The sequence below is a fragment of the Halorubrum sp. B53 genome (assembly GCF_059752395.1).
On sequence record NZ_MWTH01000012.1, the window covers coordinates 8,364 to 63,556 of the forward strand.

At 70.6% G+C, this 55,193-nt stretch carries 54 protein-coding genes and 2 tRNA genes (1 of these 56 only partly in view); 24 read left to right on the plus strand and 32 right to left on the minus strand.

The window, feature by feature from the left end; genetic code table 11:
- Both B4V06_RS09320 and B4V06_RS09325 read right to left on the minus strand, forming a co-directional pair.
- Positions 1 to 2,181, minus strand: a 2,181-nt coding sequence (locus tag B4V06_RS09320) for a kinase anchor protein (protein WP_498169393.1), incomplete at its 3' end; no start/stop codon positions are given.
- 1 nt (position 2,182) lies between these two features.
- The gene (locus B4V06_RS09325; RefSeq protein WP_123113606.1) at positions 2,183 to 4,258 is read right to left on the minus strand and encodes a PrkA family serine protein kinase; all 2,076 of its coding nucleotides are present in this window, start codon (positions 4,256 to 4,258) and stop codon (positions 2,183 to 2,185) included.
- 818 nt (positions 4,259 to 5,076) lie between these two features.
- Between B4V06_RS09325 and B4V06_RS09330 the strand changes: the two genes are divergently transcribed.
- On the plus strand, positions 5,077 to 5,793 hold the full coding sequence (locus B4V06_RS09330) for a DUF1028 domain-containing protein (protein WP_498169396.1): 717 nt from the start codon (positions 5,077 to 5,079) through the stop codon (positions 5,791 to 5,793).
- Positions 5,794 to 5,802: 9 nt separating this feature from the next.
- Here B4V06_RS09330 and B4V06_RS09335 read toward each other — a convergent pair whose 3' ends face one another.
- Positions 5,803 to 6,660: an endonuclease/exonuclease/phosphatase family protein gene (locus tag B4V06_RS09335; RefSeq protein WP_498169398.1), complete on the minus strand. Its 858-nt coding sequence runs from the start codon at positions 6,658 to 6,660 to the stop codon at positions 5,803 to 5,805.
- Positions 6,661 to 7,227: 567 nt separating this feature from the next.
- Positions 7,228 to 7,710 carry an RNA-binding protein gene (locus tag B4V06_RS09340; protein WP_123113609.1) on the minus strand — a complete coding sequence of 161 codons (483 nt, stop codon included), beginning with the start codon at positions 7,708 to 7,710 and terminating at the stop codon, positions 7,228 to 7,230.
- Positions 7,711 to 7,845: 135 nt separating this feature from the next.
- On the opposite strand from B4V06_RS09340, the gene B4V06_RS09345 reads away from it, so the two are divergent.
- The 3 genes from B4V06_RS09345 (at position 7,846) to B4V06_RS09355 (ending at position 9,412) form a co-directional block, all read left to right on the plus strand.
- Positions 7,846 to 8,451 carry a 2Fe-2S iron-sulfur cluster-binding protein gene (locus tag B4V06_RS09345; RefSeq protein ID WP_123113610.1) on the plus strand — a complete coding sequence of 202 codons (606 nt, stop codon included), beginning with the start codon at positions 7,846 to 7,848 and terminating at the stop codon, positions 8,449 to 8,451.
- A gap of 179 nt (positions 8,452 to 8,630) precedes the next feature.
- Positions 8,631 to 8,957 carry a hypothetical protein gene (locus B4V06_RS09350; protein ID WP_123113611.1) on the plus strand — a complete coding sequence of 109 codons (327 nt, stop codon included), beginning with the start codon at positions 8,631 to 8,633 and terminating at the stop codon, positions 8,955 to 8,957.
- A gap of 128 nt (positions 8,958 to 9,085) precedes the next feature.
- Positions 9,086 to 9,412, plus strand: a complete 327-nt coding sequence (locus B4V06_RS09355) for a NifU family protein (RefSeq protein ID WP_123113612.1) — start codon at positions 9,086 to 9,088, stop codon at positions 9,410 to 9,412.
- A 75-nt stretch (positions 9,413 to 9,487) separates the two neighbouring features.
- On the opposite strand, the gene B4V06_RS09360 is transcribed toward B4V06_RS09355, so the two are convergent.
- Together B4V06_RS09360 and B4V06_RS09365 are read right to left on the minus strand one after the other, a co-directional pair.
- A complete protein-coding gene (locus B4V06_RS09360; protein ID WP_498169403.1) occupies positions 9,488 to 10,957 on the minus strand; it encodes a ribonuclease FAU-1 family protein in 1,470 nt (489 codons plus the stop codon).
- Entirely contained in the window at positions 10,954 to 11,358 is a 405-nt protein-coding gene (locus B4V06_RS09365; protein ID WP_498169405.1) for a DUF7532 family protein, read from the minus strand. Before B4V06_RS09365 ends, B4V06_RS09360 begins: the two co-directional genes overlap by 4 nt.
- Before the next feature lie 130 nt (positions 11,359 to 11,488).
- Between B4V06_RS09365 and B4V06_RS09370 the strand changes: the two genes are divergently transcribed.
- On the plus strand, positions 11,489 to 12,499 hold the full coding sequence (locus B4V06_RS09370) for a PrsW family intramembrane metalloprotease (protein WP_498169408.1): 1,011 nt from the start codon (positions 11,489 to 11,491) through the stop codon (positions 12,497 to 12,499).
- Positions 12,500 to 12,522: 23 nt separating this feature from the next.
- On the opposite strand, the gene B4V06_RS09375 is transcribed toward B4V06_RS09370, so the two are convergent.
- From B4V06_RS09375 to B4V06_RS09385, 3 genes are all read right to left on the minus strand, one after another.
- Positions 12,523 to 13,503 (minus strand): ROK family protein, encoded by a 981-nt coding sequence (locus B4V06_RS09375; protein WP_123113616.1) that lies wholly within the window; start codon positions 13,501 to 13,503, stop codon positions 12,523 to 12,525.
- Between the two features lie 88 nt (positions 13,504 to 13,591).
- On the minus strand, positions 13,592 to 14,050 hold the full coding sequence (locus B4V06_RS09380; protein ID WP_123113617.1) for a universal stress protein: 459 nt from the start codon (positions 14,048 to 14,050) through the stop codon (positions 13,592 to 13,594).
- A gap of 57 nt (positions 14,051 to 14,107) precedes the next feature.
- On the minus strand, positions 14,108 to 14,920 hold the full coding sequence (locus B4V06_RS09385; RefSeq protein WP_123113618.1) for a hypothetical protein: 813 nt from the start codon (positions 14,918 to 14,920) through the stop codon (positions 14,108 to 14,110).
- 97 nt (positions 14,921 to 15,017) lie between these two features.
- Between B4V06_RS09385 and B4V06_RS09390 the strand changes: the two genes are divergently transcribed.
- Positions 15,018 to 17,243, plus strand: a complete 2,226-nt coding sequence (locus B4V06_RS09390; protein WP_498169413.1) for a hypothetical protein — start codon at positions 15,018 to 15,020, stop codon at positions 17,241 to 17,243.
- Positions 17,244 to 17,294: 51 nt separating this feature from the next.
- Positions 17,295 to 17,888 (plus strand): histidine phosphatase family protein, encoded by a 594-nt coding sequence (locus B4V06_RS09395; RefSeq protein WP_123113620.1) that lies wholly within the window; start codon positions 17,295 to 17,297, stop codon positions 17,886 to 17,888.
- Positions 17,889 to 17,952: 64 nt separating this feature from the next.
- Here the strand turns inward: B4V06_RS09395 and B4V06_RS09400 are convergent, their stop codons facing one another.
- Together B4V06_RS09400 and B4V06_RS09405 are read right to left on the minus strand one after the other, a co-directional pair.
- Positions 17,953 to 18,336, minus strand: coding sequence for a DUF5611 family protein (locus B4V06_RS09400; protein ID WP_123113621.1), 384 nt, complete (start codon positions 18,334 to 18,336; stop codon positions 17,953 to 17,955).
- Between the two features lie 80 nt (positions 18,337 to 18,416).
- A complete protein-coding gene (locus B4V06_RS09405) occupies positions 18,417 to 19,598 on the minus strand; it encodes a DUF7093 family protein (RefSeq protein WP_498169416.1) in 1,182 nt (393 codons plus the stop codon).
- Between the two features lie 170 nt (positions 19,599 to 19,768).
- On the opposite strand from B4V06_RS09405, the gene B4V06_RS09410 reads away from it, so the two are divergent.
- On the plus strand, positions 19,769 to 20,083 hold the full coding sequence (locus B4V06_RS09410) for a 2Fe-2S iron-sulfur cluster-binding protein (protein ID WP_123113623.1): 315 nt from the start codon (positions 19,769 to 19,771) through the stop codon (positions 20,081 to 20,083).
- Between the two features lie 269 nt (positions 20,084 to 20,352).
- Here the strand turns inward: B4V06_RS09410 and B4V06_RS09415 are convergent, their stop codons facing one another.
- Entirely contained in the window at positions 20,353 to 20,547 is a 195-nt protein-coding gene (locus tag B4V06_RS09415) for a cold-shock protein (protein WP_004048101.1), read from the minus strand.
- A gap of 216 nt (positions 20,548 to 20,763) precedes the next feature.
- Here B4V06_RS09415 and B4V06_RS09420 point away from each other — a divergent pair, with 216 nt between their 5' ends.
- Positions 20,764 to 21,279, plus strand: a complete 516-nt coding sequence (locus tag B4V06_RS09420) for a hypothetical protein (protein WP_498169420.1) — start codon at positions 20,764 to 20,766, stop codon at positions 21,277 to 21,279.
- A gap of 75 nt (positions 21,280 to 21,354) precedes the next feature.
- On the plus strand, positions 21,355 to 21,636 hold the full coding sequence (locus B4V06_RS09425) for a zinc ribbon domain-containing protein (protein ID WP_123113625.1): 282 nt from the start codon (positions 21,355 to 21,357) through the stop codon (positions 21,634 to 21,636).
- On the opposite strand, the gene B4V06_RS09430 is transcribed toward B4V06_RS09425, so the two are convergent.
- Positions 21,633 to 22,127, minus strand: coding sequence for a DoxX family protein (locus B4V06_RS09430; protein WP_498169423.1), 495 nt, complete (start codon positions 22,125 to 22,127; stop codon positions 21,633 to 21,635). The two genes, B4V06_RS09425 and B4V06_RS09430, sit on opposite strands and share 4 nt — an antisense overlap.
- Positions 22,128 to 22,277: 150 nt before the next feature.
- Here B4V06_RS09430 and B4V06_RS09435 point away from each other — a divergent pair, with 150 nt between their 5' ends.
- Both B4V06_RS09435 and B4V06_RS09440 read left to right on the plus strand, forming a co-directional pair.
- Complete coding sequence (locus B4V06_RS09435) at positions 22,278 to 22,910, plus strand: CAP domain-containing protein (protein WP_498169425.1); 633 nt, start codon at positions 22,278 to 22,280, stop codon at positions 22,908 to 22,910.
- Between the two features lie 361 nt (positions 22,911 to 23,271).
- Positions 23,272 to 24,528, plus strand: a complete 1,257-nt coding sequence (locus B4V06_RS09440) for a vWA domain-containing protein (RefSeq protein WP_498169427.1) — start codon at positions 23,272 to 23,274, stop codon at positions 24,526 to 24,528.
- A gap of 186 nt (positions 24,529 to 24,714) precedes the next feature.
- Here the strand turns inward: B4V06_RS09440 and B4V06_RS09445 are convergent.
- The 8 genes from B4V06_RS09445 to B4V06_RS09480 all read right to left on the minus strand — a co-directional run bounded on the left by B4V06_RS09445 (position 24,715) and on the right by B4V06_RS09480 (position 33,590).
- A tRNA-Phe gene (locus B4V06_RS09445) sits at positions 24,715 to 24,788 on the minus strand.
- A gap of 148 nt (positions 24,789 to 24,936) precedes the next feature.
- A tRNA-Pro gene (locus B4V06_RS09450) sits at positions 24,937 to 25,007 on the minus strand.
- Between the two features lie 92 nt (positions 25,008 to 25,099).
- Positions 25,100 to 27,154 carry a DEAD/DEAH box helicase gene (locus tag B4V06_RS09455; protein WP_123113629.1) on the minus strand — a complete coding sequence of 685 codons (2,055 nt, stop codon included), beginning with the start codon at positions 27,152 to 27,154 and terminating at the stop codon, positions 25,100 to 25,102.
- 133 nt (positions 27,155 to 27,287) lie between these two features.
- Complete coding sequence (locus B4V06_RS09460) at positions 27,288 to 27,818, minus strand: 50S ribosomal protein L16 (protein WP_123113630.1); 531 nt, start codon at positions 27,816 to 27,818, stop codon at positions 27,288 to 27,290.
- A gap of 152 nt (positions 27,819 to 27,970) precedes the next feature.
- The gene (gene nucS, locus B4V06_RS09465) at positions 27,971 to 28,747 is read right to left on the minus strand and encodes an endonuclease NucS (protein WP_123113631.1); all 777 of its coding nucleotides are present in this window, start codon (positions 28,745 to 28,747) and stop codon (positions 27,971 to 27,973) included.
- Between the two features lie 445 nt (positions 28,748 to 29,192).
- A complete protein-coding gene (locus B4V06_RS09470) occupies positions 29,193 to 30,482 on the minus strand; it encodes an adenosylhomocysteinase (protein ID WP_498169431.1) in 1,290 nt (429 codons plus the stop codon).
- 116 nt (positions 30,483 to 30,598) lie between these two features.
- On the minus strand, positions 30,599 to 31,981 hold the full coding sequence (locus B4V06_RS09475) for a DNA primase (RefSeq protein WP_498169434.1): 1,383 nt from the start codon (positions 31,979 to 31,981) through the stop codon (positions 30,599 to 30,601).
- A gap of 274 nt (positions 31,982 to 32,255) precedes the next feature.
- A complete protein-coding gene (locus tag B4V06_RS09480) occupies positions 32,256 to 33,590 on the minus strand; it encodes an amidohydrolase (protein ID WP_498169436.1) in 1,335 nt (444 codons plus the stop codon).
- 120 nt (positions 33,591 to 33,710) lie between these two features.
- Between B4V06_RS09480 and B4V06_RS09485 the strand changes: the two genes are divergently transcribed.
- Positions 33,711 to 34,547, plus strand: coding sequence for a PHP domain-containing protein (locus B4V06_RS09485; protein WP_255212573.1), 837 nt, complete (start codon positions 33,711 to 33,713; stop codon positions 34,545 to 34,547).
- A gap of 23 nt (positions 34,548 to 34,570) precedes the next feature.
- A complete protein-coding gene (locus tag B4V06_RS09490; RefSeq protein ID WP_498169439.1) occupies positions 34,571 to 34,912 on the plus strand; it encodes a dihydroneopterin aldolase family protein in 342 nt (113 codons plus the stop codon).
- 7 nt (positions 34,913 to 34,919) lie between these two features.
- On the opposite strand, the gene B4V06_RS09495 is transcribed toward B4V06_RS09490, so the two are convergent.
- The gene (locus tag B4V06_RS09495; protein ID WP_498169442.1) at positions 34,920 to 36,551 is read right to left on the minus strand and encodes a GTPBP1 family GTP-binding protein; all 1,632 of its coding nucleotides are present in this window, start codon (positions 36,549 to 36,551) and stop codon (positions 34,920 to 34,922) included.
- A 121-nt stretch (positions 36,552 to 36,672) separates the two neighbouring features.
- Here B4V06_RS09495 and B4V06_RS09500 point away from each other — a divergent pair, with 121 nt between their 5' ends.
- Entirely contained in the window at positions 36,673 to 37,518 is an 846-nt protein-coding gene (locus tag B4V06_RS09500; RefSeq protein ID WP_123113636.1) for an HFX_2341 family transcriptional regulator domain-containing protein, read from the plus strand.
- Between the two features lie 331 nt (positions 37,519 to 37,849).
- Here B4V06_RS09500 and B4V06_RS09505 read toward each other — a convergent pair whose 3' ends face one another.
- Entirely contained in the window at positions 37,850 to 38,860 is a 1,011-nt protein-coding gene (locus B4V06_RS09505) for a transcription initiation factor IIB (RefSeq protein ID WP_498169445.1), read from the minus strand.
- Positions 38,861 to 39,023: 163 nt separating this feature from the next.
- Between B4V06_RS09505 and B4V06_RS09510 the strand changes: the two genes are divergently transcribed.
- Positions 39,024 to 39,548, plus strand: a complete 525-nt coding sequence (locus tag B4V06_RS09510; protein ID WP_498169448.1) for a DUF7858 family protein — start codon at positions 39,024 to 39,026, stop codon at positions 39,546 to 39,548.
- 45 nt (positions 39,549 to 39,593) lie between these two features.
- Here B4V06_RS09510 and B4V06_RS09515 read toward each other — a convergent pair whose 3' ends face one another.
- Positions 39,594 to 40,370, minus strand: coding sequence for an AAA family ATPase (locus B4V06_RS09515; RefSeq protein WP_123113639.1), 777 nt, complete (start codon positions 40,368 to 40,370; stop codon positions 39,594 to 39,596).
- Positions 40,371 to 40,464: 94 nt separating this feature from the next.
- Between B4V06_RS09515 and B4V06_RS09520 the strand changes: the two genes are divergently transcribed.
- On the plus strand, positions 40,465 to 41,682 hold the full coding sequence (locus B4V06_RS09520) for an MFS transporter (protein ID WP_123113640.1): 1,218 nt from the start codon (positions 40,465 to 40,467) through the stop codon (positions 41,680 to 41,682).
- A gap of 76 nt (positions 41,683 to 41,758) precedes the next feature.
- Here the strand turns inward: B4V06_RS09520 and B4V06_RS09525 are convergent, their stop codons facing one another.
- Together B4V06_RS09525 and rnz are read right to left on the minus strand one after the other, a co-directional pair.
- Positions 41,759 to 42,190 carry an HIT family protein gene (locus tag B4V06_RS09525; protein WP_123113641.1) on the minus strand — a complete coding sequence of 144 codons (432 nt, stop codon included), beginning with the start codon at positions 42,188 to 42,190 and terminating at the stop codon, positions 41,759 to 41,761.
- Between the two features lie 77 nt (positions 42,191 to 42,267).
- A complete protein-coding gene (gene rnz, locus B4V06_RS09530) occupies positions 42,268 to 43,200 on the minus strand; it encodes a ribonuclease Z (RefSeq protein WP_498169452.1) in 933 nt (310 codons plus the stop codon).
- Between the two features lie 181 nt (positions 43,201 to 43,381).
- Here rnz and B4V06_RS09535 point away from each other — a divergent pair, with 181 nt between their 5' ends.
- The gene (locus tag B4V06_RS09535; protein ID WP_498169455.1) at positions 43,382 to 43,711 is read left to right on the plus strand and encodes a DUF7538 family protein; all 330 of its coding nucleotides are present in this window, start codon (positions 43,382 to 43,384) and stop codon (positions 43,709 to 43,711) included.
- Positions 43,712 to 43,844: 133 nt separating this feature from the next.
- Positions 43,845 to 45,788, plus strand: a complete 1,944-nt coding sequence (locus B4V06_RS09540) for an ABC transporter ATP-binding protein (protein WP_123113644.1) — start codon at positions 43,845 to 43,847, stop codon at positions 45,786 to 45,788.
- A 43-nt stretch (positions 45,789 to 45,831) separates the two neighbouring features.
- Here the strand turns inward: B4V06_RS09540 and B4V06_RS09545 are convergent, their stop codons facing one another.
- Positions 45,832 to 46,167, minus strand: coding sequence for a DUF5789 family protein (locus tag B4V06_RS09545; protein WP_123113645.1), 336 nt, complete (start codon positions 46,165 to 46,167; stop codon positions 45,832 to 45,834).
- 151 nt (positions 46,168 to 46,318) lie between these two features.
- On the opposite strand from B4V06_RS09545, the gene B4V06_RS09550 reads away from it, so the two are divergent.
- Positions 46,319 to 47,086: a creatininase family protein gene (locus tag B4V06_RS09550; RefSeq protein WP_123113646.1), complete on the plus strand. Its 768-nt coding sequence runs from the start codon at positions 46,319 to 46,321 to the stop codon at positions 47,084 to 47,086.
- Between the two features lie 12 nt (positions 47,087 to 47,098).
- On the opposite strand, the gene B4V06_RS09555 is transcribed toward B4V06_RS09550, so the two are convergent.
- Positions 47,099 to 47,506 carry a DUF5790 family protein gene (locus B4V06_RS09555; protein ID WP_123113647.1) on the minus strand — a complete coding sequence of 136 codons (408 nt, stop codon included), beginning with the start codon at positions 47,504 to 47,506 and terminating at the stop codon, positions 47,099 to 47,101.
- Between the two features lie 173 nt (positions 47,507 to 47,679).
- Positions 47,680 to 48,486 carry an aldo/keto reductase gene (locus tag B4V06_RS09560; RefSeq protein WP_498169459.1) on the minus strand — a complete coding sequence of 269 codons (807 nt, stop codon included), beginning with the start codon at positions 48,484 to 48,486 and terminating at the stop codon, positions 47,680 to 47,682.
- Between the two features lie 214 nt (positions 48,487 to 48,700).
- Here B4V06_RS09560 and B4V06_RS09565 point away from each other — a divergent pair, with 214 nt between their 5' ends.
- On the plus strand, positions 48,701 to 50,413 hold the full coding sequence (locus tag B4V06_RS09565) for a methyl-accepting chemotaxis protein (protein WP_123113649.1): 1,713 nt from the start codon (positions 48,701 to 48,703) through the stop codon (positions 50,411 to 50,413).
- A 1-nt stretch (position 50,414) separates the two neighbouring features.
- On the plus strand, positions 50,415 to 51,179 hold the full coding sequence (locus tag B4V06_RS09570; protein ID WP_123113650.1) for a bacteriorhodopsin: 765 nt from the start codon (positions 50,415 to 50,417) through the stop codon (positions 51,177 to 51,179).
- Between the two features lie 9 nt (positions 51,180 to 51,188).
- Here the strand turns inward: B4V06_RS09570 and ahbB are convergent, their stop codons facing one another.
- Positions 51,189 to 52,304, minus strand: a complete 1,116-nt coding sequence (gene ahbB, locus B4V06_RS09575; protein ID WP_498169464.1) for a siroheme decarboxylase subunit beta — start codon at positions 52,302 to 52,304, stop codon at positions 51,189 to 51,191.
- Positions 52,305 to 52,390: 86 nt separating this feature from the next.
- Entirely contained in the window at positions 52,391 to 52,549 is a 159-nt protein-coding gene (locus tag B4V06_RS09580) for a DUF7317 family protein (RefSeq protein WP_176329372.1), read from the minus strand.
- A gap of 356 nt (positions 52,550 to 52,905) precedes the next feature.
- Between B4V06_RS09580 and B4V06_RS09585 the strand changes: the two genes are divergently transcribed.
- Positions 52,906 to 54,030, plus strand: coding sequence for an anthranilate phosphoribosyltransferase (locus B4V06_RS09585; protein ID WP_123113652.1), 1,125 nt, complete (start codon positions 52,906 to 52,908; stop codon positions 54,028 to 54,030).
- A gap of 157 nt (positions 54,031 to 54,187) precedes the next feature.
- Positions 54,188 to 54,337 carry a DUF7563 family protein gene (locus tag B4V06_RS09590; RefSeq protein WP_170938266.1) on the plus strand — a complete coding sequence of 50 codons (150 nt, stop codon included), beginning with the start codon at positions 54,188 to 54,190 and terminating at the stop codon, positions 54,335 to 54,337.
- Positions 54,338 to 54,383: 46 nt separating this feature from the next.
- Here the strand turns inward: B4V06_RS09590 and B4V06_RS09595 are convergent, their stop codons facing one another.
- Positions 54,384 to 55,193: the 3' portion of an NAD+ synthase gene (locus B4V06_RS09595; RefSeq protein WP_498169468.1), read on the minus strand. The gene runs 24 nt beyond the window's last position; 810 of the gene's 834 nt are visible here — the last part of the coding sequence; its start codon lies off the right edge, out of view — the gene reads right to left on this strand; the stop codon is at positions 54,384 to 54,386.

A 55,193-nucleotide genomic window follows, 5' to 3' on the forward strand; every position in this document is an offset into this window, starting at 1 on the left:
GGCGAGGTCGTTCGCGTCGAGCACCTCGCGCAGCTCCGGGATCTCCCCGAGGTCGACGTCGTCAACGCTGAACTCGTCGCCGCGGTTCCGCCACGCGTACCGGGTGAGCGCCCGGATCACGCGCTCGCGGCGGAACTCGGCCACCTGCCGCGTCGGGTCGGTCCCGTAGTAGTCGTCCTCGTCGAACCGACCGAGCGTCTCCGTCTCGAACACCTTCATCGCGAGCGCGTCGGGCTCCTCCGGACCGCGCTCCGTCTCCACCGGCTCGTCGGCGTCCCACGCGTACACGTGCTCGACGTACTCGGCCACCGTCTCCTCCGCGACGGTCGCCTCCGCGAGCGCGGCGTCGATCACGTCGGCGCGCTGGCGCTCGCGGACGCGCTCGGCGACCGGGGCCTTCCGGCTCTCGAACTCCGCGACCTCCGACCGGGAGAACAGCGGCGCCTCGGAGAGCCGCTCGGCCATCGCGTCGAGCACGTCCGTCGGTGTGATCACCCGCTCGACCGGGAGCTCCGGGTGACTCCGGTCGGCGTCGGCCCCCAGCAGGTCGGCGACGACGTCGCGGGTGTACGTCACCGGGATCCCGTTGCGGCCGTCGCCGTCGCCGAAGTCGACGTCGTCGATCGCGATCCGATCGTCGTCTCCCGCGCCGGTCTCGCGCCTGATCTCGCCGGTCTCGTACAGCTCCGCCTTCTCGATGAGTCCGAAATCGGCCGGGAGGTCCTCCGTGTCGAGCCGCGTGACGACCGCGTACAGCGCCGCCGCGCCCACGGCGTGGGGCGCGAGCTCGCGCTCGGTGACCGTCCCGTCGTCGTCGCGGACGTCGATCGTCAGGGCCGCGGCGCCGGGCTCGTCGTCCGGATCGCGCTCGGGGTCGCCGGGGCCGTTCCGCTCGCTCTCGTCGTCCGTCCCGTCGTCGACCCCGTCGACGGTCGGCACGCCGCGGGCGCCGGCGACCTCGCGGCGCAGCAGCTCCGCCTCCAGCCGACGGTTCGTCAGGTAGCGGAACTCGTGGCGGGTGAGCCGCCGCTTCAGCGCCTTCAGGGGGTCGGCCCCCTCGCGCTCGGCGTGGCGGTCGAGCTCGGCGTCGAGGTCCGGGTTCGAGATGACGATCAGCTGGGTGTCCAGATCCATCCCGATCCCCTTGTCGAGCTTCACGCGGCGCTCGTCGGGGACGTTGAGCAGCCGGCGGAGCAGGTCGGCGTGCTGGCTGGCGTCCTCGACGACGGTGGCGACGCCGTTCCCCTGCGAGAGCACGCCGTCGTAGCTGAACGCCTGCGGGTTCTTGCGCCCGCGCGAGTCGAGCTCGCGGAGCATGCCGCCCATCCACGAGCCGACGAGCCGCTCTTTCGGCGTGCCGTCGTCCTCGGCGTGGAGCACGCCGATCCCCTCGCCGACGTCGACGACGTAGCTCGTCACGCGGAGGTGGTCGCGGTCGGTGATCGCCGAGAACAGGTCCCGGCGCCCCTCGTCGCGGTACGCCGACTCCAGGTGGTCGTACGCCTCGCGGCTGAACGGGTCGAGGTCGACGTCGGCGGCGATCGGGTAGGCGTCGTCGTCGACGGCGTCGGCGATCGACTCCCGAACGTCCTCGGGGAACACCGAGAGGGGATGCGCCTGCACCGGGCTGCGGTACCACGCGGAGGCGTCGCCGCCGTCGCCGTACGAGAGCGACGCGGCGCCCGCCCCGCCCCCACCGATCCCGCTCCCGGCGCCGGTGACGTTCCACTCGACGGTGTAGCGGCGCCCGGCCTCGGTCTTCGAGAACTCGCGGAGCCCGTTCACCAGACAGCGCTTGAACTCCGACTTTCCGGTCGCGGTGGGGCCGTCGATCCAGACGATGCTCTCGTCGTTCCCGCGGCCGGCCGCGGCGGCCCGGAGGTCGTCGACGAACGCGTTGAGCGCGGCGGTGTTGCCGAGGACGGCGTGTTCGCCGTCGTTGAACGGGTCGTCGAAGAAGCGGTACCGCTCCCGACGCTCCCCGCGCTCGCGGACCTCGCGGGTGCCCTCGGACTCGATCGCCGCGAGCACGTAGCGCGCGCCGGAGGCGGCGGCGACCGGGTTCTCCAACACGCGGTCGACGTACTCGTCGAGGCTCATCGGCGGGTCGTACGCGCCCCGCAGGGTCTCGTCGGCCGCCCGGACGAACCCCTCGCCGTCGGACCGGTCGGACTCGCTCATCTCAGCCCCCGCCGTCCTCGATCTCCGAGCGGGCGACGGCGGCGCCCGCGTACTCTAACACCTCCGCCGCGCCGTCCTCGGAGTAGCCCCGGTCGACTAAGGCGTCGACCCAGGCGCTGCGCTCCTCGTCGTCGAGGTCGGTCGCGGAGACCAGCGCGGAGAAGTTGATGTTGTGCTTCTTGTCCTCCCACAGCTTGCGCTCTAACGCGCGCCGGAGGCGGTCGTTCTCCTGCGGGTCGAAGCCGCGGCCCTCGCGGGCGCGCCGCGACACCCAGTTCGACACCTCCTGGCGGAAGTCGTCCTTCCGGTCCGAGGGGACGTCGAGCTGCTCTTCGACCGCGCGCATGAACGTCTCGTCGGGCTCCGTCTCGCGGCCGGTGAGCTCGTCGTCGACGGTGTCGTCGTCGATGTACGCCATCACGTGGTCCATGTACTTCTCGCCCTGGCGACGGAGCTCGTCGACGTCGTACGCCAGCGCGTGTCGGACGTCCTCGATGGCGCGCTCGCGGTACTCCTCGCGGACGGTTTCGAGGAGACGCTCGTACCGATCGAGGTCGTCGGCCGCGATGGAGCCGTGGCCGCCGAGGTTCGCCTCGAAGTGGTCGAAGACGGACAGCGGCGACAGGTATCCGCGCTCGCGGTGGGTGGCGTCCATGATCGCCTCGGCGATCTCGTCGCCGATGAACCGGGCGGAGACGCCGTCCATCCCCTCGCTCACGTCGGCCTCCTCGGCGGCGTCCTCCCGGAGCTTCCGGCGGTCGATCTCCTCGTCCTCTAACTCGCCGTTGTACACCTTCGCCTTGTCGAGGAGGCTCACCGTCTCGTCGGTGGGCTCCTCTAACCGCGTGAGCACGCCGAAGAGGCCGGCCATCTCCAGCGCGTGCGGCTCGACGTGGACGTTCGGCACGTCGGCGTTGGCGAGCATCTTCTCGTAGATCTTCGCCTCGCTGTCGTACTCCAGCACGTACGGGTAGTCGATCCGCTTGGTGCGGTCGTTGAACGCCTCCATCTTCTCGTCGCCGGTCTTCTCGCGGTACTCCGGCATGTTCGTCCGGCCGACGATCACCTGGTCGATGTCGATCCGGGGGTTGTTCTTCGGCTTGATCGTCGACTCCTGGGAGGCGTGGAGGAAGTCGTAGAGGAACTCGCGCTGCAGTTTGAGCAGCTCCTCGCCGGAGAAGAGCCCGCGGTTCGCGTTACAGAACGCGCCGGCGTAGTCGAACGCGCGCGGGTCGGACTCGCCGTAGACGGCGAGCTTCGCGTAGTTGACGTCGCCGGTGAGCTCCGTCTCGTCTTGGTTCTTCTTGTCTTTCGGCTCGAACGTCTCGATGCACTCCCGGCGGTTCTCGTCGGCCACGAGCCGGACGACCTCGACGTGCTCGTCGAGCACGCGCTGTAAGTCGTCGTCGTAGTGCGCGAGCAGCTCGTTTAAATAGAACTCGGAGGCCGGGTCCGGGTGCTGGTCGTTTCGGAGGGTGTAGGGGGCGTCAAGTCGCTCGTTGATCTCGTCGATCACCGCCTCGCGCTGCGGGCGCGGGAGGAGCACGAGCGGGTCCTGATTCATCGGCGAGCGCACCGCGTCGTCGCCCGGGTCCTGGTCGTCGATCACCGAGCAGAGGTTGATCCACCGGAAGGTGTACATCCGGCCGGCCTCCTCGCGGGTGTACGCCTCGAAGTACCGGCGCGTGAGCCAGTCGAAGTGCGACTTGCCGGAGCCGACGGGGCCCAAGAGGAGCTTGATACGCTTCTCGGGGCCGAGCCCGCGGGCGCCGGACTTCACCTTGTTGACGAACTCGTGGATCGCCTCGTGGACCTCGCGGCCGTAGAAGACGTTCTCGCCGTCGTGGAGGGGGTCGTCCGCGGCGAGCGCGTACTCGACGACCCCGCGCTCCTCGTCGTACCGCGTGCCGTAGTGGTCGAACATGTCGGCGACGCGCTGGTGGGCGTTCCGCGCGATGCGCGGCTCCTCGTACACCGCGTCGAGGTACCAGTCGAACGAGCGGGGCTCCCGGAGGTCGTCCGGGACGTTCGTCCGGTACTCCTCGCTGAGCCGTTCGAGCGTGTGTCGTTCTGTCATCGTATCACGTCTCTCGGACGGGCGAGGGTCCTCGACGGCCGGACCGCGTTCGACGGCGGCGCGGCTCTCCGTGCCGGTACGACGGCTCATCGAGCCGCGAACGCCGCTGTCGTCGAGGGGGACCCGCCGCGGGTCGCCGTTTCGCCCGTAACCGAGGCTATATGTATGGGAGGGATTCTCACTGATAAGTGTGTCGGCAGTTCACACGTGACACGTGACCGCGGATCTCCCTGCTCTCTGCGGGTTTCGTCGGTTCGAACGGCCGGTATCGGAGTGTAGCGGGAATAAAACGAGGGTGTGAGCGATCGGCCGTCGAATCGGAGCCGTTGACGGCGGGGACCGGAAACGTCGCCCTTAGGGTGGGAGCTTCTGCCGCGCGCCCCCTTGCTCCTAGCGTGACGTTCGGTATCTGCGTTCGCGAGCGGTGCACCGACGGCGACGGCTAATCATCCGATATTCGACAAAAACCTTTAGACCAACCACCCTGTATCGTCTCCTGCGCTGCCTAGTCGCGTGACCCCTCAGGTCACGTACCTTCGATCGCTTAGCACCCGCTTTCACAGGTGCGTGACGAGAATCAGTACGAGGAGGATCACTCCTCTACCGACCTCGAACTTGATTTCGAGGCTAATAGTTGCCTCAGGCTCCGTTCACGCTGCCTAGCCGCGCACGGAACCTAAACGAATGACAGCCGATTCTCATTCATAAGTGTGTCGCCAGTTCACACGGGTCATTTTGCGACCGACCCGTCGACGGCGGGAACCGGAAACGTCGCCCCCGGCACGGGGGCTTTTGCCGGTCGCCCTCCCACGACCGGTGTGACGTTCAGCATCTGCGTTCGCGAGCGGTACACCGACGACGACGGCGACGACCAAGTCCGCTACGGCGTGGCGGTGACCACCCGGCTGCCGGGGGTGGGCACGCTGTGTCCGTTCGCGTCGGCGGACGGCGCGGTAGCGACCCAGTCGCTCGTCAACGTCGAACTCGGGCGGAAGGGGATCGAGTACCTCGGGGACGGGCTCGCGGTCGACGACGCGCTGGAGGCGCTTTTAAATGCCGACGAGGGGAAGCCGCAGCGCCAGCTCCACGGCGTTGACGCCGACGAGACCTTCGCGTTCTCGGGCGACGAGTGCAACGACTGGTACGGCCACGTCGTCGGCGAGAACTACACCGTCGCCGGCAACCTCCTGACGGGCGAGGACGTGATAGACGACACCGCGGCCGCCTACGAGTCCGCCGCCCACGGTGACGCCCCGCTCGCGGAGCGGCTGATCGACGCGCTCGCGGCCGGCCACGCCGCCGGCGGCGACAAGCGCGAGGATCTGGAGGTCCAGTCCGCGGCGCTTCTCGTCCGGAACACGGAGGAAGAGGTCGACGACCCGTACTACAACGACCTCCGCGTCGACGCGAGCGAGACGCCGGTGGCCGACCTCCGCGAGACGTACGAGACGGCGAAGCGCGGCTACGAGACGGTGTTAGAGAAGTACGCCGACGAGATGGACGAGGGCGCCGACGCTGAGACCGACGACGAGTAGATCTCGACGTTACAGCGACAGCCGCGTCAGGATCGGCAGGTGATCGGACGGGTACCGGCCGCGGTCGTCGCGGTCGGTCAGCGTGGCGAACGCCTCGACGTCGAACTCGGACGAGACGAGCGCGTGGTCGATCCGCCGGCCGTCGATCAGCCGCGAGAAGTCGGTGAGGCTGGTGCGCGGGCCGTGTCTGAGGTCGGCGGCCGCGGCCGCGTCGCGGAGCCGGAGCGGGTCGTCGTCCGCGTTCCTCGGGCTCCCGGAGTCCCCCTCCGGATCGTCGCCGAGGAGGATCCGATGCGGGTCCGAGCCCGGCGTGCAGTTCAGATCGCCGACGAGCGCGACCGGGGCCGACCCGGCGGAGTCGCTCGCGCCCGCGCTCGCCAGTTCGGGGAGTCGCTCGCGGAGCAACCGCGCGGCTCCCCGCCGGGCGTCCGCGCTGACGTGGTCGAAGTGCGTGTTGACGACGAGCAGTTCCGCGGGCGCGTCCGCGCCGCCGTCGACGGCCCGGACTCGCGCCCACGTCGCGATCCGCGGGTGGGCGGCGTCCCAGCCGACCGACTGTCGGTCGGGCGTCTCTGAGAGCCAGAACGTGTCGTCGTCGACGACCTCCCAGCGGTCGGCGCGGACCGCGATCGGGCACCCCTCCCCTTTGCCGTCCCTCCCTCGCCCCCGCCCGACGAACTCGTACGCCGGGAGCCGCTCGCGGAGGTCCCGGCGCTGCTCGGGGAGCGGCTCCTGGAACGCGGCGACGTCCGGGCGGTGGAAGCGGACGAGCCTCCCCACCGCGTCCCGGCGGTCGTGCCAGGCGTCGTGGTGGTCGCCCCGGTTGGCGTAGCGGACGTTGTAGCTCAGCACCCGAAGCGCGGTCATTACGGTGTGCGTCGCGGGCGAGCCGATTAAATGACGCGGAGCGATCGCGAGTTCGACTAGTACGATATCAGCGGGTATCGTGGCGGCGTTCCAGTCGGTCGTTTATAAGTAATTGCCTATGGCTCCGCGGTGAACACTTCCAAAGCCCCAGCCGGGAGGACCGCGCACGCTCGCTTCGCTCACTCCCTGCGGTGTCGCCGGCGGCTCCGCCGCCGGCTGCCCGTGGCGCTACGCGCCACGCTGCTTACGTCGTCATCAGAACGCTTCGCGTTCTGATTGGCTCACGAGAGCTTTGCTCTCGTGAACGCCTGCGCGGTCCTCCCGGCTGCCCCTTTGAGTCCCATCCCGACCACAACCGCACCGCACCTCTCACCTCCCCAGCCTCGTCACCGGCGCTACGCGCCGGTTGCAAGCGAGAGCTCCGCTCTCGCCCTGTCGGTGGTCCTCCGCGTTGCTTCGGACCACCGACTCCCTCGCACGCGCTCCTCACGGCCGTTTAAAAACGGCCGCTCGGAGGCGCGCGCCACTGCACCGTTTGTTTATAAACAAACTCCCGCTCGCGCCCGCTTACGCCGAGAACTCGTACAGCTCGTCGCCGACGTGGTGGATGGAGTTGACGACCTTCCCGCTGTCCCCGACCATCTCGTCGCCGTCGACCAGCGCGCGGCCGACCGCGAGGACCTTCTCGTGGGTCTCCTCGGCGACCACGACGAGGTCGCCCTCGCGGATCTCCGGGTCGGCCTCGACGATGCCGGGCCGCATCACGTCGGCGCCGTCGGAGACGAACGAGATCGCGCCCGCGTCGACCGTGACGATCCCGGTCTCCGGCTCGTAGTCGTTCGCGCCGCGGACGGTGAGGAACGGCTCGTCGTCGTCGACGTAGAAGACGGCCGGCTCGCCGTCGACCAGGACGAGCTCGTAGTTCGCGTCCACGAACTCGACGAACTCGAACGTGTCGCCGTCGATGTCGACGCCGAGGTGGTCGGCGACCGCCTCGCGGATCGCCGCGATGTCGTCGCTCCGGAGGTGGTGTCGCGATTTCACTTCCATGGGCGTCACTCGACCGCTCGGCCGATAAATGGTCCGTTCCGCGGCGTGGCGCGCCCTCCACTCCCCCGACACGGGGGCTCTCACGCGGTTGGACCGATCAAAACGGCCTTAAGCCACCTCTTCATATCGGTTCGTATGCTCAACCCGCTCATTGCGAACGTCGCGAACATGCCCGCGATCGTTCTCGGGGTGATCGTGACGCTGCTCGTCGTCTTCGTCAGTAGCCTGAAGGGGACGGGGTGGGAGCCCACGACCGATATCTCGGACGAAGTGCTCGAACGCCGCGCGTCGGCGGTGCCCGAGACCGACTTCCCCGAACCCGGGAACCGCGCCATCGGCGGCGGCGGTGGCGGCGGCGCGATCCCCGCCGGCGGCGGCGAGGGAGGGGAAGGCGAGCTCGAGGACGGCAGCGCGGCCAGCTCGGGTCCGGGCGACATCCCCGAGGACGAGGTCGAGTACTTCGAGGTCGAGTTCGTCAAGCAGGGCGAGACGGTCGAGCTCTCGAACGACCAGCCCATCCTCGAACAGGGCGAGGACGAGGGGTGGGACCTCCCGTACGCCTGCCGCCAGGGCCAGTGCGTCTCCTGTGCCGGCCGCATCGCGGACGGCCCCTCGGAGGACTTCGTCGAGCACGACAACCAGCAGATGCTCGAGGAGGCCGAGATCGACGACGGCTACACCCTGACCTGCGTCGCGTACCCCCGCGACTCGTTCAGCATCGAGACGGGCGAGGCGCCGTAGTCCGGCCGGCCGACCCGCGATCGCCGTTCCGACCTTTTCCTTATCTCTCCTCGCCCGCTCCGCCTCTCCCTCTCACACCCCCCCTCACTCTCGCTTCGCTCCTCTCCTCCCCCTCGCTTCGCTCCGCCGCTCCCGCCCGCTCGCGACACCCTTTTTCGCGTCTCGGCCGAACGAACGGTATGTCTTTCACCACGGTCCTCGGCGGCGGCGCCGTCGCGCTCCTCGCCGCCCTCGCGGCGGCGTTCGTCTACCGGGACGCCGCGCGCGTCGGGGTCGACCTCGGCTCCCCGCCGCTGTGGGCTGCCCTCGTCGTCGCCACGTCCGGCGCCGGTCTGATCACCGCCCTGCTCGTTCCCGACGCGCCGCTCCCGGGCGTGCTCGTGTTGGTCGCGCTCGGGCCGCTCCTCTACCTCCTCGAACGCGACGACTCCATGCACGGCGACGACCCCGCCGACCCGACTCGCCTCCCGAGCGAGTCGGAGCGGGCGGACGACTCCGAGGAGTAACCGTCGGGCAACCGAACGTCGTTTCGTCACCTCGGTCCCGCGGGATCGACGGTGACACAGTTCGTTTCGTTTCTTCAGGCTGCTCGGAAACCGCAAGCTTCCATAGGCTCGGGTGCCAACGGTTGGTAATGAGCGACGAGAGCCTCGCGGACCGAGTCGAGGAGTGGATGGTCGGACAGATGCCGATCATCCAGATGCACGGCGGCACGAGCGTCGTGCGCGAGGCGGACCCCGAGACCGGCGAGGTCGTCGTCGAGCTCGGCGGCACCTGTTCCGGCTGCGGCATCTCGAACATCACGGCCGACAACATCCGCCGCGACCTGATCATGGACTTCGAGGAGGTGGACAACGTTACCGTCCGGACCGCCTCCTCCGGCGACCAGGGCGCCTCCACCGTCGAGGGCGGCCGCGGCGGCGAGCTGAAACACGAGACCGAGTCCGCGAACCACTTCTGAAGCCGTCGGTTCGATCAGGGCGTCGTTCCCGTCCGACTCCCCCGTTTCTGCTCTCGTTCCGACGCGCCGTCTCGTTTATAACGCGTTCTCCAGCGCGGCGGCGACGCTCCGCGCCTTCTCCGCCAGCGGCTCCGGTACCTCGCCGGCCGCCTCCGCCTCCCGCAGCTCGTCGTCGTCGAGGCGCTCGACCCGACCGTCCGGGCGCTTCACGACGTCGACGTGGAGGTCCACGTAGCGGGCGGCGTCCGGGAACACCTCGACCGGGGTGCAGACGTTGACGTAGGTGCCGCGCACCGTCCCGTCGCGGCCGCGGTAGGTGGTCGGGTACCACCACCGGCCCTCCTTCAGGCTCGTCTCGGCGACGTCGCCCGCCTCGCGCGCCACGCCGAGCCCGTCGTAGGTGCCGCCGCCGGTCATCTCGCGCTCGACGGTGACCGAGCCGTCGGCGTCGACCGCCGTGACCGTCCCCTCGCCGAGCGTGATCAGCCGGCCGTCGGGCTTCCCGTGTTCGAGCCGGAGCGCGTCGCCCTCGCTCGGCCCGAACGCGTCCGTCACGACCCCGAACGGGAACGTGGCGTCCGGGTCGGGGTCGCAGAGCGCCTCCGCGAGGTCGACGCCGGCGGAGGCGTCCGCCGACCCCGCTTTCACCCGGTGGTGGCCCGGCATCGTCGCCGTCGCCTCGCGGCGCCGGTCGTCGAGCGCGAACCGGCTCTCGCGGCCGAACCAGACCCAGACGCCGGCGTTCGGCGACGCGACGGGCTCGTCGCGGACGAGCGTCGGGTCGTCGAGGACGCCGATTCCGCCGGCCGCGTCGACCGCGTCGTCGAGCCCCTCGGCCGCCGCCACGGCGCGCTCCAGTCCGGCCTCCAGCGCCTCGGTCCCGGCGTCGACCGCGGGCGGTTTCCACACCGCCCGCCACCCGTCCGGCGGCTCTAACCCCAGCAGGTCGAGCATTCCCGAGAGCTCCCGGGCCGCCTCGTCGTTCCGGACGTCGACCCGCGTCCCCGATCCCGGCTCGAGCGCGACGAGCCCGCCACCGGCGCGCAGCGACCCGTCCAGCTCCGGGCGGCGGTCCGTCCACGGCGCCGCGGACTCGTCGACCCGCACCCGGACGGCGTCCCCCGTCTCCACGCGATCGTCGACGCTCTCGTACGGGAGGTACCCCTCGGCGGTGGCGTCGTCGGTGCCGTCGCTTCTCGCCCCACCGACCCGCAGTCGGACCACCGCCCCGCCGCCGAGCGTCTCGGTCACCTCGCCGTCGAGGACGGTCCCGGGCGGCGTCGGGTCGCTCCACGCCAGCGCGTCGAGGCCGACGCCGCGGAGGCGATCGCGGAGCGACGCCACCGCCTCGGGGTCGCCGTGGACCCCGATGCCCTGCCGGTCGGCCGTCGTCTCGACCCGCGCGTCCGGGGGCGTGTTCCCGAACTCCGCGTCGAAGCGCCGCCGGATCGGCGGCGACGCGTCGACGACCTCGTGGCCCGCGTCGAGCAGGAGCCGCGTCAGCGCCGTGGCGTAGATCCCCCGGACGCGGACGGCCGCGGTCACAGTTCCTCCGGGTCGCGCGCGAAGCGCACCCGGTCGTGGACCGTCTCGCCGAGCGAAAGCTCGACGAGGACGGGCCGCTCGGTCCCGTCGTCGCGTTCGGTCGACCGCAACACCCGCCCGCCCTCGACCGGGACGCCCCACCCGTCGAGCGAGAGGTACCCGCGGAGGTCGGTCCCGTGAGTGAACACGTCGACGTCGGCGGTCGGATGCTCCTCGATCTCGGCCGCGCTGTGGGCCAGTTCCATGTCGGAGTAGTACGGGCCGTCGGCGGCGAAGAACTCTCGCAGGCGGTCGGCGTCCTCGGCGACCAGCTCGGCGACGCGATCGGAGGCGGCCGCGACCGCGTCGTCGCCGAGCCCCGCCTCCCGGAGCGCTCGCTGGATCCGTCGGTCGAAGTGCATACCGCTTCCTTCGGGCGCCGTGGTTTCAACTCCATCGGCTCGACGCGGCGGGCGCGTCCCGTTCGCGGGCGTCCGCCGACCGCGTCCCGTCCGGCAACGGCTTAAGTCGCGCCGGTCCGAACCGAGCCGTATGCCATCACGGTCGGACCCGGTCAAGTCGCGCGCCGACGACGACCGCGACCTCTACGACGTCGCCACGTGGGAGGAGCGCACCTCCCTCGACGGGCTCTCCGTCGCGCTGTACTGGCTCATCACCCGATCGGCGAAGGCGCTGGTCGTGCTCGTCGCCTTCCTCGGGCTCCTCGCCATCCTCGGGTCGTTCGGCCTCGGCCTCGTCTTCGATCCCGCGGTCGCGATGCTCGTCGGTCTCTCGGCGATCCCGGCGTTCGGGCTCGCCGCGTACGTGTACGTCTCCGACGTCACGACCGCGGAGCCGCTCTCCCTGCTCGTGGCGACGTTCCTGCTGTCGATCCTCACGGCGACGTTCGCCGCGCTGCTCAACAGCTACGCGCAGCCCCTCTTCTCTCCGCTCGGGTTCCCCGGGCTCGTCCTCTTTTTCTTCGTGTTCGTCGGCCCGATCGAGGAGTCGGTGAAGCTGCTCGCGGTCCGGCTGTACGCGTACACGGACGACCGGTTCGACGCCGTCGTCGACGGCGCGGTGTACGGGGCGATCGCCGGCCTCGGCTTCGCGGTCATCGAGAACCTCGTGTACATCGCCCAGAACGTCGAGATGTCGGAGCTGACGCTCGGGATCGCCGTCCTCGGCGCGGGCGACGGGATCACGGCGCTGCGCGCGCTCGCGGGCCCGGGCCACGTCGTCTACTCGGCGTTCGCGGGCTACTACCTGGGCCTCGCGAAGTTCAACCCCGAGAACCGCGGCCCGATCGTCGTGAAGGGGCTCGTCATCGCGGCCGCGATCCACGGGCTGTACAACACCCTCGTCGGCCCGGTCACCTCGGTGGTCCCGGCGCTCACGCCCCTGCCGCGGCTCCCGACGCTGTTCCTCTTCGTCCTCCTGTTCCAGGGCGCGTTCGGCTACGTCCTCCTCCGGAAGATCTGGCGTTACCGGGACGCGTACGTGGAAACGCGTGACGCGGTCGACTCCGACGTCGAGCCGGAGCTCACGGAGTTCGAGGATTGACCCCGTGCGAGTTTAAAAATCGGTCACTCCGGCGGCGACTCCGCCCGCGACCGGTCGCCCGTGCCGCCGGTGAGCGCGCTCGCGAGCGCCCCCTTCACGACGACCTCGTCGCCCAAGTCGGTGAGCCTGACCTCCGGGACGTTGATGAACACCATGTCTGAGAGCTTCTCGCGGACGGGATCGATCACCCGCTCGGGGTTGTTGAGCGCGACCGCGCCGCCGACGCTTACCACGAGCGGGGCGTATGCGTGGATCACGTTGGCGACGCCCATGGCGTTCCAGTGGGCGACCTGGTCGATCACGTGGTCGGCGAAGACGTCCTCACCGGCCGCCTCGAACACGTCGACCGCGGAGAAGTCGGGGTCCTCGATCGGAAGCGCCGTCTCGACCGGGTCCTCCGCGTGGAGCTCCCGGGCGTACTTCGGGATGTTGTTGCCGGAGCAGTACCCCTCCCAGTGGCCGTCGTGGCCGCACCCGCAGGTCATGAAGCCGTGCGGGTCGACGGTCATGTGGCCGACCTCGCCGGCGTTGCCGTCCCACCCCGAGAGCACGTTGCCGTCGACGGCGACCCCCGCGCCGATCCCCGAGGAGATCGTGAGGTACACCATGTCGTCCGGGTTGCGCTCGGAGTGGAACCGCTCGCCGATGACGCCCGCGATGGTGTCGTTGTGGAGGTGGACCTCGTCGGTGTCGAGCAGCTGGGAGACGGGCCCGACGAGCGGGATCCGCTCGACGGTGTCCGGGAGGTTCGCCGGCCCCTGGACGACTCCGGCGGCGAGGTCGAGCGGACCGATCGAGCCGATCCCGGCCGCGACGACCTCCGTCGGGTCGATCTCGGCGTCGGCGCACGCGCCGCGGACGACGCCGAGCACGGCCTCGGTCACGGCGATTCCGTTCGGACCGCGGGGAGTCCCCCGCGTGTCGGAGCCGAGTATGGTCGCCGCGCCGTCGCCGACGACCGCCCGGACGTTCGTCGCCCCGAGGTCGACGCCCACGTAGTACATCGGGTAAAACCGCGAACCGGTATCACTTAAGCGGGACGCTTCCCGAGTCGATTCGCCGCGACCGGCGACGGGAGGGCGCGCCGATCGCTCAGGCGGCGGCGTCCCGCACGAAGGTCACCGGGCACGGCGACGAGAGGATGACCTCCTGCGCGACGCTGCCGAAGACGGCCTTGCCGGTCGGCGACCGGCGCCGGCCTCCGACCACCACGCGGTCGGCTTCGACGGCCGAGGCGACCCCGACGACCTCGTCGGCGTGGTCGCCAACCGCGCCGCGGATCGAGTAGTCGACGCCGGCCTCGTCGAGGGCCTTCGCGAGCGCCCGCGTCGTCGTGTGTCGCTCGGCGACCGCGTCCGGGGTCGATCCCTCGCTCGAATCGTCGACGCCGAGCTTCGAGCGGATGCCGTCGAACTCCTCGTCGGTGAACACGTGGGTCAACACGACCTCCGCGCCCGTGGGCCCGGCGACCGCGATCGCCTCCCGCGCGATCTGTTCGGTTTGCGTCTCGTCTTCGGTTCCGACCGCCAGTAACACCGTTTCTATGCTCATACCTCTACTTCGCGCCCTGTCGGCTTAAGAGTGTCGAAGTTTTAACTCAGTTCTGAATTAACTTTTGTGCGATCGATCCTGAGGGTTCTCGCTCGCGTTCGGGTCGGTCTCGGTCGGGTCGTTCGCGTTCGGGTCGGTCTCGGACGGCTCCCCCGGCGGATCGACGAACAGCGGGTCGCCGGCCGGTCGGCCGTAGTCGACGATCCAGTACCGACCGCGGTAGGCGCCGACGTTCTCCGGCTTGAGCTCGTCGAAGTGGAACCGGTCGCGGTGCGGCGCCAGGGCGGCCCGCACGCGCTCGAGCGCCTCCTCCCGCACGGGCTCGTCCGGGGGCACGTCCGCCCGGGGCATGGCGATCCAGTCCCCGCCGGACCCGTCGTCGAGAACCGGGAGGAACGGGTGCGACTCGACCGCCGACCAGATCCGTCGCTCCCGGCGGTTCTGCGGGCGACCGTCGCCCATCTCGGCCGAGGGACCGTACCGCGCCAGCTTCGCGACGAGAGGGTCGGCATCGGCCGATTCGGACTCGCCCTCGCGAGCTGACCCCGGGATCGCGACGGCGACGCGGCCCGTCCCGATCCCGACGATCTCGGCTCCCGAGTCCGCCCGGGGACCGTCCGCGCTCTCCGCCTCGCCGAGGCCGTCCAGATCCGCGATCAGCCCGTCGAGGACCTCGCGTTCGCCCGGCGCGAGCTCGCGGAAGTAAGTCATCGCCTCGCCGGCCGGCCACGACCACGTCCGGTCCGCGTACTCCCACTCCGTCTCCGCGACGGCGACGCGGTCGAGCGCGGTCCGGCGGGCGTCCCGGAGGCGACGGGCCGCGGCCGACAGCCGGTCGGCGACCGCGGTCGGGATCGGGTCCTGGCGCATTCGGTTCCCCTACCCGGCGGTCCGTCAATAGCCTATCGTCGGTGGGCGGTCGCACCGACTGCCGATCGTTTATGTATCGCGTCCGACTCTTTCGCCCATGTCACGGTGCGTGTACACCGCCGCCGCCGCCGCCATTCCCGGCGATCTCGACGACGACTGGCGTTGCCCGCGAAAGACCGTCGACGGCGGCAACCGCTGCGAGTTTCACGACCCCGAGGCGCTCTCCGAGGGTGAGGCCGCCGCCGAGGTCCTCGACTCCCTCTCCGCGACGCCGGAAGACGACCCGTTCGCGGTCGACCTCGACGAGCGGCGCTTCGCCCGCGAGCGCAAGCGGTTCGTCGGGGCCCGACTCCCGACACTCGACCTCTCGGACGAGCTGATCGAGCGCCGCGACACGCTCCCGCTCGACCTCCGCGGCGCTCGGATCAGAGCGTTCAGCTGTCGCGACGCGCGGATCGAGGCGGATCTCGACCTCGGCGGGTCGCGGATCGAGACCGTCGACGCGACGGAGTGCGTCGTCGACGGTGACTGCCTGCTCCGAGACACAGTTCTCGGCGCGCTGACGCTCGACGACGCGCGCGTCGGCGGACGGCTCGTGCTCACTGACGCGGTCGTGAAGGGCGACGTCGAAGCGACGGAGTGCGTCGTCGACGGACGGTTCGAATTTAAATACGGCGCGGTCGAGGGGCGACTCTACTGTCCGGGTCTCACGCTCCGGGGCGAGCGCCACCACGCGAACACCTCGGAGCTCACGCTCCGGCTCACCGAAGTGCGCTCGCACGTGGTCCTCGAACACCTTCGGAGCCGCGGCGCGCTCCTGTTGAACGACCTCTACGTCGGCGGCGACCTCCGACTCGACGCCGTCGACCTCGACGACTCGCTCTGGCTCGGCGGCGTCGACGACGAGTCGACGACGCTCGGTCCGGTGAACGTGGAGGGGAACCTCTCGGTCCGAAACGGGCGGATCGGCGGCGACGCGGACCTCGCGGAGCCGCGGGACGGTACCCTTCCCGGTCCGGTCGTCGGCGGCTGTCTCGACCTCTCTGGGACCGCGGTCGCGGGCGGACTGAACTGCACGCCGCGGCTCCGCGACAGGACGTCTCCCGTCGACGAGGAGTTCCCGGTCGTGCGACTGCGCGACGTGACCGTCGACGCCGGCTCGCTCTCGCAGCCGACCGCGAGCGATCCCGTCGTGTACGACCTCCGGAACGCCACCCTCGGCGACGTCCGACTCGGGACGAACGGCGGCTCCGTCGACCGCCTCCACCTCGTCGAGACGACGTTCGACGGGTTCGTCTTCGGCCGAAACCGCGACGCCTTCGAGGCGGCCGACTGGCGGATCCACGAGGTCTCGGAGGCGATCGACGGTTCCGGCTACCGCGCCCTCGCGACTGCCTCCTCGGCCGCGGACGCGATGGCGCTCGCGGACGATCTCCTCGCGGCGGTAGCGACGTTCGAGGGCTTCGAAGACGATCTCGACGCCGACGATCCCGTCGCCGCGGTCACGTCCCTCATCGGGGATCACACCGACTTCGCCGCGGTCGACCGAGGGTCCGAGTCACTCCGTGAATCCGCTCTGCCGGACCCGTTCGACTCGCGGGAGAGCGGTCGGGTGGGCCTCGTTCGCGGTCTCGCGGCGGCGAACTCGGACTCCGGGTCGACGACGGACTCCACCCCCGACGCCGTCGTCGCTCTCAGCGACCCCGCGGTCCGCGACGTCCTCCGGAGGGCCGCTCCCGACGCGTACCCCGCTGACGACCCCGGAAGCGCGGTCGTCCGAGGGGACCTACAGAGCGCGATCGCCGGCGCCATCGCCGACGTCGACGCGGAGGTCCCGGACGCCGAGACGCTGGTTACCACGTACGTGCTCGCGCGTAACGGCGCGAACCGCGTCGGGGACACCAACGCCGCCTCGCGGTTCTTCCGGAACGAGATGCTCCAGCGCCGCCGCGTCTATCAGGCGGCGGCCCGCGCCGGGAGCCCGCCTCGGGAGCGTCTCGGCGCCGGGTTCGACTACGTCTCAAACCTGCTGTTCGCCCTCAGCTCGGGCTACGGCGAGCGCCCCGGGAGGGTGCTCACGTTCTCCGGCGGCGTCGTGCTCGTCTTCGCGGGGGTGTTCGCCGTGTTGCTCCCTGACCCTCCGTACGGCGGCCTCGTCGGGTACGGACTCCTGAGCCTCGAGTCGTTCGTCGCGCTGATCCTCGGCGGCGGCACGGAGCAGTCCGACCTGGCGGTCCGGCTCGCCGCCACCCTCGAGGGGTTCGTCGGGGCGTTCCTCATCGCGCTGTTCGTCTTCGCGCTGACGCGGTCGCTCGAACGCTGACGGACCCCCTAATGACGAAAGGTCCTTGCCGCGCGCTCCCGACTCTCGGCCGTGAACACGCTGTTCGTCAGACACGGGACGACCGAGTGGAACGAGCTCGGCCGGATACAGGGGTGGGCGCCCGTCGGCCTCTCCGAGAGCGGGCGCGCGGAGGCCGACCGGGTCGCCGACGCGCTCGCGGAGCGCCACGCTATCGACGCGGTCGTCGCCTCCGACCTCGCGCGGACCGTCGAGACCGCCGAGCCGATCGCCGCGGCGGCCGGGGTCGAGCTCGAGACCGACCCGCGGCTCCGCGAGCGCGACTTTGGCGTCTTTCAGGGGCTCGCCTCGGGCGACTTCTTCGAGCGCTTCCCCGCGTTCGACCTGCTGGAGAACGGGCGGGACGCGGCCGAACGCGCGCCCGAGAGCGGCGAGAGCTGGCTCGCCGTCCGCGAGCGCGTCCTCGACGCAGCCGCCGACTTCCGCGCCCGCGACGAGACGGTCGTCGCCGTCACGCACGTGAACCCGATCCGGCTCGTCGCCGGCGAGCGCCGAGACCTCTCGGTCGTGCGGTCGCTCACGGAGCTGTCGGCCGACAACTGCTCGGTCACCGCGGTCGACGACCGGGGCGCGCTCGTCCGCGAGAACGACCCGTCGTATAAATAGCGGCGGGGGACGGGGTCCGGGTTGCGGGGAGACGGGACTCGGTTCGTGAGAGAGCGGATCCGCCTCAGTAGTCGGGCGCCTCGTCCTCGACCTCGCGCTTCAGCGAGTCGCGCCGGGACTTCGCGTCGCGGCCCGTCGCCTCCAGCAGGAACTCGTTTTTCGCGTCGACCGCGTCGGCGGCGGCGTCGGCGTTCCCCTCGGCGATGACGTCCTCGGCCGGTCGCTCCTCGAAGTGGACCGCGAGCTTGTCCTTCTTGCTGCCGTACTCCGCGGCGCCCGCCACGATCCGCTCGAAGACCGGGTTGTCGGGGTCCTCGACGACGTACAGCTCGTGGCCCTGCCACTCCTCCGTGCCGGAGACCTCGCCGAAGTACTCCTCGATGGAGCCCTTCAGGTCGGGCATGCGGTCGTCCAGATGCTCGCCGCGGCGCATCTTGTACTCCTTCATGCCGCGACCGTTCGACAGGGGGGCGTAAACCAGTTTCGTCACGGGGTCTTCAGGCCGTTCCGAGACCCCTCCGGCACCGATCAGATCGGGCGTTCGGTGACGTAGCCGCGCTTGCACTCGGGACAGATGTCGCCCGCCCGCATGGAGTTGCCGTCGGCCTCGCGGGTCATCCCGCACTCGGGACAGTGGTACTCCGTCGCCGCCTCCGAGGTCGACGTCTGGAGGTCGGGGCTCTCGGCGCGGGTGATCCCCGTCCCCGTGTCGGCCGGTTCCGCCTCCGTGTCCCGCGGCTCGACCGTTCCGTCGACCTCGTCGGCGTCCCGCTCCGGCGCCTCGACGTACTCGGCGTCCCCGTCTTCCGCGGCCCCGTCTTCCGCGGCCGGACCGGCCGATTCGGGAGTGAGGCCGCCGCCGAACTCGACGTCGCCCGCGCCGCCCTCGCCGACCTCCGCGCTGAACCCCTCGTCCTCCCCGCGCTGGTCGGGCCACGGCGTCGTCTCCGCCCCGGCGTCGTCCGCCTCGTCGACCTCCGGCCACGCCCCGCGCTCGCGGTCGGCCGCCGGCTCGTCCTCCTCGTCGAGGATCACGCCGTCGTCCGTCTCGGCGTCCCGCTCGTCGTCCGCCGGCGACTCCGCGGACTCGGCCTCGGGGTACTCCGCGTACTCCTCGCCGCCCCCGAGCGAGCCCGCCTCGTCGTCCGGTCCCGATTCGAGGAGCTCCGCGCCGTCGTCGTCGCCGTCGGCGGTCTCGTCGGCCGTCGCGTCCGCCGCGGCGCCGTCGCCCCCGGCGTCGACCGCGGGTCCGTCGCCCGCGCTCGCGGCCTCGACCCCGTCTTCGGACCGGCCGTCGCCCGGCGCGGTCGGGTCGTCGTCGATGATCACGGCGTCGTCGACGTCGCCGTCGGTGGTCGCGTCCACTGTCGAGTCGGTACGGGCCGGCTCGGCGTCTGCCGACGCGTCGACCGGCGAGCCGACGCCCGGTTCGCCCTCGCCTGCCGCGGCGCGGTCGCCGCCGACGTTCGGCCCAGTCGCGGTCGGGTCGGGGCCCGACGCCTCGGCGCCTTCGGCGCCCGCGGCGGCCTCGTCGGCCAGTTGCTCCATCGTCGTGACCTCGGTGTTCTCGCTCACGACCTGCGTCTCGCCACAGCGAGCGCAGGTCTTCACCTCGGTGACGGTCGTGACGACCTCGTCCCCGTCCTCCTCGCGCTCGCGTCGCAGTTCGGGCTCGCCGAAGTCGTGCCCGAGCAGACACCTGAGTCCCATTATGTCCGTCCTGCGGTGCCGAAGGTAAAAAACGCCCCGTCCGCCGTCAGACGCCCGGCGCACGTCCGTCTCCGCGCGCGTCCGTCTCAACGCGGGATCGACCCCGGGTCCGACTCCCGGGCGCCGCGGACACAGACTCTTTGTGGATCGCCGCTGTACCGTTCACCGACATGCCTACCGTATCCTATCAGGGCGAGGAGATCGAGTGCGAGAAGGGCGACGTGTTGCGCGACGTGTTGGCCGAGGCCGGCCTCTCCGTGTACAACGGCAAGATGAAACAGCTCAACTGCCGGGGCGCGGGGTCGTGCGGCTCCTGTGCGGTCCAGGTCGAGGGCGAGGTGAGCGAGCCGGGAAAAAAGGAGAAGGCCCGCCTCTGGTTCCCGCCGCACCACCCGAGCCACGACGTCCGCCTCGCGTGTCAGACGAAGGTCGAGGGCGACGTCGAGGTGACGAAGGGCCGGGGGCTCTTCGGCCAACACATCTGACTCGGCCGTCGCCGGCCGCTCTCGGCTCATAAATCGGGGGCGCCCAGCGTCACTGTTCGTCGCTCCACGTCGTCACTGCGTTCGCAATCGCTCTTCATCATCGACCGCCGCCGCTCGTCGTCACCGGCCGGACCGACCGGCGGCGGCGACGCTCGGTGTCGTAATACAAACCCGCGCCGGACGAACGTCCGGCGCGGGCAGAAGTCTCGTTGTCGCGTGTCAGAGTCGCGTTCGGCGTCAGCCGGACCGACCCACCTTATCGGATCGGCTTACTGCCGAACGACGTTGGACGCGCGCGGCCCCTTGGGCGAGGACTCGATATCGAACTCGAGCTCCTGGCCCTCTTCGAGGTCCGGCCCTTCGACGTCTTCCATGTGGAAGAACACGTCGTCGTCAGCGTCGTCAGTCTCAATAAATCCGTAGCCGCCAGTGTCGTTGAAGAAATCAACCTTTCCGGTCGCCATTGCATCCTAACGGACGCCCCGTCAGGTGATAAGGATTGCGAGTGTACAGTTACCACGGGTGTAGGCGAACGTTCGTATTTCTTTCTAGGCGGTTCCTGCGACGATCGCTGACCGTACACGCGGATTCGACGCGTCCCACCGACCGATCCGTCGGTTCCTCGGTCGGTCTCCGTCAGCGGAGCGACATTTATAAGCGCCCGCCGCGATCGCCTCGACGTGTTCCGGTCGCTCAGGGAGAACGGCCCGGCGCTGCTCGTCCCCGCCGCCTGGACCGTCGCCGCCGCGACGGTGATCGGCGTCGTCTCGACGCGCGCCCTGTTCGTCGCACACGTCGTCATGAGCGCCCTGCTCGTCGCGTTCGTCGTCGCCTCGTGGCGCGACATGGCGGACGGCGTGCTCCGGGCGTGGAAGTTCGTGATCGTAACGGGCACGCCCGTGACGCTCGCGGGCGTCGCCGGCTTCCTCCTTCGCGGCGGCGACGCCGGCCTCCCGGCCGACGCCCTCCTGGCGCTCTCGCTGTTCGGCTGGGCGCTCCTCCCAGCCGCCGGGTTCGCGTACACCGCGCGCCGGGTCGAGGCGGGCGCCCGGATCTACGCCGTCGGCGTCGCGTGCTGCGTCGCCGGCGCGGTCGCCGTCGCGGTCGCGCCGTCGGCGACGTGGACCGTGCTCGGGCTCGCGGTCGTCGGCGTCGGTCAGACCGCCGGCATCCTCGACGCCACGCTGCGGTACTGACTCGCGGTCGTCGGCGTCGACCTTGTCCCGTGCGATCACCCCACAATTCCTAAGGTTCCGGCCCGTAGGTCTCGCGTGATCGACCTCGGGACGGTCTACCTCGCCGTTACGGGGGCGCTGCTGCTCGTCGCGTTAGGGGCCGGACTCCACGTGCTTCGCGGGATCGTCCGGGAGGGGCTCGACCTCCGTCGACGCCGCCGGACCGGAGAGGTGGAGAAGTACACCGAGGAGTACGGGCCGGGACCGCCAGACGACTCGGACGACCCGACCGCGACGTGTCCCCGGTGCGGGGCGGCCAACGAGCCGGGTTTCGACTACTGTCGGCGCTGCGCGGCGCCGCTCGGTCCCGGAAGTTAGCTCGCCGCTTCCGTCTCTGCACCGCCCGTCTCGACGTCGCCGTCGCCCCCGGGCTCGGGGAGCGCGTGCCACCACGCCCACAGCACCAGCACGGCCTGAAACGGGAGCCGCGCCCACGCCGCCGCGCGGGCGACCCCCGCGAGTCGGTCGGGGACGAACTCGGCCGCCGCGTCGTCTGTCGCCATGTAGACGTTCGCCGGGAAGACGGCGACCAGCAGTGCCACGATGCCCCACGCCGACGCGCGTCGCGTCCGATCGAACTGCACACCGACCCCGAGGGCGATCTCCGCGACGCCGGACAGATAGACGAGCGTCCGCGGCCGCGGGAACTCGGGCGGGACTGCCTCGGCGAACGAATCCGGCGCGAGAAAGTGCGCCACGCCCGCGAGGACGTAGTTCGCACCCATCACGCGGCGGAGGAGCCGCTTTCGCCTGGCGAGCGGGCCGGCGTCATCGGCGTCGTCGGCGGCGATCGCCGTGTCGTCGCTCATCTGCGTCGGTAGCGTCGGCCGGGTAATGAGCGTTCTCCCGGATCCGAACGGCGGCGTGGAGGTGAGACTCGCCTCCGCTTGCCGTGGCCACGGGACCCGGGGCGGAACATTCATGTGGTGTGGTACCACATTTAAGCCGGTGAACGGAACGTGGCCTCCGAACAGCCGAGCCGCGTCTGGGACCGGCGGACGGTTCTCCGGCGTTCGCTCGCGATCGTCTCGACGGCGGTGATTTCCGGATGCCTCGACGGACCGGACACCGACGAGACGACGCCGAACGGCGATCGAGACACTAACGAGAACGATTCGACCGACGGCCAGACCACCGACGGGACCACCTCGGACGGCGACCGGGATACCGACGACCCGGCGGCCTACGAGCGGGCGATCCACGACCGCGTGAACGCGATCCGCAGCGAGAACGACCGTGAGCCGTACGAGTACCACGAGGAAATCGCCGCCGTCGCTCGCGCGCACAGCGTCGACATGGTCGAACAGGGGTATTTCGGCCACGAATCACCGGGCGGCGAGGACTCCTCGGACCGGTTGGAGGAGTTCTTCCCGGGCCACTGTATGGGAGTCGCGGAGAACATCGTCCACGTCGCCGGCGGCCCCGACACGGACCCGGACGTGGTCGCCGAACGCGCGCTCTCGCTGTGGCTGGACTCGGCGGGGCACCGACAGAACATCCTCTCCGAGGCGTTCGACGAGGAAGGCGTCGGCGTCGCGTTCGCCGACGAGCGCGTCGTGATCACGCAGAACTTCTGTGCGACCGCCGACTGACCTCGGCCCGACCCGGTCCGGGCCCCCTGCGGCCCCGCTCGTGGCTCTCGGCGTCGCTTTCTCGACGGTTCGCTCCGCTCGCGGACGCAGAATACGCCGCCTCTCCGATTTGTCCTCGCCGCACGTCGCCGAAGACCGTTATGGACTTCCTACCGGAGCCGGGCATAGCGGTTTCACGATCCACCGAAGCACGGCCGAGCGAATCCGGCTGTCGGATCATACCTATGTTATCACGAGACGTATAAGTAGATGACTACTGTCCCTTGACGCTCTCGGAGCGATCCAATTCGACGGTGACACGCGTCTTCGAGTGATCTCCGCGCCGAGTTTGCAGCCGAGTTACACAGTAGATCGGCATCTAATGACAACAAATAGAAACAACGAATCGGGCCGGACCGTTCCCATCTCGCGGCGCAGCATCCTCCGCACGACGGGCGCAGCCGGCGCGCTGGCGCTCGGAGGAACCAGCCTCCCGTTCGTCACCGGCGTCGCCGCCGCCGACGAGCACCTCATCGAGACCTGCGGCGGCGAGGTCGACGTCGTCGTCGCGCTCGACTATTCGGGCTCGATACGGAACGCCGGCACTTGGGGAGACATCCAGAGCGGCGTGGACAGCTTCCTCGGCGTCGTCCCGGCCGACGTCCAGCTCGGGCTCGTCACGTTCGGTGACGCGCCCGCCGCGTTCGAGTACGGTCCGGGAAACCTCCTGGATTTCGCGACCGCGAGCAACGTCTCGGCGGTTCAGGCCGGCGTGCCGGCGAGCACCCCGCCCGGGGAGAACGCGACGCACATGCCCGGCGCGCTGGACTACTCCAACGCGATCCTCGAGCAGGAGGGCCGCGGCGGGAGAGAGATCGTCGTCCTGATCACGGACGGCGGGCCGAACTACGAGAACGGCGTGGTCGGCGACGGCGCCTCGCCGCCCGCCGACGATACGACGTTCCCCTACGGCACGTTCGAGTACACCGGGGGAACGACCGGCGGTGAGAACGGTATCGCCGGCGAACCCGGTGAACTGACCGAGACCACCGCCACAGCGACCGCGATCAAGAACGCCGGTCGCCGCGTCATCGCCGTCGGCGTCGGCGAGAACGTCGCCGGCTTCGACGACTATCTCCGGGACGATATCGCCAGCGCCACCGACGACTTCGTCGCGGTCCAGGACGCGTCGAACCTGGGCGCGGAGCTGGAAGCGCTCATCAGCGAGGTCTGCGAGGAGTGCGTCGACTGCTCCGTCGACGGCCAGCTCGCGAAGTACGAGTTCGCCTGCGTCGAGACCGATCCCGACACCGGCGAGTGCCTCGCGTACGACTTCGTCCCGGAGGGGGACGCCGACGACAACGTCGCGTACACCCCCGGTTCCTTCGAGAGCAAGGAGGGCGAGGCGTTCGAGCCGATGACCGCCACCTTCGACACGGAGTACTGCGACCTCTACGCGCTGGTCAAGAGCGGCCGGGAGCTGGACGTGCAGTCCATCGAGGGGAACGACGGGAGCGTCACGGTCGAAACCGCGAACGGCGGAAAGTTCGCGATCAGTTTCGTGGCGTTCTACTGCACCGAGGACGCGGCGGTCGAGGCGCTGGAGGCCTTCCCGTCCCGCGGTGCGGGCCGTCGCTAGGGTCGTCGCGCGACCCGCTCGTGACGCGCTGATTCCTTTTTTCGACGGTTCGCTCCGCTCACCGTCTCAAAATATGTTGCCTCCCCGATTTGAACTCGCCGAGACGCTCGGGGTCGCGACTTGTCTGCTCAAATCGACCCGGCGTCGTTTCTTCACCCGCTCGCTGTCGCTCGCGGGTTCAGAATATGCCGCCTCCCCGATTTGAACGGGGGACAGCTCGATCTTCAGTCGAGTGCTCTCCCAGTCTGAGCTAAGGCGGCTCGCACTCGGACCAACGCCGATTCGAGACAAAAGGATTTCGAAAGGCGGCAGGCGGGTCGGATCGATCGAGCTTCGAATCCGTTCCGCTCTTTGCTTCGAATCCGGCTCACAGCCGCGGTGCTCTCGGTGTCGCTCGCGCCGCGAAAGTGGGACCGCCCGGATTCGAACCGGGGTCACGGGCACCCAAGGCCCGGAGTATACCACTAACCCACGGTCCCGCGTCCATACGTACCCGCATCGGCCGGTAAAGCGTTTCGTTGCGCGGGCGGGCCGCGTTCGGTCGCAAGCTGTTCCGCGGCGACCGGCCGCCTCACTCCTCGTCGTCGCGCAGTTCCAGATCGGCGACGATCTGGTACGGGTCCGTCCCCTTCCGGACCGCGTCGAGGATGAAGAACGCCTCGTCGGGCGCGAGGAAGTGCCTCGTGACGCCGCGGCCGAGCGGCGTGGGGTCGAAGCCGTCGATGAACTCCCACTCCAGCAGCTTCCCGACTGCGTGTTTCGTCGGCACCTCGCCGATCATCCGGTCGTTCAGTCGCTTGGCCTTCTTGCCGGCGACGACGACGTTCGCCAGCGTCTCCTCGACGGCGGCCGCCTCGTCGTAGTGGGTCGCCACGTCCTCCATCTCGCCTTTTAAAAGCGTGAACGCGACCTCGTCCTCGGTGCGGTCCATGGAGTTGTGGTAGACGCCGTCGGGCTCGACGAGGAGGTAGACGCGCCCGCGGTCGTGGTAGTCGGGACGCCCGGCGCGGCCGAGCATCTGGGAGAACTCCTGGACGGAGAGCCACTCGATCCCCATCGCCAGCGAGTCGAAGATCACCTGCGAGGCGGGGAAGTCGACGCCCGCCGCGAGCGCCGCGGTGGTGACGACCGCGGAGAGGTCCTGGTTGCCGAACTGGCGTTCGACCTTCTTCCGGCGCTTGTAGTCGAGCCCGGCGTGGTACGGCGCGGAGTCGTATCGGAGCTTCCGGCTGATCTCGTGGCAGCGCCGCCGGGAGTTCGTGAAGACGATCGTCTGTCCGCGGTACCCCTTCGAGGACTTCGTGTCGAACTCCCGTTTCACGAGCTTGTCGGCGATGTCGGCCTTCTCCCGGCTGTCCGCGAAGGTGACGTGGCGCTCGATGGGGACGGGTCGCTCCTCGTACTCGATGAGCGTCGCCCGGAGCTTCTCGGCGAGCCACTCCGGGTTCCCGACCGTCGCGGAGAGGTAGACGAACTGCGTGCCGCCGTACCCCGGGTGCGTCTCCATCCGCTCCTCGCTGTAGTACTTCAGCCGAGAGATGAGGCCGTCGAGCCGGTGGCCCCGCTCGCCCTCCTTCAGCGTGTGGACCTCGTCGATGACGACGGTGCCGACGTCGCCGAGGTCCTTCCCGGTCCGGAGCGCGTGGTCGATCCCCTCGTACGTGCCGACGATCACGTCGGCGTTCGGGTCGAAGCGGTTGCCGTCGTCGTTCACCCGCGAGGAACCGACGCGGATCGAGACGTTCAGCCGGTCGCCGTAGCGGTCCTTGAAGTCCTCGTGCTTCTGGTTGGCGAGCGCGACGAGCGGCACTAAAAAGAGGAGCTTTCCCTCCCCTTTCAGCGCGCGGTCGATCCCGGTCAGCTCGCCGACGAGCGTCTTCCCCGTCGCGGTCGCGCTCACGACGAGCTGGTCGTCGCCGTCTAGGAGGCCGTTCCGCACCGAGAGGCTCTGAACCGGGAGCAGTTCCTCGAAGCGGCCCTGCAGATGCGCGGACAGGTCCGGGTGGAGGTCGAGATCCTCGGTGCGCACGGGGCTCACGTCGTCGACGTTGGCGGAGACCTCGTCGTACTTGGTGAGGTCGGGGTCGAGCCCGCCCTGCAGGAGGTTGACGATCCGGTCCAAGTCGCCGGACTCGTACAGCAGCTCCTCTAACCGCTCCTCGGCGGCGCCCGTGAACTCGCCTTTATAAGAGAGCTCCCGCTCAAGCTCTCGCCGAGCGCAGTCGCGGCAGATCAGCTCGCCGTTGTGCTCGACCGCGCTCTCGCTCGTGATCGGCCCGTAGCGGCCGTCGTTCGCGCAGCGCCGGCAGGTCCGGACGGCCATCGCCTCCAGCTGGTAGCCGTCGAGCATCGCCTCCAGCTGCTTCCGGTTCTCCGGCGTGGTCTGTTCGGAGATGCGGATCCGGTCGGCCGCGCGGGCGAGGTCGACGAACTCGTCGGGCTGGCGGGGGTGGTCCTCGCCGTCGCGGATCACGCGGAACTTCCCCGGGCGCGGGCCCGCGGAGGTCTCCTTGAGCTCGAGCCGCCCGCGGAGCACCCGGTTCCCGTCCCGGTTCGCGACGACGGTGTAGTCGCTCCGCGCCTCGTGGAGGAACAGCGTCTCGACCTCGGCCAACTGCTGTGACACTGCCGATCGGTACGCGAGGAAGGTATTTCAGGAGTTCGGCTCGCCGTGCGGCGGGTTCGCGGTGTCACGGGGACGGCGTCCGGCCGCGCGGCTCGCGGCCGTGAGAACCGCGCCTCGAAAAGGGTCGGAGCGTCTACGAGACGAGGAGCTTCTCGCCGCGGTCGACCGTGATCCGGCACGGCGGCGAGAGCTTGTTGTACGCGCGGCGGAACGCCTCCTTCACGGCGGACGCCTGCTCGACGTCGCAGTACGCGGTGAAGACGATGTCGTCCTTGTTGAGCCGCGCGGCCGTCCCGACCGGCTTGCCGAACGCCTGCCGCATCCCGTCGGAGACGCGGTCTGCCCCGGCGCCGGTCGCCTGCTTGTTCTCCCGGATGACCTGGTGGGGGAACTTGCGGAGGGTCATCTTGTAGTTGCCCTCGCCGAGCTCCTTGATCAGGTGGCGGTTCGCCGAGAGGCGCGCGCTCTCCAGCGAGCCGTGGCGGATCTGGAGCTCCTCCTCGACGCGGAGGCTGATCTGGACGGGGTAGTCGTCGGGCTCCGCGGAGAGGTCGCCCATGTTGTGCTGGGCGATCTTCGAGCCGGGAATTCCGGTGATGTACTCGCGGCGGGTGTACGACGGCTTGTCGATCGTCCGATACATAGAGGCGGGTTTGTCAGACATGGCTACTTGCCCGATGTAGCCCGCGCTGCGGCGATAAACCCTTCGATACCACGGCGTCGGCGGGTCGTCTCCCGGACGTTGGTGGCTCACTTCTCGGCCGTCGCCGAGCCGCTTCTTCGGCGGCGTTGAGCCGCTTCCCGGGCGCCAGTGGGTTACCTCTCGGGCGTCGGTTCGAGCGCGACGTGGTCGAACCCCCGGTCCGACAGCCGCTCGGCGGCCCGATCCGTGACCGAGGGGGCGACGAGGACGCCCCGGACGCGGGGGCCGTCGGTGTCGTCGCCCTCGGCGTCGCCGTCGCCCTCGCGACCGTCCGCCTCCGCCCCCAACTCCTCGCGGAACGCTCGCACGTACCGCGCGAGCTGCCCGACCGCGTCCGGCCCGACGCGCCGGCGCTTCAGCTCGACGACGACCGGGGTGCCGTCGGCGTCGACGCCGAACACGTCCATCGGGCCGGCGCTCGACGGGCGCTCGGTCTCCCGCGGCTCGAATCCCGGCTCGACGAGCTCCGGGCGTTCCAGAATCCGGGTCCGGAGGTCCTCCTCGCTGCCGTGGAGCGTGAGGTCGCGCCCGCCGGTGACCGCCATCGCGGAGAGCTGGTGGACCCGGTCGAAGCGGACGGTGAGCGTCTCGTCGGGGTTGCTTCTGGTCGAGCGCACCCGGAGCCGCCCCTCCCGGACCGCGGCGCGGTGCTCCGACCCCGGCGGCTGCCAGTTGACCGGTTGGCGCCCCTCGTCGGTGTGGACGAGAGCGGCCCCGTCGGGTTTCAACACGAGCAGCCGGTCGCCGAGGCCGAGGTCCGAGGCGGCGCGACCCTCGTAGCTGACCGTGCAGCGCCCGAAGACGCTTATCAGGTCGCCGCGCTCGAAGGCGTCCTCTAACTCCCAGAGGGCCTCGCGGTGGCTCGGGTCGTGGACGCTCGTGACTGTCACTGATACGTGTAGGGGGTTGTTGCCCAAAAAGGGCGCGAGGAAGAGGTCGATGTATGTGGTCGGGTATCCATCGCCGTTGTTGACGGTGGTAGGCTGTACGAGATCGGCCTCTCTGTCGATCGTTTATAAATTGTTGCTGCCAACGATTCGGGGAACTCCGCCAAAGCCCCAGTCGGCGAGGCGGGCGCACGCTCGCTGCGGTCCTCAGTCGGTCGCTATCGCTCCCTCCTTGCGGTCCTTGCGTCCCCTGCGCCCGCCTCGCCGACTGCCCCTTTGAGTCCTCCCCCGACCGCACGGCACCGCAGCCTCACGCCTCCCCAGCCTCATCGGCCGCCCTCCGCTTCGCTCCGGGCACCCGACTCCCTCGCACGCGCTGCTCGCGGTCGCGGGGGCGACCGCTCGCAGGCGCGCGCCATCGCACCATCTGATTATAAACGCCGCCGCGTTACGTCCCGTGCTCCCAGCTCCCCATGTACTCGCGCTGCTCGTCGGTGAGGTCGTCGTGGTCGACGCCCTCGGCGGCCAGCTTGATCTCGGCGACCTCGCGGTCGAGCTCGTCGGGGACGTCGTGAACGCCCGGCCCGTAGTCGTCGCCGCGCTCCGCGAGCTCGCGGACGACGACGGCCTGGACGCCGAAGCTCTGGTCCATCACCTCGACCGGGTGTCCAAGCGAGATGGGCGCGGCGAGGTTGACGAGCCGGCCCTCGGCGAGCACGTTCAGGACGCGGCCGTCGTCCATCTCGAACCCCTCGACGCCGTCGCGGACCTCGTAGCGGTCCACGGCGAGGTCGTCTAACTCCTCCAGGTTCACCTCGACGTCGAAGTGGCCGGCGTTGGCGAGGAGGACGCCGTCCTGCATCCGCTCGAAGTGTTCGCGAGTGATCACGTCGCGGTTGCCCGTCGTCGTGATGAACACGTCGCCCTTCTCCGCGGCCTCGGCCATCGGGAGCACCTCGTACCCCTCCATGTGGGCCTCGAGGGCCTTGCGCGGGTCGACCTCGCAGACGATGACGTTCGCGTTCTGGCCCGAGGCCTTCTTGGCGACGCCCTTCCCGCACTGGCCGTAGCCGCCGACGACGACGTTCTTGCCGGCCCACGAGAGGTTCGTCGTCATCGCGATGGTCGCGAGCGACGACTCGCCCGTGCCGTGGACGTTGTCGAACAGCTGTTTCATCGGCGTGTCGTTCACGGCGAAGACGGGATAGTTGAGTTCGCCGTCGGCGTCCATCGCGCGCAGGCGGTGGACGCCCGTGGTCGTCTCCTCGGCGCCGCCGACGATGGAGTCGATCAGCTCGGGGTACTCCTCGTGGACGAGCTTCACCATGTCCATCCCGTCGTCGACGGTGATGGTGGGGTCGTGGGCGATGCAGGCGTGCATCGCGTCGTAGTACTCGTCGTCGTCGACGCCCCGGACCGCGTAGGAGGTGATCGACTCGTGGGTGTCGAGCGCGGCCGACACGTCGTCGTGGGTCGACAGCGGGTTACACCCGGTGATCGCCACCTCGGCGCCCCCCTCGGCCAACAGTTCGACGAGGTTCGCCGTCTTCGCCTCGACGTGCATCGCCATCGCGATCGTCTCGCCGGCGAGCGGCTGCTCGTCGACGAACTCCTCGCGGAGCGCGTTCAAGATTGGCATGTGCTGGAGCGCCCAGTCCATCTTCCGGCGCCCCTCCTCCCGGGCCGTCTCGAGGTCCGAGAGGTGCTGTGACACCGGCGAATACGCGGTTTCGCTCATACCAGTCGGTTCGCTCACGGCGCACTAAACCCTGCCGACACCGGATTACGCTCAGAAAAAGCGGTTCAGTCGTCGACCGCCGCTCGCGTCACCGAACCGACCGGCGGACCGCGTCGTCAGTTACCGCCGGGGCCGCCCGCGTGGTCCGGCGGGCCGCGCTCGCCGTCGTCTTCGTCATCTTCGTCCTCCTCGTCATCTTCTTCGGCGTCATCTTCTTCCGCGTCCTCATCGTCCGCGTCATCCTCTTCTGCGTCGTCCTCTTCCGCGTCGTCCTCTTCTGCGTCGTCCTCTTCTGCGTCGTCCTCTTCCGCGTCCTCATCATCCGCGTCGTCGTCGCCGTCAGGACCGGCGTGGTCCGGCGGGCCGCGCTCGCCGTCGTCGCCGTTAGGACCGGCGTGGTCGGGCGCGTTGCCGGGGGCGTCGCTCTCGTTCTCTGCGTCAGCGTCCTCGTCGTCCGCGTCGTCCGCGTCGTCCGGGCCGCCGGGGCCGCCCGCATGGTCCGGCGCGTTACCCGGGTTGTTCTCCGTCACGAAGTCCGAGACGGCGGCGCCGATGCCGCCCTCGCGGTCCTCGAGGCTCTCGATGAACTCCCGGACCTGCAGGCCGAACGGCTGCTCCTCGTCGGCCTCCTCACCGGTCGTCAGGTCGACCGTCGTCGAGACGGTCTCGTTCTCGTACTCGGCGGTGATCTCGACGGTGACGTTCTCCTCAGCGGCCGGAAGCTCGACGGTGCCGTTCTCGTCGGTCTCGTAGTCGCCCGTGCCGGCGTACGAGGCGTTCTCGTCTGCGTCGTCGCCGAGCGCGACGACGACCGAGGCGTTCTCGACCGCGGTGTCGTTGTCGGTGACCGTGACGACGGGCTCGCCGTCGGTGTTCTCAACGTCGAGTTCGAGGCCGTCCGGCGCCTCGATATCGACCGTCTCGGTGACGCTCTCGTTCTCGTACTCGGCGGTGACGTTCACCGTCACGTCCTCCTCGGCGGCGGGGAGGTCGACGGTGCCGTTCTCGTCGGTCTCGTAGTCGCCCGTTCCGGCGTACGAGGCGTTCTCGTCGGCGGTCGTGACGTTCACGGAGGCGTTCTCGACCGCGGTGTCGTTGTCGGTGACCGTGACGACGGGCTCGCTATCGGTGTTCTCAACGCCGAGCTCGAGGCCGTCGGGCGCCTCGAGATCGACCGTCGTGGAGGCGGTGTCGTTCCCGGAGGCGACGGTCACCTCGACCGTCACGTCCTCCTCGGGGGCGGGGAGATCGACGGTGCCGTTCGCGTCCGTCTCGTACTCGCCCGCTCCCGCGTACGATTCGTTCTCCGCGTCGACGACGCTCACGACCACGGTGGCGTTCTCGACGGCGGTGCCGTTCTCGTCGGTCACATTAACGGTCGGTTCCGCGTCGTCCGTCTCGACGCTCACGTTGAGGTGACCGTCGGCGGCCGCGACGCCGGCCATCGCGCCGAGCGCGACGACCGCGACCAGCAGAACTGCTGTCGTGCGTCCTTTCATGTCCACTCGAGTCCAGCCGCCGTTACCATATAAAAAGGGAGTTCGGTTAAGCCGGTTTAATTCGGATTTTATCCGACTTAACGGCTCTCTACCGCCTGTTTCGTCGATCGGGGCGACTGCGCGGTTGATCGCCGCGAATCGGGGTCGTCTTTGCGGCGGTTCGGGTCGGCTCGCGGCTCGCGCGCGCTTCGGACGCGCTCCGGTCGCGCTTGACCCGTCGGCGGCGAGTCGGACCGATCTCCGCGGAGCGAGCCGCGTCGGCGCCGGCGCTCGTTTATAAACCGTCGCCGCCGTCGACGCGGGCGACGAGGGCGGCGGCGGCCTCGGCGGCGCGCTCCTGAACCGCGTCGGCGTCGAGCGTCAGGACCTCGCGGTCGCGCATGAGGACCTCGCCGTCACAGACCGTGTGCCGGACGTCGCTCCCGCGCGCCGCGTACGCGAGGTGGGAGACGGGGTCGTGGACGGGCGTGAGATGCGGGGCGTCGAGGTCGACGACGGCGAGGTCGGCGGCCGCGCCCGGCTCGATCCGGCCGCCGGGGAGGCCGAGGGCGTCCGCGCCCGCCGCGGTCGCCATCTCCACGACCGCCTCGGCCGGGACCGCCGCGGCGTCGTCCGCGGCGAGCTTCCCGAGCATGGCGGCGTCGCGCATCTCGTCGAAGACGTCCAGGTCGTTGTTCGAGGCCGCCCCGTCGGTGCCGAGCGCGACCGTGACGCCCGCCTCGCGGAGCCGCTGGACGGGGGCCATCCCGCTCGCGAGCTTCATGTTCGAGGCCGGGCAGTGGACGACCGCGGTCCCGGCGTCGGCGAGCCGGTCGATCTCGTCGTCGTCGAGGTGGACGCCGTGCGCGAAGAAGTCGTCCGGGCCGAGCGCGTCGATGTCGGCCGCGTACGCGATCGGGCGCTCCCCGCGCTCGTCGACGATCGGGTCGACCTCGTCGATCGTCTCGTTCGCGTGGAGGTGGACCGGGACGCCCGCCGCCCGCGCCTCGGCGACCCCCTCGCGCAGGAGCTCCTCGCCCACCGTGGTCAGCGAGTGCGGCATGAACGCGGTCCGGATCCGCCCGTCGGCGGCGCCGTCGAGCTCGCGGGCGACCGCGAGGCTCTCCTCGACGTCGGCGCGGGCGTCGGCCTCCTCTTTCCCGATCGTCACGACGCCGTGGCCGAGCCGCGCGCGCAGGCCGGCGCGGTCGACGACGTCGGCCACCCGGTCCATCGCGAAGTACATGTCCGCGAACGCGGTCGTCCCGGAGCGGATCATCTCCAGCGCGCCGAGCGCGGCGCCGGCCTCGATATCGTCGGGCGTCAGCTCGGCCTCCGCCGGCCAGATGTCTTCCCGCAGCCACGCGTCCAGCGGCTTGTCGTCGGCGTACCCGCGGAGCAGCGTCATCGCGACGTGCGTGTGCGCGTTGACGAGCCCGGGGATCACGAGCGAGCCCTCGGCGTCGAGGGTCTCGTCGGCGCTCGATGGGACGTTCTCGTCGGCGACGCCCCCCGTCTCGTCGCCCACCGCGAGGACCGTCCCCCCGTCGCGGTCGACCGTCACGTCCGACTCGGTCACGGCGCCGTCCGGACGGAGCACCCGGCCGCCCGTCACGCGAAGCGTGTTCATACGGACCCATCCCGGCCCCCGAACCAAACGGCTTCGGTTCGAGTGCGACGGGGGAGCGCGCCGCTCGTCGTCTCCCGCGCCCGCGACGGGCTTAGGCCGCTCCGGCCCCTCCGTGTACGCGTGACCGCCGACGTCCACGCGCACACGTCCTACTCCGACGGCTCCGGGATCCCGCTCATGGTCGACGCCGCCGAGGCGGCGGGGCTCGACGCCGTCGGCTTCGCCGACCACTGCAGCCTGAGCGAGGCGTGGCGCGACGAGCGGCTGCTGTGGAACCGCAACTTCGACCGCACGCACGAGCGGCGCCGCGAGGCGCTCGCGCTCGCCGCCGACCGCACCGACCTGACGCTCTACGACGCGGTCGAGATGGACTACGAGCCCGGGCTGGAGCCCGCGATCGAGGCGTTCCTCGACGACGCCGACTTCGACTACGCGCTGGGGAGCGTCCACTACGTCGCCGGGAAGCAGGTGTTCCCGTTCGAGTCGTTCGCCGACGCGAGCGACGCCGAGCGCCGCGCGTTCGTCGACGACTACTACGACGCGGTTGTCTCGCTCGTCGAATCGGAGCTGTTCGACGTGCTCGCGCACGTCGACCTCGTGGAGAATCACCCCGCGCTCCGCGGGCTCACGACCGACGCCCACCGCGAGCGGGTGGCGGCCGCCTGCGCCGACTCCCGGACGGTCCCGGAGATCAACGCCGGCCGGGCCGGCGATCGCGGCGAGTTCGACCTCTTCCACCCGACCGAGCCGTTCCTGGAGGCGTTCCGCGAGCGAGGCGTCCGGTTCGTCGTCGGCACCGACTCGCACGACCCCGAGGACTTCGGCGACAGGGCGCCCCGGCTGGAGCGGTACCTCGCCGAGGCGGGGATCGAACCGCTCCCCGTCGAGGCGGTCCTCGGCGACTCCGACGGCGGCTTCCCGCCCGCCGCGGAGTCGGGACCCTCCGAAGCCCCTTAGGCCGCCCCCGTCGGAGTGCCGGCATGGCAACCGACGCCCAGCAGGCGTGTTTCGAGGCCGGCATCAAGTTCGGCTCGCTGTACCACCAGTTCGCGGGGACGCCCGTCAGCCCGTCGAGCACGCGAAGTCTCGAAGCCGCGATGGCGGAGTCGATAGAGAACCAGCCGTTCTGCGAGTCGGTGACCGTTGACATCCACGACGACCGCGTCGCCGACGCGATCGACCACGAGAACGGGTACACGGAGCTCACCGGCTCGCTGATGGACGTCGAGATGCGGATCGAACGCGAGGGCGTGACGGTCCGCACGCGGATGACGATGACCGACGGCTACCCGCTGATGGAGCTCGTGTCGGTCGAGGACTGAACCGCGTTCACTCCGCCGAGTCCACGTCGCGGATCGTCCCCACGCCCTTGCTCGACCCCTCCCGGAAAACGAACCGCTGGCCCTCCTCGACGAGATACGGGCGGAACTTGAACCGGACCCGCGTCCGGCCGGTGTCGCCGGGGAGGAGCCGCCCGCCCTCGGGCGCGAAGACGGCCGCCTCGGAGACGGTCTCCACGTGGACGACCGGCTCGTACCCCTCTCGGATCCGCGTCGGGTGGTTCAGCACCATCACCTCGGCCTCGAACTCGCGGACCGGATCGGGGTCGCTCTCGCGGGGCACCAGGGCCATCCCCCGCTCGATCTCCGCCTCGTCGACGCCCTTCAGCGCGATGCCGACGATCCGGCCGGCAGTCGCCTTGTCGACCCGGTGGTAGTGCATCTCGATCGACCTGACCTCCACCTCGCGGAAGGAGCCGTCGGCCATCGGGCCGAGGAGGAGCTCGTCGCCGGCCTCGACGGTGCCGGAGTTGACGGTGCCGGAGGCGACCGCACCGACGCCGGTCACCTTGTAGCTCCGGTCGACGTACATCCGGAACTCCGCGCGCTCCGGGGTCGCCCGCTTCGGGAGCGTCTCGAACAGCCGGTCGAGGGTCCCGAGCCCCTCCTTCGTCACCGCGCTGGTGCGGAGCAGCGGGACGACGCCGTCGCCGACCTCCGCGACCGCCGCGTCGATCCCGTGGCGGTCGACGAGGAGGGGCGTCTCGCCGACGTCCCGGAGCATCGACTCGACCTCGCGCTCCACGTCGGCGAGCCGCTCGTCGCTCACGGCGTCGGCCTTCGTGATCGCGACGATGGTCGGGAGCTCGGTCGCCAGCAGGATGCCGAGGTGTTCTCGGGTCGTCTTCGTCGGGCCGTCGTCGGCGGCGACGACTAAGAGCCCGTAGTCGAGCTTCTGGCCGACCAGCCCGCGGATCGTCGTCCGGAGCCACGGCTCGTGGCCGACCGTGTCGACGAACGAGACCAGCCGGTCGGCCTCCTCGACGATCCGCGCACGGTCGGACTTGCGGTGCGGGTTGTCCATCCGGACCGGCTCCTCGCCGCCGTCCTCGAACCCGTAGACGGCGTACGACAGGTCGGCGGAGAGCCCCCGCTCGACCTCGTGGGGCTGGACGTCGAGGAAGCCGCGGGTGCCCCCCTGCCCGTCGTCGGCCCGGCCGGTGACGAGGGTGCCGACGAGCGTCGACTTCCCGTGGTCGACGTGGCCGGCCGTCCCGATCACGAGGTGGTCGTCGTCCGTCTCGAACATCCCGCCGTCGCGGAGGGTGGCGAGGCCGACGAGCCCGGCGTCCGTTCCGTTCCCGTCCGCGCCGGCGCTCCACGTCTCCACGTCGGCGATGTGGGCGTCCGCCTCGTCGGCGAGAAGCGAGAGCACGTCCATCGTCTCGGAGAAGGCCTCGGGCGCGATCCCGGCCAGCCCGCCGTCGTCGGTGACGCCGATGACGTAGGTCGCTTCGCCGTCGCCGGAGAGCACCCGGTGGCGGAGCTGCGCCACGAGCGACTCCATCCGGCCCTCCGCCAAGTGAACCTCGCGCGTCAGTCGCTCCTTGAACTCGATCGCGCCGCCGTCGCGCTCGCCGCGCTCGATGGCCCGCCGCAACGCGGACCGGTCAGCGCTCATACCCGCTCGTAGGCGACAGCCGGGCTTAACGGTTTTCGTGCGATCCGTCCCCACGTACCGTGGCGTTCGGACCGCCTCCGCGCGACGCACTTTTTAACCGACGGCCGCGGAGAACGGTGGTATGGACACGACGGTTCCCCGCGTTTCCGAACGGCGCGTCCACGTCGCGCCGCTCGGCCACGAGCGCGACCGCATCGTCGAGCCCCTCCGCAGATACGGCGCCGACGTGGTCTACCTGCTGGCCGACGCGCCCGCCCGCGACGCCGCTCGAGGCACCGTCGACTTCGAGGCGGCCGCCGCGGGCCCGGACGGCAGCCGGGTCGAGGTCGACGGGCTCACCGACTACCAGCGCGACGCGTGGGCGGCGGCCGCCGAGTTCGCCTCGGTGCGAGCGCTTCCGGTCGAGCTCGCCGACGTGTACGACGTGCTCGGCGTCACGACGACGATCGCCGCGAAACACGGCGCCGGCGAGCCCGCCGGCGACAGGCTGTTCGCCAACGTCTCGACCGGACCGCGGATCGCCGCGGTCGGCGTCGCCATCGCGTGCATGATCGTCGGCGCGCGCCCGTACAGCGTCGAGCCGGAGACGCACCGCCACGACGTGCGCGAGGAGCCGCTCACGGCGGGCGTCGCGGAGACGGTCGACCTCCCGATCTATCCCATGGACGCGCCGACGACCGATCAGGTCGCGGTCCTCGGCAGGCTCCACGAACGCGACGACGACCACCTGACGACGGACAAGTGGAACCTGATCGAATGGGCACGCGAGCGCGACCTGTCGTTCCTCCGGAAGGCCGGCGAGAGCCGGACCGCGAAGTACCGCGCGCTGGAGACGCACGTCCTCGATCCGCTCTTGGACCGTGGCTACGTCGAACTGGAGGACGTCGGGCGCTCGGACACTGTCAGGCTCACCGAGACCGGTCGCCGCGTCTTCTTCGCATTCCAGCACAAGCTCGGCGGGGAGTGAGGACTCCGGAGCGTGCGGCCGACGCCGAACGGTTCGTTCGTCGTGCGCGGATTGTTCGGTTTATCCGGATGATACACGGCTAACGTAGAACGTTCCCCAACCCCTCGATCCGAACGCGTGACGCCCCGTCGGCCGGGCGCGACGCCCTCCGCCCGCCGATCACCCCCTCCTACGCCGAGGGCCGGTCCCCTGCCGCCGGCCCGCCGCTGTCGGTCCGCCCCCGCCGCGGGCTCCGACCCGCGGTATCCCCCGCTGACGCCGTTGCGGCCGTCCGGCGGGACGTCACGGACGGCGGTTTCACCGTCGTTTTCCGGGCTCCTTCGCTCCCGACTCACTCCTCGGTCAGGTCCACGTACGTCCGCCGAACAGTTACGGGCGTCACGTCGGCGACGTCGGCGGCTTCCTGCTGCGTGCAGTCGGCGCCCAGCTCGCGGGCCGCGGTGTACAGGCAGGCGGCGGCGACGCCGACCGGGTTGCGGCCGTTCGCGATCCCCTCGCTCACGGCGCGCTCCGCGAGTTCGCCCGCCCGGCGCTCCACGTCGGCCGCACAGCCGAGGTCGCTCGCGAACCGCGGGAGGTACTCCGCCGGACCGGTCGGGCCGATCGGAAGCCCGAGCTCGCGGTTCATCGCGTCGAAGGCGGCCCGGTGCTCGTCCTCCGTCGCCTTCGCCTCGCCGCAGACCTCCCCGACGGTCCGGGCGACGTCGGCGGTGCGGCAGGCGACGTAGACGCAGGCGGCAGCGAACCCCTCCAGCGACCGACCGCGCAGCAGGCTCTCGTCCTGCGCGGAGTCGAACAGCGCGCAGGCCGTGTCACGGACGCTGTCGGGGAGTTCCAACACGCCGGTCAGCCGCCGGATCTCGGTGTAGGCGTACACCTTGTTGCGGTCGCGCTTCGTCGAGATCTGCGCGCGGTTGTGCTGGGTCCGCATCCGCGCGAGCCGCCGGCGCTTGCGCCCCTTCACGCGGGTCGACCGGCCGATCTCCGTCGAGAGGCCCCTGTCGTGCCGGGAGCGCGTCAGCGGCGCGCCGGTGCGCTTCGGGTTCGCGTCGTCGTCGTCGAACGACCGCCACTCCGGGCCGTGGTCGATCCGGTCGGCCTCGACGACGAGCCCACAGTCGGCGCAGACGCGCTCGGCGGCGTCGACGCGGGTCCGACCGCCGCACTCGGGACACTCGTCGACGGCGGTCGTCTCGCCCGTGTCCGTCGTCGTCTCCTCTCCCGCTGCAGTCGCGGTCGCCTCGCTCTCGGCGGTCGACTCTCCGTCGGCGGTCGCCTCCTCGACGCGGTCGGTCGTCTCGGTGCGGTGCGAACGGACACGGGTAGAGCGTGCTCGGCTCATCACACGTCGAACTCGGGCCCGATACCTTACTTAAACCCGGGAGAATTCGAGGGTGATCGCCCGGATCGACGCGCTCGAACCGACCGGTTACCGGTCGGTGACTGCGCCGCTCACTCCGTCGCAGTACGGTGGTTTTAACTCGCAGAGGGAGCCATCGGTTCGCATGACGCTGTCGGAGATCGCGGACGGGCTGGAGGTGACCGCGAGCCAGCGCGATCGCGGAGTCGCCGTCGCCGACGACACGGAGACGCCGCTCGTCGACCGCCTCGCGGCGCACGCGGACGACCTCCCCTGTACCCCGGCCGCGACCGCGACGCTGGTCGACGCGTACACGGCCGGGCGGAGCGTCGGCGACGCCGCCCGCGAGGCCGGCGTGACCCCGATGACGGGCGCGAAGGCGCTGCACCGCTGCGGCGTCGAGGGCGTCTGTCCGCTCGCGCCGAGCCGGCGGAGCGTCGTCCGCGACTGGCTCGACGGGAAGATTGCGCGCAGCGAGGCGGTGGCGCTCACCGGGGGCGACGAGGCGGACTTCGCGCTGGCGACGTACGTCGAGACCCACGACCCGGTCCCCGCGGTCGCCGACGCCGTCGCCGCGCACGTCGCGGGCTCCGCGCCGCTCGGCGACGGCCTCCGCGGCGACGGCGACGCCCTCGGCGGCGCGCTGGGGTCGCCCGACGGCCTGCGCTGAAAACCCGCTCGACCGCATTCACTCTTACCGCCCGGTTCGACCGGCTCAGGATCGGATCCGCTCGACCAGCCCCGGCTCCTCGAACTCGATCCCGAGCGCCGCGTCGAACGCGCGCTCGTACGTCTCCGCCAGCGCCGCGACGTATTCGCCGGTCCCCGTCGCCGCCTCGGGAGCGCTCTCGACCGCGGGGTCGACGGGCGGAAGCCGAGTGTCGGCGTTCTCCCCGATATCGCTCTCGGCGTCTGACCCTCCCGCGCGAGCCACCGCGATCGTCCCGTCGACGCTCCCGCCGACGTCGGCCACTCGGCCGCGGAGCCGCTGGAGCGCGTCGCGGCCGTGCGCCGTCGCAGGGGTCACCGCTTCGACGCGATCGGCGGCCGTGACCGCGGCGACCGCCTCGTTCGATCCGACGGGGGCGGCGTCGACGACCACGGCGTCGTAGGCGGTCGCCGCCTCGTCGATCCGTCGCTCCAGTTTCCGCGCGGCCTCTGCCGTCTTCGCGCGGGCCGCGCGCTCGAACGGCGCGCGGGCCGGGAGCAGGTCGACGCGTCCCGGGAGGTCCGGGTCGCCGTCGCTCGACTCGGCGTCGATCGGGTACGCCGCCGCCGACAGCGACGCGCCGGTCTCGTCGGTGACGAGCGCCGTGATGTCGGCGTCTATCCGCCCCGAGACGTACTCGGAGAGCCCTTGCGTCGTGAACGCGGCGTCGACCACGGCGGCGTCGCGGCCGTCGCGCGCCCCCAGCGCGGCCAGTTCGACGGCGGTCCGCGTCGTCCCCGCGCCACCGGTCGCTCCGACGAGCGCGAGCGTTCGAGTGTGCATGGCTCCGCTCGCTTGGGTCGATTGTTAAGCGCCGCGGATCGCCGCTGCCCCGACACAACGTTTATATCATATTTATTAATAAGGGTACTGACACATGGCCGCTATCGCAGACGGGAAGTGGCGCGCGCTCGTGCTCGTCGGCGTCGCGGAGCTGTTCGCGATGACGCTCTGGTTCAGCGGGACGGCCGTCGGACCGGAACTGGCCGCGGCGTGGGAGCTCTCCGCCGCCGAGACGGCTTGGCTGACCAACGCGGTCCAGCTCGGTTTCGTGGTCGGGGCCCTCGCGTCGGCGTCGCTGACGATCGCCGACGTCGTCCCGCCGCGGTACCTGTTCGCCGGCTCCGCCCTGCTCGGCGCGGCGGGGACGGCGGCCATCGCGGCGGTCGTCGCCAGCGGCCCGCCCGCGATCGCCCTGCGATTCCTGACCGGCGTCGCGCTCGCGGGGGTGTACCCCACCGGGATGAAGATGATGGCGTCGTGGTTCGACGCGGGGCGAGGGCTCGCCATCGGCGTTCTGGTCGGCGCGCTGACGGTCGGGTCGGCCTCGCCGCATCTCCTTCGTGCGGTCGGCGGGATCGGTCGCCCCGACGCGGTCCTCTACGGTACGGCCGCGCTGGCGACGCTCGGTGGAGCGCTCGTCCTCGCGTACGAGGACGGCCCGCACCAGCCGGAGACGGCGCCGTTCGACCCCGGCGCGATCCGGCGGATCGTCACCGACCGCGGCGTCGTCCTCGCGAACGCCGGCTACTTCGGTCACATGTGGGAGCTGTACGCGGTCTGGACGTGGGTCCCCGTCTACATCGCCGCGAGCTTCGAGGCCGGCGGGGTGGTCGACGCCGACAGCCGCGCCGCGCTGCTGGCGTTCGCGACCATCGCCGTCGGCGGCGTCGGCGCGTGGCTGGCCGGATCCGCGGCCGACCGGTGGGGCCGGTCCGCCGTCACCAGCCTGTCCATGGCCGTCTCGGGGAGCGCCTGTCTGCTCGCGGGCGTCGTCTTCGGCTCGTCGCCGCTCGTGGTCGTTCCCTTCGTCCTCGTCTGGGGATTCTTCATCGTGGCCGACTCGGCGCAGTTCTCCGCCGCCGTCTCCGAGCTCGCCGACGAGAGCTACGTCGGCTCCGCGCTGACCCTGCAGACCGCCGTCGGCTTCCTCATCACCATCGCCTCGATCCAGCTGGTCCCCCTCGTGCGGGACGCCGCCGGTTGGCAGTGGGCCTTCGCCCCGCTCGTCGTCGGTCCGCTCGTGGGCACCGGCGCGATGCTGTGGCTCCGCACCCTCCCGGAGGCCGACCGGCTCGCCGGGGGACGGGGGTGACGGTCGGCGGGCGTTCGACCGCCGGTCGGTGTCCCGAGGCGACGGCGGACCGATCGATGTCCCTCGGGCCAGCCGCTCAGCCGTCGATCGCGGCGGTCACGTCCTCGGCGACGGCGTCCAGCTCGTCGTCGGAGAGGCCGGGTCGCTCGCCGCCGACCGCGTGGAGGGGCGCGCCGCCGTCGCCCTCGAACCGCGGGATGATGTGGACGTGAACGTGAGGGACTTCCTGGCCGGCCGCCTCGCCGTCGTTGATCCCGACGTTGGCGCCGTCGGCGTCGACCGCGGCCTGCACCCGCGGGGTGAGCTCGGTCACCGTCGCGAACAGCTCGCTCGCGAGGTCGTCGTCGAGATCGCCGACGTGCCGCGCGTGCGATTTCGGGATCACGAGCGTGTGGCCGCGCGCGAGCGGGTTGGCGTCGAGGAACGCCAGCACGTCGTCGGTCTCGTGGACGGTCCGCGCCGGGATGTCGCCGGCGACGATCGAACAGAAGATGCAGTCGTCGGACATACTCGAGGGGTCGACGCCTCGACTCATCAAGGTTTCCCGGGTGCGGGGGTGTTCTCACCGCCGGGCTCGGCTCCGTCCTACTCGTTCGCGTCGGGGAACGGTACCTCGATCAGGTCGCCGTCGTCCGGGAGGATGACGCCGCCGTCGAACGCCGCCCGCGCCTCCCGGCGGATCGGCGAGGCGTCGGCGGCGTACCGCGAGGAGATGTGGACCAGCGCCAGCCACTTCGCGTCCGCGCGGGCGGCGATCCCCCCGGCCTCGCGGCCGGTCGAGTGGGCCGTGTCGCGGGCGCGGTCGGCCATGTCGTCGGCGAAGGTCGCGTCGTGGACGAGCAGGTCGGCGCCCTCGGCGACCTCGACCGTTCGCTCTCGCGGGCGCGTGTCGGCGGTGTACACGAGGGTCCGGCCGGGCCGCGGCGGCCCGACGACCTGGTCCGGCTCGACGATCGTCCCGTCCTCGGCCTCGACCGGCTCGCCGTCGTGGAGCCGGCCGAACTTCGGGCCGACGGGGACGCCCAGCTCCTCCGCTTTCGGGCGGTCGAACCGACCGGGGCGGTCGTCCTCGTCGAGGACGTACCCCTGCGAGACGGTCCGGTGTTCCGTCTCGAACGCGCGGACCTCGTAGCCGTCGGCGTCGAGCGCGACCTCGCCGGGCGCGACCGCCTCGATCCGGACCAGGAACGCGGGGTCGTGACCGACCGCGTGGACCAGGTCTCGGAGGTCCTCCTCGGTTCCGGGCGGGCAGTGGACCGTCAGCGGCGCCGACCGGTCGTTGAATCCGAGCGTCTGGACCAGTCCCGGGATCCCGAGGACGTGGTCGCCGTGGAGGTGCGAGACGAACACGTGGTCGACCCCGAACCCGGTGCCGTGCCGCATCATGCCGCGCTGGGTCCCCTCGCCGCAGTCGAAGAGGAGGCGGTCGCCCTCGCGGTTGACGAACAGTGCGCTCGGCGCGCGCTCGGTGGTCGGGACGGCGCCGCCCGTTCCGAGGAACGTGACGCGAAGGGACATACCCCTCCTGCGGCCGGCGGCGATAAACTCCTTTCGAGGCGGGCGGCGGGGTCCCAGTCGGTCCGGCGGTGAGTCGTCCCGGTCGGTCCGGCGGTGAGTCGTCCCCGCCGACCCCGAAACGATCCGAGGCCGACGCGATCCGAGCCGAAGCCGACATGTGCCCGCCGCCCCGAACGCGACCATGCACGACTCGATCGCCGCGCTCGTCCGACAGGAGGGGTGGCATGCGGAGGGCGCAGCCGCCCGGGTCCACTACGACGGCGGCGGCGCCCGGTTCGCGGTGGAGTTCTACGCGGACGCCGAGCGCGTCCTCTACTGGACGGTGCCCGCCGCTGCCGGGACCGACGCCGAGGACGCGGCCGACGCCTCGACGGCGGCGGACGACTCGACGGCGCCCGCCACGGCCGCCCCGGTCCCTCGCGACGACATCCCGGATCCCCTCCGACGGCGCATCCGGGAGGACCTCGCCGCCGCCGACGTCGACCCGTCGGTCGAGCGCCGCGAGGTGTGACCGGATCGCCGAGCGCTACGAGGCGAAGCCGATCCCCGAAACGCGGCCGTTGGCCTCCGATACCGGAGATTTCCGCCGATGCATTTCGATTCGAAGGAAACCTATTTGCGGCGCGATACGATATGAAACGGTAATGAGTAGCGTCGAGTGGGAGGAAGACGACCCCTTCGAGGAACAGCGGGAGAAGATCGAGAACCCGATGAAACGGCTGTTCCTCGCGTACGGTCGCGACTACCTCCCGCAGGTCTCCGTCGGTATCCTCGCCAGCGTCTTCGCGCGACTCCTCGATCTGCTCCCTCCCCTGATGCTCGGTATCGCTCTCGACGCGATCTTCCGCGGCGAGGCCCCGTTCGACGAGCAGATCCCGCTCGTGTTGCTGCCGGACGCGTGGCTCCCGACCGCGCAGACCGAGCAGTTCTGGTTCACGATCGCCGTCCTCGTCGGCGCGTTCGCCTTCGGCGCGGCGTTCCACTGGGTCCGCAACTGGGGGTTCAACGCGTTCGCCCAGAACATCCAACACGACGTCCGGACGGACACCTACGACAAGATGCAGCGGCTCAACATGGAGTTCTTCTCGGACAAGCAGACCGGGGAGATGATGTCCATCCTCTCGAACGACGTGAACCGGCTGGAGCGGTTCCTCAACGACGGGATGAACTCCGTGTTCCGCCTGGCCGTGATGGTGCTCGGGATCAGTGTCCTGCTGTTCTGGATCAACTGGCAGCTCGCCCTGGTCGCGCTGTTGCCCGTGCCGGTCATCGCCGGATTCACTTACCTGTTCATCAGGACCATCCAGCCGAAGTACGCCGAGGTGCGGTCGACGGTCGGCAAGATGAACTCCCGGCTGGAGAACAACCTCGGCGGGATCCAGGTGATCAAGTCGTCGAACACGGAGCCGTACGAGTCCGACCGCGTCGACGACGTGTCGATGGACTACTTCGACGCCAACTGGGACGCGATCCGGACCCGGATCAAGTTCTTCCCGGCGCTCCGCGTGCTCGCGGGCATCGGCTTCGTCCTCACGTTCGTCGTCGGCGGGCTCTGGGTGTTCCAGGGACCGCCCGGCCCGTTCACCGGCGAGCTCTCGGAGGGGATGTTCGTCGTGTTCATCCTCTACACCCAGCGGTTCATCTGGCCGATGGCGCAGTTCGGGCAGATCATCAACATGTACCAGCGCGCCCGCGCCTCCTCCGCGCGGATCTTCGGGCTGATGGACGAGCCCTCGCGGCTCGCCGAGGACCCGAACGCCGAGGAGCTGGTCGTCGACGACGGCGACGTCGTCTACGACGGCGTGAGCTTCGGGTACGACGAGGAGACTATCGTCTCCGACATCGACTTCGAGGTTGAGGGCGGGGAGACGCTCGCGCTGGTCGGTCCCACCGGCGCCGGCAAGTCCACGGTGCTCAAGCTCCTGCTCCGGATGTACGACGTCGACGACGGGTCGATCCGGATCGACGGGCAGAACGTGCGCGACGTGACGCTCAAGTCGCTCCGACGGTCGATCGGCTACGTCGGGCAGTCGTCGTACCTGTTCTACGGCACCGTCCGTGAGAACATCACGTACGGCACCTTCGAGGCGACCGACGAGGAGGTCCGCGAGGCCGCGCGGGCCGCGGAGGCGCACGAGTTCATCCAGAACCTCCCGGACGGCTACGACACGATGGTCGGCGAGCGCGGCGTGAAGCTCTCGGGCGGCCAGCGCCAGCGCGTCACGATCGCGCGGGCGGTGCTCAAAGACCCCGACATCCTCGTCTTAGACGAGGCGACCTCCGACGTCGACACCGAGACGGAGATGCTGATCCAGCGCTCGCTCGACCGGCTCACGGCCGAGCGGACGACGTTCGCGATCGCCCACCGTCTCTCCACGATCAAGGACGCCGACACCATCCTCGTGTTGGAGGGCGGGGAGATCGTCGAGCGCGGGACGCACGCGGAGCTGCTCGACAACGGGGGGCTGTACGCCCACCTCTGGGGCGTGCAGGCCGGCGAGATCGACGAGCTGCCCCAGGAGTTCATCGACCGCGCGCAGGAGCGCACCGCGCGCCTGATCGAGGACGCGGAGACCGACGACGACTGAGGGCGCGGGGCCGCCCCGCCCGGCGGTCTCCCTCCCCGACCGCTCACGTCGACAGTCGGCTCCAGTCGTCCGCGCCGCCGTTCTCGCCTTCCTCCGGCCCGTCCGCTCCCGCCGTCGCCCCGTCGCTCCCCGGCTCCTCGCCCAGCGCGTCGAGGATCGCGTCGCGCACCTCTCGCGGCTCGTGGAACCGGTCCCGCCCGCATCGCTCCAGCGTCGTCTCGAGCCGCTCGCCGCCGGTTCCGGTCTCCAGCTCGAAGCCGCCGTACTGTTCGACCAGCTCCGCGACCGACACCGGGTAGCTGTGCTCGCGGAGGGCCCGCTTCAGCGGTCCGAACGTCACCCCCGCCGTTCGACCGTGTTCCTCGCTCTCATTCCCCATGGGTGGCGTCTCGTCCGGCAGCGGAATAATTCCCCGGGGCGATCGCCCCGCGTCTGCGCTGTCCCGCCTCCGCGTCGCCTCCCAGCGCCGCCCCGACTCGGCGCCGCCCGAAGACCGTCGGCTATACGGCGCGTCCCGCCGAGGGGGCCGTATGCGACTCGCGGACGCCACCTGGACCGACGTGCGCGACGCCGACGTCGACGTCGCGTTCGTCCCCGTCGGCAGCACCGAACAGCACGGTCCCCACGCCCCGCTCGGGACCGACACGCTCGACGCCGTCGCCGTCGCGGAGGCGGGCGCGGCGGCGTACGAGGACGAGGCCGCCGACCGCGACGCGTCCGAGGGACGCACGGGCGAGGTCGCGGTCGCCCCGCCGATCCCCGTCGGCGTCGCCGAGGAGCACCGCGCCTTCGACGGGACGATGTGGGTCTCGCCCGACGCGTTCCGGGCCTACGTCCGCGAGGCGGCGGAATCGCTGCCGCACCACGGGATCGACCGAGTCGTGTTCGTCAACGGGCACGGCGGCAACGTGGGGGCGCTCGCGGAGGTCGCCCGTCGGTTCTCGCGCGACTCCGCCCACGACGGGTACGCCGTCGCGTTCACCTGGTTCGAGGCGGTCGGCGAGCACGCGGGCGACATGGGCCACGCCGGTCCGCTGGAGACGGCGCTGCTGCGCGCGACGAACCCCGACCTCGTCCGCGAGGACCGGACCGAGGAGGCCCGCGAGGGCGCCGCAGACCGGTGGGGCGAGTGGGTATCGGGGGTGAACCTCGCGCACGACTCGGACGAGTTCACGGGGAACGGGGTCGTCGGCGATCCGAGCGCCGGCGACGCGGCGCGCGGCGAGGAGCTCCTCGACCTCGCGAGCGACGCACTGGCGGAGCTCGCGGCGGCGGTCGTCGAGCGGGAGTCCGCTTAAAAACGCGAGACGCTACTCGTCCTCGGCCGCCTCCGCCGCGTCCTGCAACGCCCCGCGGATCGCCGGGACGGTGCCGGTGAGCGAGCTGACCTCCTCGGCGGCGCTCTCGATGTCGCCGACGAGCGACTCCAGCTCCTCGATCTCCGCTTTTAAATCGTCGGCGTCCTCGAAGGCGTCGGCGCGCTCGCCGAGCACGTACGCCTTCTTCGCCGACCGGACGGAGTCGATCGCGTCGCCGACGTCGAGGGCGGACTTGAGCCCGTTGAGCGCGCCGAGCACGTTGTCCGCGTCCGTCTCCCACACCGCGTCCGGGTCGGGGAGCTCCCCCCGGGCGGCCGCGAGGTGCTCTTCGACCTCGGCGCGGGTCTCTTCGGCCGCCTCGCCGAACAGGTCGTCGTCGTCGAACGTGGACTGGCTCATACCGGAGACGTCGTGCCGACGCCTTTTAAAAACGCGCCCGAAAGCGGAAGTGAAACCCCGGCCGACGGGGCGTCAGGGTCTCGGTTCGGTGCGGGACGGCGTTCAGTTCCGCCGCGGCCCCGTCTCACGGCCGGACGAGGAGCTCCTCTACGCTCGGCCCGGACGGGCCGCGGTCACACCCGATTCCACGGCGCCTCGTCGAAGTCGACGATTCGCTCGCCGCGGTCGAGCGCGTCGATCCGCTCGATGTCCTCGGGATCGAGGTCGATGTCGCGCGCTGCCCAGTTCGCCTCGACGTGGTCGAAGTCGGCGGCCTTCGGGATCGGCGCGACCCGCTCCTTCGAGAGCAGCCACGCGAGGCTCACCTGCGCCGGGCTCGCGTCGTGTTTCGCGGCGACCTCCCGCAGGACGTCCACGTCGGCCACCCGGTTGCGCGCGATCGGCGAGTACGCGACGAGCCAGTGGCCGTGTTCGGCCGCGAGCTCGCGCAGCTCCTCCTGTTGGAGCAGGGGATGACACTCGACCTGGTGGGCGAACACGTCGTGGTCGAGCCGGTCGATCGCCTCCGCGAGCTGGTCGGGCCGGAAGTTCGAGAGCCCGATCCGGTCGGTTACGCCCTCGTCGACGAGGTCGTCGAGGGCGGGCAGCGTCTCCGCGGGGTCGTAGGTGTTGATCGGCCAGTGAACGTACAGCAGGTCGATCGAGTCGACGCCGAGCCGGTCGCGGCTCACCCGCGCGGTCGCGGTCGCGTCGCCGTACGAGAGGTTGTCCGTCGACAGCTTCGTCGCGATGAACAGTTCGTCGCGGTCGACGTCGGTGCGGTCGATCCCCGCCGACACCGACGCCTCGTTGTCGTACCCCTGCGCCGTGTCGACGTGACGGTACCCCGTCTCCAGGGCGTGGGCGACCCCGGCGACGCACTCCTCGCCGTCCGCCAGCTTGTACGTCCCGTACCCGAGCCGATCGAACGCGTCGGTCATACCGATTCGGCGGCCGCGACTCCCGTCAACGTACCGGTCGCTCTCGCGTCCACCGGTCTCTCGATTCTCCCCGTCCCCGGTCCCTTCGATCCCGCACCACCGCCGGTCCCTTCGATCCCGCGCTACCGACGGATTTCCCGCCGAACTGCGTTATCACGCGTAATATTTGGGCAGCAGTTATTATGCCGATACGATCCCTGGAAATCAGTACACTATGCAAGAGGGATCGTCCTCCGGCGTGCGGTCGAGTTACGGCGCGAAGCTCGCGCTGTCGCTGATCGGGGTCATGGGGGTCTCAGTTTCATACGGGGTCATCGTCTACCTCCGCGCGGAGGGGACCGGGGCCGCGGGCGCGGAGATCCGCTCCGGGCTCGTTGGGATGACGCTGTTGACGGTGATCGGGCTCGCGCTCATCGGGGTCACCGTCGGATCGAACACGGTCATCTCCCTGCGACAGCTCACGGCCAAGGCCGAGCGGATGGCCGAGGGGGACCTCGACGTGACGCTGGAGACGGGGCGGCGAGACGAGATCGGGCGGCTGTTCCGGGCGTTCGACGCCATGCGCGGCTCGCTGCGGTCGGAGATCGCCGACGCCGAGGACGCCCGCGAGGAGGCGGAGCGGGCGCGACGCGAGGCGACGGCGCGCGCCGAGACGGTCGAGCGCAAGGCGACCGAGTACGAGTCGGCGATGCGCGCGCTCGCCGACGGCGACCTGACCCGGCGGGTCGACCCCGACAGCGACAACGAGGCGATGGCGCGCGTCGGTGCCGCGTTCAACGAGATGGCCGACGAACTGGAGGGGACGGTCGCGTCCGTCGCGACCGTCGCCGAGGACACCGCCGACGTCGCCGGGACGGTCGACGACCGCACGGAGAGCCTGCGGGCGACCACCGGCACCGTGAGCGAGGCGGTCGACGAGATCGCCGAGGGCGCGCGCACCCAGCGCGACGACTTGCAGGCGGCGACCGACGAGGCCGAGAGCCTCGCGTCGTCCGCCGAGGAGGTCGCCTCCACTGTCACCGACGTGGCCGAGACCGCCGAGCACGCCGCCGCGGTCGGCGAGGAGGGCCGCGAGGCCGCCGAGGAGGCGCTCGCCGAGATGGACGCGGTCGAGGAGACGACCGCGGAGACGACCGCGGAGGTCGAGGCGCTCGCGGAGGAGGTCGAGGAGATCGGCGAGGTGGTCGACACCATCTCGGAGATCGCCGAGCAGACGAATCTGCTCGCGCTGAACGCTTCCATCGAGGCGGCTCGCTCCGGCGCCGAGGGCGCCGGCTTCGCGGTCGTCGCCGAGGAGGTGAAAGCGCTGGCCGAGGAGACCCAGGAGTCGGCGAGCGAGATCGAAGCCCGGATCCACTCCGTCCAGGAGCGCGCCGAGACCGGCGCCGACGCGATGGAACGCACCGAACAGCGGATCTCCGCCGGGGTCGACACCGTCGAGACGTCGATCGACGCCTTGGAACGCCTCGCGGAGGCCTCCGAGCGGACCGACACGAGCATGACCGAGATCACCCGGGCGACCGAGACGCAGGCCGACTCCGTGGACGCGGTGGTCGGGCACGTCGAGGACGTCTCTGCGATCAGCGCGCAGACCGCGAGCGCGGCCGGCGACGTCACCGGGGCGGTCGACGAACAGGAGCAGACCCTCGGCGCGGTCGAGACCGCCGCCGAGTCGCTCTCGGACCGCGCGCTCGCGTTGCGCAACGCGGTCGAAGACTTCGAGTTCGCGACCGACGACGCGCTCTCGGAGCCCGACCCGACCGCCGCGGACGCGACCGCCACGGCGATCTCCGACGGCGGAACCGCGGGTGACGACGGCGGTCAACGGCCCGGCACGCGCGGGGGCGACGGCGAGACCGCCTTCGACTTCTCGCACGGAAACGACGCGCCGGACGACGCGTCCGCCGGCGGGGAGGGGGTGAACTGAGATGCTGGTCGACACGACGATATGGGCGTGGCTCGGCGTCCTCGCGATGGGGGCCGGGACGATCCCGCCGCTGTGGAACTGGTTTACCGGGTCGTCGTCGGGCGAGTCGCACGCGCGGTACTACGCCACGCTCGCCGGCGTCACCGGGGTCGCGGCGCTCGCGTACCTCGCGATGGCGCTCGGGTTCGGCACGGTGGCGACGCCGGGCGGCGACCTCCCGGTCGCCCGCTACCTCGACTGGCTGATCACGACCCCGCTGCTGCTCCTCTACCTCGGCCTGCTCGCGCGTCCGTCGCGGCGCGTTCTCGCCGGGTTGATCGCGGTCGACGTGGTGATCATCGCCGGCGGGATCGCCGCGGTCGTCACGGCGGGAACGCTCTCGTGGGGTCTGTTCGCCGTCGCGTCGGCGGCGTACGCGGTGCTCGTTTACGGCCTGCTCGTGGCGCTTCCGCGGTCGGCGTCGGCCGAGGGGGACCGCGTTCGCGCCGTCTTCGGGACCCTCCGGAACATCACGGTCGTCCTCTGGACGCTGTACCCGGTCGTCTGGGTGCTCGCGCCCACCGGGCTCGGGCTCCTGACGGCCTCCACGGAGATGCTGGTGTTCGTCTACCTCGACATCGTCTCGAAGGTCGGCTTCGTCGTCGTCGCGGTCGCGGGCGCGGACGCGTTCGACGGCCTCGGCGCGGAGAGCGGCTCGGGCGGCCTCGGTGCGCCCGGCGGCGCGCTCGACGGCGACGAGCCCGCCGCGTCGCTCGGCGACGACTGACTCGCTTCTCTACTCGTCGCCGTCGGCGACGAGGTCCTCGTACCGCGCGCCGGTCTGTTTCAGCGTCTCGGTCGAGTAGAGCCGCTCGTGGGAAACGGGGAGGTGATCGGCCGCCAGCTCGTCGATCTTCGCGTCGACCGCCTCGGCCTCCCGCCCGTGGATCATCGTGAACAGGTTGTACTCCCACTCCTGTTCCGGCCGGCGCGGGCGGTGGTAACACAGCGTGACGTACGGGAGGCTCCCGACGGCCTCGCCGCGCTCGTCGAGCTCGTCGTCGGGCACGTCCCAGACGACCATGCAGTTGTTCGTGAAGCCGGTGACGACGTGGTTGACGACGCAGCCGATGCGCTTGATACAGCCGTCGGCGAGCAGGCGATCGACCGCCGCGAGGACGTCGTCGAGGGGGGCGCCGATCCCGCTCGCCACGTCGGCGTAGGGGGTCGCCGTCAGCGGGAACCCGTCCTGGATCGCCAGAAGGAGGTCGGCTTCGACGGGAGCGAGGTCGCCGCGGGCGTCTTCCGAGATGCGGGTGGCGGAGACCGCCGTCTCGGACGCTCGCGGGTCGCTTCGCTCCCCGCTCGCGGAGTCCGAGGCGCTCCGCGCCTCGCCCGACTCCCTCGCGAACCGGTCGGCGTTCACCACCGGGAACTCCAGGTCGATGTAGTAGTCCGTGAGCATCGGGAGCGCCAGCACCTCGCAGCCGGTCCGCTCCTCGATCTCCGCGAGGATCGCGTCGCGCTTCTCGCGCGAGCCCGCGGTGACGACGAACCACTGGTTCCACTCGTGGTCTCGGCGGTAGTTGTGGTTCACCTGCCGGTAGCCGTTGATGACCTCGGCGACCTCGTCGAACCGGTCCTCGGGCGCGCGCACGGCCGCCAGCGTCGACGAGCCGATGACCGGGGGGTTGAGCACCGCCCCGAACCGCCGGAACACGCCGCGCTCCCGGAGGTCGCGGACGCGGTCGAGCATCTCGCCGGCGTCGACGTCGATGCCCGTCTCGGCCGAGACCTCGCGAGCGACCCGCTCGAACGGGCGCGGTTCGACGGGGAAGCCGCTCTGGTACTCGTCGATGAGCGCGGCGTCGACCGCGTCGATGTCGGCCCGCCAGTCGGCGTCCAGACTCATTGTGTTCGGTTGGGGTCGCGCGTACCTACGGGTTTCGGAGGGAGTCGGCCGTCCCGGGGACGGACGGGAGTTCCGGACGGGGAGGGTCAGTCGTCAGCGGGGGTCCGCCCCGACGCCGGCGCGAAGGCCCGGGCGCTCTCCTCCAGCTGCGCCGCAGAGCAGCCGCCGACGGTGGCGGCCTGTTCGAGCGTTAGGGTGCGAGCGCGATACAGCGTGAGTGCGGTGGCGACGGATTTGGACGTCATCGGGAACAGTTCTCTACTAGATGGACATACATATAACTCTAACGCTCTTATCGGTGTGTTACAAAATCTTTGAGCGGTAGAACACACCACATTTGTTTTATTCAGGCTTAAAAAGCAAAACACGTCCACTTATGATATGTGAACCAATACCACGGAGCCGCAGCGAATCGGCCGGTTCGACGGCTTCGTCGCTCGCGCGCACCCGACGTCCGCTCTCGGCGGGTTCGCTCTGGCGGGTTCGCTCCGGAGTGCTCGCTCTGACGGGGCCGCACTGGGCGGTTCGCTCCGGGTCGCCCCGTTCCCGCGGCTCGGGAGTCGAGCGAGGGACTTTTCGTTCGAGGTCCCGAACGACGCGTATGGCTCAGGCGACTCAGGAGTTCGGCGACTGGCCTCTCAAACGGCTGATGACCGAGGTCTGCGGCTCCGGCCACAAGTCGGCCGACGACCTGACGCGCGCGCAGGCGACCGAGGCGTTCGAGCGCATCCTCGCGGACGAGCCCGACCCCACGACGCTGGGGGCGTTCTGGCTCTCGAACCGCTGGAAGCGGAACACGCCGGAGGAGCTCGGGGCGTACGTCGACGTGATGTGCGAGCGCGTCGAGTACGCCGAACCCGACGCCGACCCCGTCGACTGCGGCGCCAACTACGACGGGAAGGGGCGCTCGGCGATCCTCGGCGTCGCCGCGGGCGCCGTCGCAGCCGCCGCGGGCACGCCCGTCGTCGTCCACTCGGGCGACCGCGTTCCCACCCAGAAGCAGGACGCGTACAAGCACGTCCTCGACGAGCTCGGCGTCCACACCGAGCTGACGCCCGCCGACTCCGCCGACATGGTGGACGAGACCGGCTTCGGCTTCTACTACCAGCCCGCGTTCAACCCCGCGATCGACGACCTGTTCGACCGGCGCGACCAGATGGGGGTCCGGACGTTCGTCAACACCATCGAGACGCTGGCGAACCCCGCCGGCGCGTCGGTCCACCTCGGCTCCTTCTACCACCTCGCGTTCGCGAAGAAGGTGGTCGACACGTTCGTCGAGAGCGAGTTCCACGACCTCGACCGCGTCCTGATGTTCCAGGGGATGGAGGGGTACGACGACGTGCGGCCCGGCTACACCAAGGTCGCCGAGTGGGACGCGGCCGGCGGCAGCGAGGGCGCGGGGAAGAGCGAGGGTGACGCCGACGAGACCGGCAGCGAGGGCGCCTCCTTCGACGACTTCGAGATCGAGACCGCCGAGTACGGGATGGACCTCGAAGAGGAGGACCTCGCGGTCGACGACGTCGCCGCCGACTCCGCTGCGATCACCGAGGAGGTGCTGGCCGGGGAGCGCGACGGCCCCTTCGCCGACGCGGTCGCGGTCAACGCCGCGCTCCGGATCTACGCCCGCGAGGACGCTGACTCGATCGAGGAGGGGTTAGAGGCCGCCCGCGAGGCCATCGACGACGGCTCCGCGATGGCCGTGCTCGAGGAGCTGCGGGCGTTCTGAGGCCCGGGTCGCCGACCACCGCGTCCGGCCGTCGACGCACTTTTGGGCGGAATTTGGGCCGGAGTTCGGAAAGCCCACTTAGGCGTTCGTGACCAACTCTCACACGCACAGCACACCATGACACACGACGTTATCTCACACCGAGGGAGTCCCCGCGATGCCCACGTGTGAACACTGCGACGCGCACGTCTCGGACCGGTTCGCCCGCGTGTTCTCCGACGCTCGCGGCCGGATCCACGCGTGCCCGAACTGCTCGGCCAACGCCGGTATCGCGGAGGTCACGAAACAACGGGCGCACGACGCCTGAAAAACGGATATTTTTCCTCGCTCGACCGCGTTTCGCGTCGCCCCGTCTACCGCTCCGGAGCCGGCGGCATCGACCGCTTGTGGGCGCTGCGCTCGTGGAGCCCGACGACGCGGTCGACCGCCTCGGCGGGCACGTCGAGCTCGCGGGCCGTCGCCGCCCGTGAGAGCCCGCCGTCGACGTGGACCGCGAGGATCGCGTCGACGACGTCGTAGTCGAGGCCCAGCTCCTCGGCGTCGGTCTGCCCCTCCCACATCCCCGCGGTCGGCTCCTGCATCACGAGATCCCGCGGGACGCCGACGTGGGCGGCCAGCTGGCGGACCTGCTGTTTGTACAGGTTCCCGATCGGGTTGCAGTCGACCGCCTGGTCGCCGTACTTGGTGAAGTAGCCGGTCATCGCCTCCGCGCGGTTCCCAGTCCCCAGCACCACCCGGTTCTCGGCGTTGGCGACGAGGTAGTTCAGGACCGCGCGGGTCCGGACGTAGACGTTCCCCGCCGCCGTCCGGTCGTCCGCGGCCTCCGGGAACGCGTCGAAGAAGGACTCCGCGATCGGCTGGATCTCCACTAAGTCGTACTCGATCCCGAGCTCGTGGGCGACGCGCTCGGCGTCGCTCATCACGTCCGGGTCGTTCACCGCCGAGGGCATCGTGATCCCGTGGAGGCCGTCCTCGCCGAGCGCCTCGACGGCGAGGTGGGCGGTCAGCGTCGAGTCGATCCCGCCCGAGAGGCCGAGGACGGCCCCGTCGGCGCCCGCGTCGTCGACGATGTCCGCGATGAACGAGACGACCCGCTCGCGGGTCGCCTCCAGCTCCGACTCCGAGAGCCGGAGGTCGAGGGGCGGGTCGTCCGACAGCAACAC

Bases quoted from the DNA above. Each gene is read 5' to 3' on its own strand.
- B4V06_RS09430 (WP_498169423.1), bottom strand. From the start codon at position 22,127: ATGAGCGACGACACGGCGATCGCCGCCGACGACGCCGATGACGCCGGC.
- B4V06_RS09325 (WP_123113606.1), bottom strand. From the start codon at position 4,258: ATGACAGAACGACACACGCTCGAACGGCTCAGCGAGGAGTACCGGACG.
- B4V06_RS09385 (WP_123113618.1), bottom strand. From the start codon at position 14,920: ATGCGCCAGGACCCGATCCCGACCGCGGTCGCCGACCGGCTGTCGGCC.
- B4V06_RS09390 (WP_498169413.1), top strand. From the start codon at position 15,018: ATGTCACGGTGCGTGTACACCGCCGCCGCCGCCGCCATTCCCGGCGAT.
- B4V06_RS09380 (WP_123113617.1), bottom strand. From the start codon at position 14,050: ATGAGCATAGAAACGGTGTTACTGGCGGTCGGAACCGAAGACGAGACG.
- B4V06_RS09505 (WP_498169445.1), bottom strand. From the start codon at position 38,860: ATGAGCCGAGCACGCTCTACCCGTGTCCGTTCGCACCGCACCGAGACG.
- B4V06_RS09550 (WP_123113646.1), top strand. From the start codon at position 46,319: ATGCGACTCGCGGACGCCACCTGGACCGACGTGCGCGACGCCGACGTC.
- B4V06_RS09475 (WP_498169434.1), bottom strand. From the start codon at position 31,981: ATGAAAGGACGCACGACAGCAGTTCTGCTGGTCGCGGTCGTCGCGCTC.
- B4V06_RS09335 (WP_498169398.1), bottom strand. From the start codon at position 6,660: ATGACCGCGCTTCGGGTGCTGAGCTACAACGTCCGCTACGCCAACCGG.
- B4V06_RS09545 (WP_123113645.1), bottom strand. From the start codon at position 46,167: ATGGGGAATGAGAGCGAGGAACACGGTCGAACGGCGGGGGTGACGTTC.
- B4V06_RS09350 (WP_123113611.1), top strand. From the start codon at position 8,631: ATGTCTTTCACCACGGTCCTCGGCGGCGGCGCCGTCGCGCTCCTCGCC.
- B4V06_RS09540 (WP_123113644.1), top strand. From the start codon at position 43,845: ATGAGTAGCGTCGAGTGGGAGGAAGACGACCCCTTCGAGGAACAGCGG.
- B4V06_RS09570 (WP_123113650.1), top strand. From the start codon at position 50,415: ATGCTGGTCGACACGACGATATGGGCGTGGCTCGGCGTCCTCGCGATG.
- B4V06_RS09405 (WP_498169416.1), bottom strand. From the start codon at position 19,598: ATGGGACTCAGGTGTCTGCTCGGGCACGACTTCGGCGAGCCCGAACTG.
- B4V06_RS09585 (WP_123113652.1), top strand. From the start codon at position 52,906: ATGGCTCAGGCGACTCAGGAGTTCGGCGACTGGCCTCTCAAACGGCTG.
- B4V06_RS09460 (WP_123113630.1), bottom strand. From the start codon at position 27,818: ATGTCTGACAAACCCGCCTCTATGTATCGGACGATCGACAAGCCGTCG.
- B4V06_RS09510 (WP_498169448.1), top strand. From the start codon at position 39,024: ATGACGCTGTCGGAGATCGCGGACGGGCTGGAGGTGACCGCGAGCCAG.
- B4V06_RS09525 (WP_123113641.1), bottom strand. From the start codon at position 42,190: ATGTCCGACGACTGCATCTTCTGTTCGATCGTCGCCGGCGACATCCCG.
- B4V06_RS09590 (WP_170938266.1), top strand. From the start codon at position 54,188: ATGCCCACGTGTGAACACTGCGACGCGCACGTCTCGGACCGGTTCGCC.
- B4V06_RS09580 (WP_176329372.1), bottom strand. From the start codon at position 52,549: ATGACGTCCAAATCCGTCGCCACCGCACTCACGCTGTATCGCGCTCGC.
- B4V06_RS09355 (WP_123113612.1), top strand. From the start codon at position 9,086: ATGAGCGACGAGAGCCTCGCGGACCGAGTCGAGGAGTGGATGGTCGGA.
- B4V06_RS09535 (WP_498169455.1), top strand. From the start codon at position 43,382: ATGCACGACTCGATCGCCGCGCTCGTCCGACAGGAGGGGTGGCATGCG.
- B4V06_RS09560 (WP_498169459.1), bottom strand. From the start codon at position 48,486: ATGACCGACGCGTTCGATCGGCTCGGGTACGGGACGTACAAGCTGGCG.
- B4V06_RS09515 (WP_123113639.1), bottom strand. From the start codon at position 40,370: ATGCACACTCGAACGCTCGCGCTCGTCGGAGCGACCGGTGGCGCGGGG.
- B4V06_RS09500 (WP_123113636.1), top strand. From the start codon at position 36,673: ATGGACACGACGGTTCCCCGCGTTTCCGAACGGCGCGTCCACGTCGCG.
- B4V06_RS09365 (WP_498169405.1), bottom strand. From the start codon at position 11,358: ATGCACTTCGACCGACGGATCCAGCGAGCGCTCCGGGAGGCGGGGCTC.
- B4V06_RS09565 (WP_123113649.1), top strand. From the start codon at position 48,701: ATGCAAGAGGGATCGTCCTCCGGCGTGCGGTCGAGTTACGGCGCGAAG.
- B4V06_RS09440 (WP_498169427.1), top strand. From the start codon at position 23,272: ATGACAACAAATAGAAACAACGAATCGGGCCGGACCGTTCCCATCTCG.
- B4V06_RS09470 (WP_498169431.1), bottom strand. From the start codon at position 30,482: ATGAGCGAAACCGCGTATTCGCCGGTGTCACAGCACCTCTCGGACCTC.
- B4V06_RS09400 (WP_123113621.1), bottom strand. From the start codon at position 18,336: ATGAAGGAGTACAAGATGCGCCGCGGCGAGCATCTGGACGACCGCATG.
- B4V06_RS09370 (WP_498169408.1), top strand. From the start codon at position 11,489: ATGCCATCACGGTCGGACCCGGTCAAGTCGCGCGCCGACGACGACCGC.
- B4V06_RS09555 (WP_123113647.1), bottom strand. From the start codon at position 47,506: ATGAGCCAGTCCACGTTCGACGACGACGACCTGTTCGGCGAGGCGGCC.
- B4V06_RS09375 (WP_123113616.1), bottom strand. From the start codon at position 13,503: ATGTACTACGTGGGCGTCGACCTCGGGGCGACGAACGTCCGGGCGGTC.
- B4V06_RS09410 (WP_123113623.1), top strand. From the start codon at position 19,769: ATGCCTACCGTATCCTATCAGGGCGAGGAGATCGAGTGCGAGAAGGGC.
- rnz (WP_498169452.1), bottom strand. From the start codon at position 43,200: ATGTCCCTTCGCGTCACGTTCCTCGGAACGGGCGGCGCCGTCCCGACC.
- B4V06_RS09495 (WP_498169442.1), bottom strand. From the start codon at position 36,551: ATGAGCGCTGACCGGTCCGCGTTGCGGCGGGCCATCGAGCGCGGCGAG.
- B4V06_RS09415 (WP_004048101.1), bottom strand. From the start codon at position 20,547: ATGGCGACCGGAAAGGTTGATTTCTTCAACGACACTGGCGGCTACGGA.
- B4V06_RS09345 (WP_123113610.1), top strand. From the start codon at position 7,846: ATGCTCAACCCGCTCATTGCGAACGTCGCGAACATGCCCGCGATCGTT.
- B4V06_RS09520 (WP_123113640.1), top strand. From the start codon at position 40,465: ATGGCCGCTATCGCAGACGGGAAGTGGCGCGCGCTCGTGCTCGTCGGC.
- B4V06_RS09490 (WP_498169439.1), top strand. From the start codon at position 34,571: ATGGCAACCGACGCCCAGCAGGCGTGTTTCGAGGCCGGCATCAAGTTC.
- B4V06_RS09480 (WP_498169436.1), bottom strand. From the start codon at position 33,590: ATGAACACGCTTCGCGTGACGGGCGGCCGGGTGCTCCGTCCGGACGGC.
- ahbB (WP_498169464.1), bottom strand. From the start codon at position 52,304: ATGAGTCTGGACGCCGACTGGCGGGCCGACATCGACGCGGTCGACGCC.
- B4V06_RS09340 (WP_123113609.1), bottom strand. From the start codon at position 7,710: ATGGAAGTGAAATCGCGACACCACCTCCGGAGCGACGACATCGCGGCG.